Below are 57,671 nucleotides of genomic sequence, written 5' to 3'. Positions count from 1 at the left end.
GTGATTGCCGCCGTGTTCCTGGCGTACGTGGGCGTGCAGTCGTTCCTCGCGGTGGTGAGGGCGTGCGGTGCGCTGAAGGCGGCCACGGATAGGGCGCGGACGTTCCAGGAACTGGAGGAGGCGGCGGAGGTCTTCGCGCAGGCATTGGGGCCGGAGGTGGCGCGCGTCTTCGTGCTCGCGGTGACGGTGCTGGTGAGTCACGGCGTGACGGTGGGGTTGTCATCCGCGCTCGCGTGGATGCCGCGTTTCCCGGATGCCGTGCGACTGGGTTCGACACAGGCGGGCTTCAACCCGGCGCGCGTGCAGGACGTGAGCGCGGTGGCGGTGGTGGACGGAGTGGTGGAGGTGACGCTCGCGTCCACGGCGGTGGCCATGGCCACGATGGGTCCGCCTCCGCCGAGTAGCTCAAGTGGCCCGGGCAAGTGGGTGCAGGTGAATGAGTCGATGTCCGACCGTGCCCGCGACTATCAGGCCCAGGTGACCGGAGCGCCGAAGGGCTCCGCGTATCGGCTCAAGCAGGGAGACGATGAGGTCGATTTCGACGGCTACGACCTGGTGGACGATTTGCTGCTGGAGGCCAAGGGCCCGGGCTACGCGAAGTTCATCCAGGACGACATGTCGATGAAGGCGTTCTTCACGGGCTTCAACAAGGTGCTTGCCCAGGCTGAACGGCAGTTCAATGTGGCAGGAGGACGGCGCATCCGCTGGATTGTCGCCGAGGAGCGGTTCGCCATACTCCTCCGTAAAGCATTCGAGTTGAACGGCCTCCCGATTGAAGTGGTGTCCATCGCACCGATTCGATGAGGCATGCTGGAGCCATGGTCGAGACGTATTACGCGGGGTGCTACTGGCTGGTCCGATCCGAGCCAGTGGAGGACTGCGCCCGGCGCCTGGAGTCTTTCCTCGGGAGGATTGCCCCGCTCGAGCCAACCTGGAACCGCTGGCATCAAACCGCAGCAACCTTCGAGAAAGCACGCAAGCGACAGGTCCAGCCAGATGCCGCGACGCTCGCGAAGCTCCTGGGTCAGAAGAGCAATCGAATTGGCGATAGCTCCAGGTTCTGGCTCTGGGCCGGGGAGACGCCAGATGAAACCTCAGGCATCAATGGCAGATGTGGCGGGTCCTCGACGCACTTGAGCTCCACCTGCATCCTCCACTCGCTGGGCCAGAGCGAGGTCGCGAAGCGCGTGGTGACCGCGCCGGTCATGACCAGCGTTGTGCGCGCCATGGCGCTCGCATGGGAACCCGAGTTCGCTCTCGCCACGTCCAATCAGCACGTGGACACCATCGTGACCGAGCAGTTCCCCAAGCTCGGAACCTATGGCGGCTGGGTCATGTACTTCGCCGACTTCCGAGGCCCCGTGCCCCCACTGCCCGCGCCCGTCCAGGTGGAGCACATCCCGGACTGGGGCACGCTCATCACCCTCACGCCGGAGAAGTTCACCGTCTCCAACCCGGCCCACGTCGCCCTCGCCGCGGACGTCCAGGCGCGCCTCCAGGACGCGGGGCTGCTCAAGCCCCTGCGCCCCTGGGGCACCTGAGCCCCTCAGTCCGGGTAGAACATCGGGTCGCGCGTCGCCACGAACGACGAGATGGCGTTCGCCACCTCCGGCGGCAGCGTCGTGAACTGCACGCCCACGCCCGGCATCAGGTCCGGGGTGCGGTCGTTGCCGTCGCGCGCCCAGCGCACCACGCCATTCACCGTCAGCGGCCGGCCTCCCGGCAGCGTGAAGTCCAGCTCCACCGGCGTTCCGCGCGGCACCGCCTCCACCGTGGCGATGAAGATGCCGCCCTCGCTGATGTCCATCGAGAAGCCGGTGAAGAAGTTGGAATCACTGCGCGTGTCGATGGTCGTGTGCATCCGCACCCGGCCCGCCTTGCGCGCGTCGCTCTTCGCCGGAGTGGCGGCCACGGGCGCGCGCGCCGGGAGCCGCTCCGCGCGCGTCGGCGCCTCCGTGGACGGCTTCTCCTGGGACGGCCGCAGGGCCGGGGGCGGGACGACCTTCTGGGTCTCCGCCTCCGCCGCGCGGCGGGCCTTCGCCTCGGCCTCCGCGCGGGCCCGGGCGGCGTCCTCCACGCGCTTCAGGTCGGACTCGGCGGACGTCAGCGCCTTCTCCACCCGGGCGGCGTCCTCCTGCTGCACGCGCAGCGCGGACTGGAGGTCCAGCCCGGCCTGCCGGCGCGTGTCCAGCGCGGCCTCTCGCGCGTCCAGGGCCTTCTCCCGCAGCCGCGAGAGCTCCGGGGACGGCTCGGGGGACTCGGTGTCCTCCAGGCGCATGGCCCACTGGGACAGGCGCGAGTCCCCGGCATGCTCCGGCCGGGCCAGGGCCTGGCGCATGCGGGCGAGCCGCTCGGTCAACGCGGCGGCATCAGCGGCGGCGCGGGCCACCTGTTCGGCGAGCTGCGCTTCCAGCCGGGACATGTCGGCTTCGGCGCGCGCGAGTTCGACTTCCCGGGAAGGGGTGGGGGACGGGGGCATGGGTGGGGCTCCAGGCGGAGGCCCAGTCTAGCGCCGCCCGGCCTCCCCCACGAGTCCCCCTTCCAGGGATATCCCGTCAGTCCGCGCCCTTGATGCAGGCCACCGGCTTGAGGCGGTGGGCCACCCGGGCGAGTCCTGCCTGCTCCACCGTCTCCAGCACGTCGTCCAGGTTCTTGTAGCAGGGCCCGGACTCGTCCAGCGGCGTGGTGCGGGTGTTGAGCAGGATGCCGGCCTCCGCCATGCGCCGGTCCGTCTCCTCCTGCTGGAGCTGCCGGCGCGCGGCGGCGCGTGACAGCCGCCGGCCGGCGCCGTGGTTCACGGAGTAGATGGACTTCTCCGCCCCCGGCTCCGCGAAGAGGATGGCGCTGCCGGTCTCCATGGAGCCGGGGATGAGGATGGGGTGCCCGGTGGCCTCCCACGTCGTCCCCTTGAGGGCCGGATGTCCGGCGGGGAAGGCCCGCGTGGCGCCCTTGCGTGCGACGAACCTGCCGCCCTCGCGCTGGATGAGGTTGTGGCTGATCTCGTAGTAGATGTTCGCGGTGCCGCCGAACACGTCCTCGAGCGCCCCGCACACGGCCTCGCCGATGAGCAGCCGGTTGGCCACGGCGAAGTTGGCCGCCATGTTGTGCAGGTTCCAGTAGCTGCGGCCCAGGGCGCTGTCCGCGTCCAGCCAGACGAAGTCCTCGCTGCGGCTCTTGAGGCCCAGCTGCGCGGCGCCCGCCACGAAGAAGTGCTTCGCGATGTTCCAGCCGAAGCCCCGGCTGCCGGTGTGGAGCATCACCCAGACGCGGCCCGTCTCATCCACCTGCATCTCGGTGAAGTGGTTGCCGCCGCCCAGGCTGCCCAGCTGTCCGCGCTTGTCGAAGGCGCGCTCGGGGATGGACACGCCGGTGTCCTCCACGGGGATGAAGTCGCGCTCGGTGACCGAGCGGCTCCGGCCCAGGGCCTTGGCGCCATGGCGCAGGACCTCCTTGAGGGTGGGGTCGCTGACCCTGCGCTGCTTGCGCGCCCGGGTGGCGCCCACGCCCACGGCGATGCGCTCGGTCACCTCGTTGATCCACTGGCGGCGCTTCGCGGGGTCGGCGACGTCCTCCACGGTGAGGGAGGTCTGCAACTGGACCATGCCGCAGCCGATGTCGTAGCCGGCGGCGGTGGGCAGCAGGGTGCCGTCCGTCTCCACGATGGTGCCGATGGGGACGCCATAGCCCACGTGACAGTCGGGCGTGACGGCGACGCGGGTGACGCCGGGGAAGGTGGCGGCGTTGACGACCTGATCGAAGACGGCGTCTTCCAGCGGGGGGGCTTCCGGATTGCCTTCCTCCCCCCAGAGGAGCTTGTCGGAGAGGAACAGGTCCGCGTGCACGCGCATGGTCTTGGTGCGCGGCAGGACGTAGTGGCCCTCGGAGACCTTTTCCAGGTGTTGCTTCCAGCTCATGGTGAATCCCCCAGGTGGGTGAACCCGCGGCAGGGACGAAGCCCTCCCTCATCCCTGACGGTGCCGGTTTCCGGACACACGATTGGCTGCTTGCCTGGCGTGCGTCGAGAGGAAACCCCGTGGGGTGGACGGAGGGAACGGCCGGGAGTGCACGGAGCGGCATTCAGACAAGCCTGGGGGTTGCGGCGGCGGATCGGCATTCCCATTTCTGCAGCGTGCATCAAGGGGGTGGGCGATGGGGTTTTTGACGGGGATGGTGCTGTCGGTGGCGTTGCAGGCGGGGCCGGTGGAGATGACCGCGGCTCCGGTGTTCAATCCATCGCTGTGCGCCAAGAAGCGCGTGGATCCATGCGGGTGCCATCACGTGTACGGCATCCGGCACTGCCACCAGAACCGGAAGAGCAACCACTGCGAGGCGCAGGTCCGCGCCTCCGAGCCGGACGTGGAGCAGGAGACCGCGGAGGCCACGAATCCGCTCCAGAGCCTCATCGACCCGGCGAAGTCCGTGTCCATGTAGGACGGTTCCTGAATGGGGTGGAATCACCGGGCGTCCTTCCCTGAAGAGGGGAGGGCGCCACGGTTCGTTGTGGGGGCTATCCCGGGTCCAGGGACCAGGTGCCTTCGTCCCACCGCTTCAGTGCTTCCGAGGCTTCGAAGGGCACGAGTCCCTGGCCCTTCGCGGCTTCCTCCAGGACGGCCCTGGCTTCCGCCGTCCGGTAGCGAAGCAGGTGGGCAGCGGCCATGACCCGCACGTCCATGCGCTCATGCTTGAGCAGTACGAGGAGTGCATTCCGTCCAGGATCGCCGTGGGCCAGGAGTTGATCGATCGCGGCCCCGTACTTCCTGGCGTGCTTGTTTCCGGTCTTGGAATCGCCTTGCCAGATGGCGTCGGTCTGGGCGGCGACATGCTTCGCGACCTGTTCGACCAGCTTCTCCAGGGTCATCACCAAAGCCCCTTCGACACGTTCTCGATGGCTCGCAGCCCGAAATCGCGTTGTGCCTCGTACGACTGCGTACTCAGCCATTTCCGCACGGTCAGGCTCCCCGTGCCCGTGAGGTTACGCCGTATCGCAGAATAGAGTTCGCTGACGCGGGCATGCACTCCCTTGTCCAGCGGGATGACGTTCTCGGTGTTGTGAAGCGCCTGGGGACCGAACCGCTGCACGTTGCCTGGGGTCTGCTCGACGATGTGGTGCCACTCCTTGCCTGGCCCCGCCGGGCCCAGGGCCTTCTTGAAGCCGCTGAACGAGCCCCAGCCCCTGGGCGCACCCGCAGGCGGAGTAGGGCCACCGCCGTTGCCACCGTTGGCGGCCATGGCCACCGCGCCAGGCGCGAGCGCGACCGTCACGGTCCCGGCGCTCACCGCCACTGTCCGCACTTCTCCGATCGCCGCGAACCGCAAGCCCAGCTGGGACTCCGCCTGCACCGTCGCCAGGGCGGCTCCAGGAGAAGGTATCGACGCCCACGTAGGCGATGAGCGTGGCGGTCATCACCGCCGCGAGCCCTTTGGAAAAGGGTTCAGGCACCGCGAGCAGGACCATGTACGTGGTCCAGGTCCAAAGGACCGTCGTCAGCATGGCCTGGGGATCGGCCATGTCCTTGAAGACATCCAGCAGCTCCTCCAGCACGACCCCCTGGGCAAGCGCCATGGCCAGGGCGTAGCGCCCGTCCCCGTTGACCGTAGGGCCCTCCATCAGCAGACGCAGGCAGTCACCAGGCCTGCCCGTGCGCTCACACCAGCGCAGGTAGGCACGTGTCAGCTCCACGTCCGCACTGGAGGCAGCGCCTTCCAGGTGCTCATCCAGCCCCAGTGGCGTGATGCGGTGGCTGCGTGGGTCATACAGGTACGAACCACTGCGCGGCTCCACCTGCCACAGTCTCCGTGCCTCTTGCTGGGGCCGCGAGGCAGGACGCACGGCTCGGGCCAGCACCGCGACGGCTTCTTCGAAGTCGTCCTCGTCCACTTCCACCGGCGTGCCGCCTGACGAGGGTGTGACCTCGATGGTTGCACCCCTGCCTGTTTCCAGACGCACCGACCGCGTGACGCCGCCACAACCAGTCAGCAGCACGACCACGAGCGGAATCAACCAGCAGCGTCGCATGCGGATGCCCTCTCCAGAGCCCGAGACGCTCCGTGAGAGTCATTTGAGCATGCAAGGGCAGACGAATGCAGAGGGCATGCTCCGCGCACAGCCCACCTCAATGCGCGGCGGCAGGCTCCCCAGGAAGCGCCTCTGACCGGCTCACCTCGAGGTCGCTCTCCGAGCGGATGATGACCCAACGCGCCTGCGGCGACACACGCAGGGCCACCACGTTCGGAGCCAGGCGGCGCATCTCCGGCTTGTAGGGCATCACCGCGGACGGAGGCGTCGTCGGTTGGCCCCCGGGCGTGCGATTCATCAGCGTGAGGACCTTCACCGTGGGGCGCTCCGGTGTCGGAGCAGGATGCAGCGTGGGCGGCGGCACGCGCGGAGGACTCCGCGGCAGCGCGGGCAGGCCCCGGGGCACACCCGGCAGGACCTTCTGGGGCACGCTCCTGCCCACCGTGACCGGCGTGATGCCCGGAGGCGTATTCCCTCCCGGCTGCGCGGCGCCAACCGCCGGTGGCTCCCCGAAAGCGGACATCGACACGATGACCTTCGGCAGCGGTGCGGCCTCCGGCGCACGCGGCGCACCCGCCGCCGCATGCGCCATGGAACGCGACATCGTCTCCGTCGCCGAATCCAGCGCGGGCGTCACGGTCGGCATGGCAGGACGCGGATGGGGCAGCACCGCCTGCCGTCCCGGCCCCGGCATCGCGCCCGGTGTCCCACGGACGTTCACCGGCGTGATGGACGGCGCCACCGGAAGACTCCGCGGCGCGGCCGGCTCCTGCGTGGCGCTGAGCAGGATGGGCGGCGGCACGCTGCGCATCCGTCCGGGCGGTGGCGTCGGCGGCGGCAACCGGTCGAAACGGTAGAGCTCCTCGTCCTCCAGCGCCGTCGGCGTCACCGCGCCCTGACCCATCCGTGCCAATTCCTGCTGCAACGTCGGGTCGCGCGGATCCAACTCCAGCGCTGCCTTCAGGGCGCCTCGCGCGCGGGACTCACAACCCAGTGACAACAGCACTTGCGCGGCTTTGCGGTACGCGGCAATCGCTTGCTCCTTCTGCCCCGCGCGGCGGCAGGCCTCCGCCAGCCGGACGCGCACATTCGCGTCGCGCGGCAGCAACTTCGCGAGCTGCGCGTACGTTTCCACGCACTGCGCATACCTCCCCCGCTGGTACAGCGCATGGGCGGCTTCCTTCAACTCCCGCAGCTTCATCGACTCGCGCTCGCTCATGGGGGTCTCCGCGTCGGTGTCGCTCCCCTGAGCTAGCAGGCGACGTGCCGCGCTCCCGTGACGCGCGCTCGCGTTCACTGCCTCGCCCCCACCGCGCCCCCAGGCTGGAAACCCTGTCATCCACCCGGCGGACCCCAAGGCAATCCACCGTGCCCCTGTGCACGCTGTCCGCTGAAGGACCTGGCAGGAACCCTGTAGAAATGGGAACCACGCTGTAACAACGTCAGTGTCCGAAGCGCGGGGGCTCTCGGGAGACGTCGGATGCCCACGCATGGGACATTGGGGCAACTCGGGACTCCGCCGGAGTCACCCGGAGGTCGCATCCATGGCTTCACGCTTCGTGGCCCTGACGTTGGGAACCCTGCTGCTCAGCGCCCTGCCCGCGGGGGCCAGGGAGCCCGCCGCTCGCGCTGGGGACTCGAAGGAACTTCCTGCCGCGGACGAGACGCTCACCCTGAAGAAGGGCGCGAAGCAGGTGCTGACGGTGCCGGGGATGAGCCGCGTGGCGCTGGGCGACCCGTCCGTCGCGGACGTGAAGACGACCGGGAAGGACGGGGTGGAGGTCTCCGCGCTGGCGAAGGGGACGACCACGCTCATCATCTGGGGCGCTGACGGCAAACGCCGCACGTACCGCATCGTGGTGGACGGCTAGCGTCCACCGGGCTTTGGCCGCTCACGGCTCCGACAGCAGGAACAGCGCGTGCGAGCTGGCGATGGGCCGCGTGCGGTCGTCCTGCCAGGCCTCCACGCGCACGTTGGCCACGCGCCGTCCCTGCCGCGTGATGAACGCTTTCGCGAAGGTGTCCTGCGCCTTGCCCGAGCGCAGGAAGTCCACCGTGGTGGAGATGACCTTGGGCACGCGCTCGGTGTCCGTCTGGAGAAGCAGCTCGAAGATGGCGCTCGACTCCAAGAGCGCCCCCAGCGTGCCGCCGTGCAGCGCGGGCAGGATGCTGTTGCCAATGAGGTGCGGCGCGTAGCGCATGCGGCAGAGCATCTCGCCGGCCAGGTTCTCCACCCCAATGCCCATGAAGCGCGTGTAGGGGATGGCGTCCGTGAGGCGGTGGTACTCGCGCGACTGGCGCACCTGGCGGACCAGGTCCGCGAGGGGAAGCGAAGGCGTGCTCATCAGCTCTCCACCCGCATGAAGGTGCCCTGTGAAGAGGCCACCGGCGTCGCCGGGTCGCCCTGGTGCACCAGCGCGCGCACGAAGGCGACCATGCGGGTGACCTTGTAGCACTCGGCCTGCGCGGTCAGCGGCAGGCCCGGGCGCGCGGGGCGCAGGTAGTCGATTCGCAGGTCCAGCGTGACGATGGCCGCGAACGCGCCCAGCGCCGCCATCACCGCCGCGCCGCTCGCCGCGTCGATGAGCGTGGTCACCGCGCCGCCCGCCACCACCCCTGTCTCCGGGTTGCCGACGAGCACGTCCGCGTAGGGCATCACCACCGTCGCGTCCGTGGGGCCCACCGCTTCCAGCCGCAGCCCGAGCGCATGGTTGTGGGGCACCGCCTCGGTGAACAGGACGGAGAGCGCCTCGCGTCGCTCCGCCAGGTCCGTGGGAAGACTGAAGTCAGACATGGGCTGGAGGCAGTAGCAGATTCAGACCGCGCCGGGGGAACGCACCGCGGCACGCCGCGCCCAGGAACACGCCTGCCCGTCCGCGAGTTCACGGGCACCCTGCGAGCCCAGGCATCCTGGCAGGATGCCGCGCCCCGCGTCTTCCCCGAGGACACTTCCGGTGAACCGACCCCTCTCCTCCCTCTGCTTCGCACTGCTCGTCCCAGGCATGCTCCTGGCGGCGCAGCCCCTGCCCCGGCCCGCGAGTGCACCCGAGCCCGCACCCCCAGGGCAGGGTGAAGCGCCTCCGCAGGAACCGCCCAAGCCGCCCGCGCCCAAGGACACCGCGCGCGAGGCCGCCCGGGCGAGCGAGGGCGACGGCGGCACCCTGGCCCCCGTCGCCACCCCGGAGCAGCCGGACGCGAAGAAGGACGAGTGGAAGGTGGACGCGCCTCCGGGCGTGGCCAGCAGCCAGGTGCCCATCGACGTGCGCGAGGGCACGTGGATGAACGTGGACGTGAGCCCGCGAGGGGACGAGCTCCTCTTCGACCTGCTGGGAGACATCTACGCGCTGCCCATCGCGGGCGGCGAGGCCCGCGCGCTGACCTCCGGCGCCGCGTGGGACATGCAGCCGCGCTACAGCCCGGATGGGAAGTCCATCGCGTTCACCAGCGACCGGGGCGGCGGCGACAACGTCTGGGTGATGGACCGCGACGGCAAGAACCCGCGCGCGGTGACGCAGGAGAAGTTCCGGCTGCTCAACAGCCCGGCGTGGAGTCCGGACGGCCAGTTCCTGGTGGCGCGCAAGCACTTCACCGGCCGGCGCTCGCTGGGCGCGGGCGAGGTGTGGATGTACCACCGCGCGGGCGGCGAAGGCGTGAAGCTCACCGAGCGCGCCAACGACCAGAAGGACCTGGGCGAGCCCGCGTTCTCCCCGGACGGCCGCTACGTCTACTTCAGCCAGGACGTCACGCCGGGGAAGTCCTTCGAGTACGACAAGGACCCGAACAAGGAGCTCTACGCCATCCAGCGGCTGGACCTGGACACGAAGGAGGTGGAGCCCTTCGTCACCGGCCCGGGTGGCTCCATCCGGCCCACGCCGTCGCCAGACGGCAAGCAGCTGGCGTTCGTGCGGCGGGTGCGCGGCAAGAGCGTGCTGTACGTGACGGACGTGAAGTCCGGAGCGGAGCGGCCGCTGTATGTCGGGCTCGACCGGGACATGCAGGAGACGTGGGCCATCCACGGCGTGTCCCCGGTGATGGCGTGGACGCCGGACAACAAGTCGCTGGTGTTCTGGGCGGGCGGGACGCTGCACCGCATCGAGGTGGCGACGAAGAAGGTGACGCCCATTCCCTTCCACGTGGAGGGCACGCGCACGGTGTTCGCGGCGGTGAAGGGCACGCGGCCCGTGGCGCCGGACCGCTTCGACGTGAAGATGCTGCGCTGGATGCAGGTGTCACCAGATGGCAAGAAGCTGGTGTACCAGGCGCTGGGCAAGCTGTACGTGAAGGAGCTGCCGTCGGGGACGCCTCGGCGGCTGACGCGGCAGAACGAGCACCTGGAGTTCTATCCGTCGTTCTCCCGGGACGGGCGCTCCATCGTCTACACGACGTGGGACGACGACGCGCTGGGCGCGGTGCGCATGGTGTCGGCCACGGGCGGCGAGGGCCGCGTGGTGACGACGCAGCCGGGCTTCTACGTGGAGCCCTCGCTCAGCCCTGACGGCAAGTGGGTGGTGTACCGGACGACGGGCGATGGCTACCTGATGCCGGGCACGTGGAGCCGGGAGACGGGGCTGTTCGTGGTGCCGTCCACCGGTGGAGGCGTGGCGCGCAAGCTGACGCGGGACGGGGAGCAGCCGCACTTCGGCGCGAAATCGGACCGCGTGTACTTCCTGCACGTGGAGTCCAAGGACGTGGAGGACGTGCGCACGCTGCGCAGCATCGGGCTGGACGGTGGCGAGCCGCGCACGCACCTGACGAGCGGGGGCGCGCTGGAGATACGCGTGTCGCCGGATGACAAGTGGGTGGCCTTCCGCGAGGACTTCAACGCCTACGTGACGCCCTTCGTGCGCGGCGCGAAGGAGGCGCGGGTGGGGCCGTCCACCAAGGCGATGCCGGTGACGCAGGTGAGCCGTGACGCGGGTGAATACCTGCACTGGTCCGGCGCGGACGCCCGGCTGTCGCTGCACTGGGCGCTGGGGTCCAAGCTCTACACGCGGGCGCTGAAGAACGCGTTCACGTTCATGGACGGCGCGCCCAAGACGCTGCCGCCACCGGAGGTGGACGGGGTGGACGTGGCGTTCTCCCAGAAGTCGGACGTGCCGGAGGGGACGCTGGCGCTGGTGGGCGGGCGGATTGTCACGATGAAGGGCGAGCAGGTGGTGGAGGAGGGCGTGGTGGTGGTGAAGGGCAACCGCATCGTGGCGCTGGGCCCGGTGGGGAAGGTGAACGTGCCCGCGTCCGCGAAGGTGGTGGACGTGAAGGGCAAGACGCTGATGCCGGGCCTGATTGACGTGCACTGGCACGGGGCCATGGGCGTGGACGGGCTGATGCCGGAGCAGAGCTGGGTGCAGGCGGCCTCGCTGGCGTTCGGCGTGACGACGCTGCACGACCCGTCCAACCACTCGGAGACCATCTTCGCCGCGAGCGAGCTGGGCAAGGCGGGGATGCTCACGTCGCCGCGCATCTTCTCCACGGGCACCATCCTGTACGGGGCGGCGAGCGCGGACGCGCACGTCGAAATCGACACGCTGGACGACGCGCGCCGGCACCTGCGGCGGATGAAGGCGTTGGGCGCGTTCAGCGTGAAGAGCTACAACCAGCCCCGGCGCGACCAGCGGCAGAAGGTGCTCCAGGCGGCGCGCGAGCTGGACATGCTGGTGGTGCCCGAGGGCGGATCGCTGCTCCAGCACAACCTGACCATGGTGGTGGATGGGCACACGGGGTTGGAGCACTCGCTGCCGGTGGCGCGCATCTACGACGACGTGCGCCAGCTGTGGAAGGGCACGCAGGTGGACTACACGCCGACGCTGGGCGTGGCCTACGGCGGGCTCATGGGGGAGAACTATTGGTACCAGAAGACGAACGTCTGGGAGGACACGCGCCTCTTGTCGTTCGTGCCCCGGCGCGTGGTGGACGGGCGCTCACGGCGCCGCGTGATGATTCCGGACGAGGAGTTCAACCACCAGAACGTGGCCCGTGTGGCGAAGGAGCTGAATGACCTGGGCGTGAGCGTGCAACTGGGCGCGCACGGCCAGCGTGAAGGCCTGGCGGCGCACTGGGAGCTGGCGATGTTCGTGCAGGGCGGCATGTCGCCGATGCAGGCCTTGCGCGCGGGCACGCTCAACGGCGCGCGTCACCTGGGCATGGACAAGGACCTGGGCTCGCTGGAGGTGGGAAAGCTGGCGGACATGGTGGTGCTGGACAGGAACCCGCTGGAGGACATCTCCAACAGCCGCACGGTGCGCTACACGATGGTGAACGGCCGGCTGTACGACGCGAACACGCTGAACGAAGTGGGCACGCGGCAGCGCACGCGCGCGAAGTTCTACTTCGAGAAGGACGGCAACGAGGGCTGGAGCCCCCGGGCGACTACGCACGCCACGGAGCAGGTCTGCGATTAGGCGTCGTCCTCGTGTTGTGTGGAGCGGTCGCGGGCTGCGCAGGCGGCCCGCGGCAGCTCCGTCAATCCATTGGCCCGGGGCCCGGACCGGGCTGTGTCAGCACGGTGGATTGCCAGTGCAAGAGCGGTTCGGCGGCGGCGTGCGAGCAGGTGCAGATGATGAAGCCGCCCCGGCCCCGGAAGCCGAACCCGCTGCCTCCTCCCGGGACGGGGGAGGAACTGGAGAAGAAGGAACAGGTCAGGGAGACCTGCACCCAGGACTACGTTCGCTGTGTCGATGCAGGTGGAGACAGCAAGCCCGGACGGGTGGAGGGAGAGAGCCGTTGTGACTCGTGTCGGTCCTATTGCATGGCCAACGGTTTCTGGCCTGACTCCGTCTACAGCTGGAACGGGAAGGCGTTGGAATGCCCGCGAAGAAAATGAAGAAGGCGTTCCAGGATCCGCCCTTTAGGGATCCGGCCTGGAGTGCCTTCATCGACGATGTGTCGGACGTGACGGGCCTCGCGCCCAGGGACTGGCCCCGGTTTCGCGCGGGCCTCAAGCAGGTGGGGCGGCGCCATGAAGGACGAGTGCCGTCAGCCTCGCTTCTCCGGTTCATCGCCAAGACTGCCTTCTTCTGCGGCGCGCATTGGGGGCAGACCCCACGGATCGTAAGAGGCGCCCTGCGTGCGTACCTGAAGCATCCGGTGGATACCCGGATGTATTCCTACACGGCCGCGGAGTACTGGCAGTGGGCGTTCAAGGTCTCCCCCTCGGACCTGCCCGCCGCCGAGGCCATGCTCGCGGAGGTCCGCGAGTACCTGCCGTCCCTGGACGACCACGAGCGCCGCAACACGGAAGGCCTGCTGGCCTTCCTGGAGCGCCAGCGCCGCTGACCCCTCAGCGGGCCGTCGCGGCCACCTGGGCCAGGGCCTGCTGTATCTGCGGCAGCGCGTAGGGCTTGGGCAGCACCACCACGCCCAGCCACTGCTGCGGATCCCCCTCCAGCGCCGAACGGCCGTGGCCGGACGCGATGATGATCCGCATGGCGGGCTTTCGCATCGCCACCTCGCGCGCCAGGTCCACGCCGGACATGCCCGGCAGCGTGACGTCCGTGAAGAGCACGTCGAACCGCTCCGCCGCCAGCGCCACCCGCGCCTCCTCCGCGCTCGCCACCGACATCACCGCGTGACCCAGCAGCCCCAACAGCTCACTGGCGGACGCGCGGATGTCCTCGTCATCCTCCACCAGCAGCACGTGCATCCGCCTCGCGGCCTCCTGGGTCGCCGCCGTCTCCCCGGTGCGAGGCGCCTCCGGCCACTGGAGCTTCGGCGTCGCCATCCGCTGCTGCCGCTGGTCCAGCAGCGTGCGCACCTTGCGCGCCAGGTCCTCGCGCCGGTACGGCTTGGACAAGAGGTTCACGCCCGGATCCAACCGGCCGCCGTGCACAATGGCGTTCTCCGTGTAGCCGGACGTGAAGAGCACCTCGATGTCGGGCTGAAGCGCCTTCGCCTGCCGCGCCAGCTCCGGACTGCGCACCGGCCCCGGCATCACCACGTCCGTGAAGAGCAGGTCCACCGCCACGCCGCTCTTCAGGATGGACAGCGCGCTCTGGCCGTCCACCGCGCGCAGCACGCGGTAGCCCAGCTCCGTCAGCATCTCCACCACCGTGGCGCGCACCTCCGCGTCGTCCTCCACCGCGAGGATGGTCTCCCTCCCGCCCTCCACCGGCCCCGTCACCACCTCCGTCACCGGCGCCTCCGGCTGGAAGGCGCGCGGCAGGTACACCTTTACCGTCGTGCCGTGCCCCAGCTCGCTGTAGAGCTTCACGTGCCCGCCGGACTGCTTTACGAAGCCGTACACCATGCTCAGCCCCAGGCCCGTGCCCCGGCCCTCCGGCTTCGTGGTGAAGAAGGGCTCGAACGCGCGCTCCAGCACCTCCTGCGACATGCCCCCGCCCGTGTCCGACACCGCCAGCAGCACGTACGCCCCGGCCATCACCTCCGGGTGCGCCTGCGCGTAGTGGTCGTCCAGCGCCGCGTTGCTCAACTCCAGCGTCAGCTTCCCGATGCCCCCCATCGCGTCGCGCGCGTTGATGGCCAGGTTGAGGATGACGTTCTCCAGCTGGTGCGGATCCGCCATCGTGTTCCACAGCCCGCCGCCAATGACCGTCTCCACCTCCACGTCCTCGCCCAGCGCGCGGCGCAGGAGGTCGTCCATGCCCCGCACCAGCCGGCCCAGGCTCAGGGAGCGCGGCTCCAGCGGCTGCCGCCGCGAGAACGCCAGCAACTGCCCGGACAGCCGGGCCCCTCGTTCCACCGCGCTCAGCGCCGAGCGCACCCGGCTCATGCCCCGCTCGTTGCCGGCCACGTCGCGTTGGAGCAGCTGCAGGTTGCCGCCCACCACCTGGAGCAGGTTGTTGAAGTCATGCGCCACGCCGCCCGTGAGCTTCCCCACCGCCTCCATCTTCTGCGCCTGACGCAGCTGCTCCTCCGTCTGCCGCTGCTCGGTGACGTCGCGCCCGCTGGCGTACAGCACGCCGTCCTCCGGCACCGGCACCGCCGTCCAGGAGATGCGCCGGTAGCCGCCGTGCTTGCACCGGTAGGAGCTCTCGAAGTTCAGCGTGGGATTTCCTCCCTCCAGGCGGTGCACCTCGGCGCGCGTGCGCGCGTAGTCGTCCGGGCGCTCCAGCCACTCCGACGTACGGCCCAACAGCTCCTCCTCCGTCCACCCCAGCATCCGCGTCCAGGCCGGGTTGACGCTGAGGAACTTCCCCTCCGACAGGCTCCCCACCACCAGCAGGTCCTGGGACACGTTCCACACGCGGTCCCGCTCCCGCGTGCGCTGCGCCACGCGCTGCTCCAGCGTCTCATTGGCCTGCTTCAAGGCGGACAGCGCCTTGAGCCGGGACAGCGTCGCCCACACGCGGTCGGCCACGTTGCGGCACAGCTCGATCTCCTCCGCGGTCCACGTGCGCGGCTGCACGTCGTGCAGGAACAGCACCGCCACGAACCGGCCGTGCTCCAGGAGCGGGATGTTGAACAGGGCCCGGATGCCCACCCGCTCCAGCGTGTCCGCCTGGGGCGCCGTGCGCGGGTCCTCCCGCACGTCCGGGATGGCCACCACCTCGCCCTTCAGGAGGTCTTCCAGGAACACGCCGTAGTCGTGGAAGCGGTGCACGCCCTCCACGCGCGCCACGTCCGGCGAGGCCACCCAGTTCGGGTGCATCAGCACCAGCGCATGCGTCGAGTCCACCGTGCCGTAGCCCGCGCGCGGCACGCCCAGCATCCGCCCCACCACCTCCATGGCCAGCTGCGCGGCGGCGTCCGGGGACGAGGCCTCGCGCAGCCGGTCCGCCATCTCCAGCAGCGCCGTCTGCCGCAGCTCCGCCCGCTTGCGCGCGTCGATGTCCACCAGCACGCCGGGAAAGCGCAGCGGCGCGCCCTGCGCGGAAAGATGGCAGTGGCCGCTGGCCTCCACCCACCGGTTCGTGCCGTCGGCGCGGAGCACGCGGTACTCGGACCGGTACGCACCGCCTGTCTTCAAGGCGCGGGCGATGGTCGCTTCCACCCTGGGCCGGTCCTCCGGGTGGATGGCGGCCACGAATTGGGAGATGGGCAGACCTTCGCGCGCCTGCACGGGGTCCAATGAGAAGGAGTGCGCGAAGCGCTCGTCCGCGACGACGCGGTTGACAGGCACGTCCCACACCCAGGTGCCAATCATTGCCTCGGCGTTCAGCGCCAATTGCACGCGCTCGTTCGCCTCGCGCAAGGCATCGTCGGCCTGGTGGCGCTCGGTGACGTCCTGGGTGATGCCCACCAGCTGCACCGGCTTGCCGGCCGCGTCGTACACCAGCGACGCGCGCCGGTGGATCCACCGCACGTCCCCGGTGTCATGACGGCGGATGCGGTACTCCACCGACGGCGTGACCTGCCCCGAGGCCCGCGTCCGCGCGTTGGACACGTGGCGCCGGTCCTCCTCCAGCGCGAGCGCCTCGATGACCGGAGCGGGCAGGGTGTCCGAAACCGGCACGCCGTACAGCCGGCAGAACTGCGGCGTCACCGTCAGCTGGTCGGTGGCGATGTCCAGCGTGAACACGCCAATGCCACCTGCCTCCTGGGCCAACCGCAGCTGTTCCTGCTTCACGTGCGCGTCGGCGTTCCCCCCAGGGGACGCCGGGAACGCCGGAGCCTGGGGGACCGGGGCGGGAGCCGTGCCGGCGCCGTCATCCAGACCCGCGGCGCGCAGGCGGAATCGCAGACGTTCGACCTCGGCCCTCAGGGCCTGTTCCGTTTCGGAAAGGGGCACGCTCATGAGCGGGGGGACCGCGGGTCGAGGGGGGCGACCTCCGGCCGTGGCACTGTCGCCCGGGTCCTCCGGGGTGGGCAACGGAGAATTCCGAAGGAGTCATTCCCCCGGAACCGGGGCATCCTCCCCGGTGTCGGCGCCCGCGCCCGGCTGTTCCGGGTGAACGCCCGGGGGCGTGTCGCCAGTCCGCCGTGCCGGCGCGCGAGCCCCTTTGTCCCGTCGCTTTGACGCAGGGCAGCCAGGACGTCAGGTCGTCCCGGGCCTGGGGAATAGCGCGCGCGGCGGCGTGTCCAGGGCTTGCAGAACCTGGAAGACGTCACGGGTCACCCAGGGCAGATGCGCGCCATGGGACGTCCCGCGTAGCGGAGAGTCGTGAACACTCACATCACCCGCGGGTCGCAATGCTCACTTCCCGCCTTGACGCTGCCAGGAATTTCTTTAAAGAATGCACGCACGTCCTCTTCTTCTTGGAAGATGGCGTATGTACCGGGCCTCGCGTTCCCCAACCGCGGAACCGGTGCGTGACGTCCCAGTTGAGCCCCGCGCGCCGCGTTCCCCCTCTCGGCGCGCGGTGGCCCCTGGGACTTCCACCCCGCCCCGCCCACTCATCAGGTCCCCTCGAGGATTCGAGTGTCCACGTCCACCTTCGTCCTGCCCGTCTCGCTGGCCCTGCGGCTGCTCACCTCGGCGTCGCCTTCCCCCCAGAACACGGCGACCGCGCCCTCCCAGGAGCCCGCGCCGAAGTCCCCGGCCACCTCGTCGGTGAAGGCCACGCCCCCGGCCGTGACGAAGCTGAGCGCCGCGCAGCAGGCCACGGCGGCGAAGCTGGTGGGGCCCGCGCTCGCGGAAGGCCATGCCTACGCGCGGCTGGCGGAGCTGACGGACGGCATCGGGCCGCGCCTGTCCGGCTCCGAGTCCGCGGAGGCCGCGGTGCAGTGGGCCCTGCGCGGGTTCCAGGCGGATGGGGTGAAGGCGTGGAAGGAGCCGGTGAAGGTGCCGCGCTGGGTGCGGGGCGAGGAGCACGGCGAAATCCTCGCCTCCGAGCGCACGCGCGGGCTGCCGCTGGCGCTGCTGGCCCTGGGCGGCAGCGCGCCCACGCCGCCGGAGGGCATCACCGCGGAGGTGGTGGAGGTGAACTCCCTGGAGGAGCTGGCGGCGCTGGGGGACAAGGTGAAGGGCCGCATCGTGTTCTTCAACCACACCATGTCGGAGGCGGCGGACTACGGCCGCTTCGCGGGGCTGCGAGGCCGGGGTCCGGCGGCGGCGGCGAAGCAGGGCGCGGTGGCCGCGCTGGTGCGCTCGCTGGCCACGGCGTCGCTGCGCACGCCGCACACGGGCTCCACGCGCTTCGATGAAGGCGGCCCGCGCCTGCCCGCGGCGGCGGTGTCGGTGGAGGACGCGCTCACGCTGCACCGGATGCTCCAGGGCGGGGCGGTGAAGGTGCGGCTGGTGCTGGGGTGCTCCGATCTGCCGGACGCGGACTCGTCCAACGTGGTGGCGGAGGTGCGGGGCCGCGAGAAGCCGGACGAGGTGGTGCTGCTGGGCGCGCACCTGGACTCGTGGGACGTGGGCACGGGCGCGCACGACGACGGCGCGGGCGTGGTGATGGTGATGGAGGCCGCGCGGCTCATCGCGAAGCTGCCCCAGGCGCCCCGGCGCACGGTGCGCGTGGTGCTGTTCATGAACGAGGAGAACGGGCTGCGCGGCGGCCGTGCGTACGCGGAGCGGCACGCGAAGGAGCTGCCCAAGCACGTGGCCGCCATCGAGATGGACGCGGGCGGCGGGCGGCCTCTGGGCGTGAGCCTGCACGCGGGCCCGGGCGGTGAGGCGCTGCTGTGGCCGTGGCTGGCGCCGCTGGAGGGGCTGGGCGCGGCGAAGTTCCTGGTGGGGCACGCGACGGGCGCGGACCTGAGCCCCATGGAGCCCGCGCACGTGCCCTTCGTGGGCGTGCGCGTGGACAGCAGCCGCTACTTCGACGTGCACCACTCCATGGCGGACACGCTGGACAAGGTGGACCCGCAGGACCTGGCGCGCAGCACCGCCGCGGTGACGTGGATGGCGTACGCGCTGGCGGAGTCTCCGGGCACGCTCGCGCGCCCCACCGGGCCGGAGTCGGACGAGCCGCCGAAGAAGAAGTAGGAGGTCGCTGCTACGCCTCCGCCGGGGTCTTGCGCGGCCCGCCCCGGCGCTGCGGCAGCTCCGGCAGCAGCAGCGTGACGAGCAGGGCCGCCAGCGCGACGAAGATGGCGAAGCGGTACACCGCCATCGTCGCGCGGGTGAAGGACTCCTTCAGCGCGCGCTCCACACGGTCCACGGTGGACAGCGCGCGGGCCTCGTCCGCGTCCACGCGCGCGCGGGCCTCGGGCCCCTCCTGCAATGCCTGCCGCCGCTCCTCGGCGAAACCCTCGCGCAGCTTCGCCTTCACCTGCTCCGGCTGGAATCGCTGTCCCTGCGGCGCGCCCTCTCCTCCGCCCAGGCCTCCGGGCGCGGACGCGTGCAATTCCTGCCGCACGTCCGGAGGCAGCCCGCGCGTGGCCTGCTGCGTGCGCACGCGCAGCTCCCGTTCCAGCGTGCCCGCGAACACGGTGCCCAGGAGCGCCACGCCCACCGTCATGCCCAGCTGCCGGAAGAACGTCGCCGCGGACGTGGCCACGCCGATGCGCTGGGGCGGCACGGCGTTCTGCACGGCCACGGTGTAGAGCGGGATGGACGGGCCCAGGCCCAGGCCCACCAGCACCATCTTCACCGTGACCTCGGCCTGGCTGGAGTCGGGCGTCAGCGTGAAGCCCATCACCGCGAAGCCGCCCATGAGGAACAGCAGCGCTCCCACCATCAGCGCCTTGTAGCGGCCCAACCGCGACGCCAGCTGTCCGGACAGCACGTTGCCCGCCACCACGCCCAGCGTCAGCGGCGTCAGCGTCAGCCCGGAGTGCGTCGCGGACAGCCCCACCACGTTCACCATGAACAGCGGCAGGAAGGTGACGGACGCCAGGAACACCGCGCCGATGATGAACACCGCCGCGTTGCCCGCGGAGAACGCGCGCAGGCGGAACAGCGACGGCTCCAGCAGCGGCTCCTTCGCACGGCGCTCCCGCCACACGAAGAGCCCCAGCCCCACCGCCGACAGCGCGAACAGCCCCAGGATGGGCGCGGAGCCCCACGGGAACCCGCCCGCCCGGGGCGCCGCCGCGCCATGGCCCAGGCTGAGCGCGAGCAGCAGCGGCACCACGCCCACCGCCAGCGCCACCGCCCCCAACACGTCCAGCTTCCCGCCGTGCACGCCCTCCGGCTTGAGCGGCGGCATGCGCAGGAAGATGAGCGCCAGCGCGAGCGCGCCCACCGGCAGGTTGATGAAGAACACCCAGTGCCAGCCCAGCGCGTCGGTGATGAAGCCGCCGGCCAGCGGGCCAATGACGCTGGACAGGCCGAACACCGCGCCGAACAGGCCCTGGTACTTGCCCCGGTCGCGCGGCGGGAACAGGTCCGCCACCACCGCCAGCGAACCGGTGAAGAGCGCCGCGCTGCCCAGCCCCTGCACCGCGCGGCAGAGGATGAGCACGAGCGTGGAGCGGGCCGCGCCGCACAGGAAGCTGCCGGTGAGGAACACGGCGATGCCCGCCACCAGCACCGCGCGGCGGCCCAGCAGGTCGGACAGCTTGCCCCACACGGGCACCATCATCGTGGACGCCACCAGGTACGCGGTGGTGAGCCACGGGTAGTGCTCCGGCGCGATGTGGAGGTCCGCCTGGATGGTGGGCCCCGCCGTGGCCACGATGGTCTGATCCAACGCCGCCAGCAGCAGCCCCAGCAGCGCCCCCGCCAGCGTGAAGGCCTTCTGTGAGCGGCTGAACCGCTCAGATGCCGGAGCGGCGTGGGAGTCCAGGGCGGTGTCGGCGGCGGTGTCGGCCATGGCTCGGGCACGTGCTCAGGGCGCGTGCATTCGCGCGAATGTGGGGACGGCGGTGGGGGCTGGCCACGCCCGCCTGCCCGGCTGCTCTCCGTCCGGAAGGCAACGCGCCGTCGGGCAGGCGTCGGAAGTACCGTTCATCCGGCAAGGGCCTTTCGGGAAGGGCGGTGCGCGGTTCTATCCTGCGCGCCCTTCATGTCGGATGTCGGACACGCCGGACACGTGAGCGCGTCCTGCCCAGGAGTGAACATGCGGATCCGTGGAGCGCTGACCTGCGCCGTGATGCTGTCCCTGTCGGCGGGCTGCAAGGACGACCCGACGCCCCAGCCCGACGCGGGAGTCCCGGACGCGGGCGCCGACGCGGGCTCCCAGGACGACGCCGGCACCGCCGGGCCCACCCTCTCCGAGACGCCGCGCTGGGAGGTCGAAGGGGACGGACTCGAGCCGAAGGAGTGCTTCGGCCGCGGCGTGGCGCTGGGCGACGTCAACGGCGATGGCCGCCGGGACCTGCTCGTCATCTCTCCGCCATGCACCAGCGCCCCCACCAACCCCGGCCGCGTGATGGTGTACCCGGGAGAGGCGTCCTACTTCTCCAAGACGCCCGTCACCTCCAAGCTGTCGTGGGTGCATCCCAGCCCGCGCACGTCGGGCTACCAGATGACGGTGGGCACGGGGGACGTGGACGGGGATGCGTACGCGGACGTGGTGGTGAAGAGCTACTACGGCGTCAGCGTCTACAAGGGCGGACCGGACCTGTCCCAGGTGTTCGCCCAGCCGCTGTTCCGCGTGCCGGACTCCTCGACCACGCGCTTCAGCATCGGGCGGCTGCTGGACGTGGATGGCGACGGGCTGGACGACCTCCTCGTCTCCACCTTCACCGGGAGCACCACCCTCTACCGCGCGACGCCCGGAGGGAAGGAGGGCCCCTTCACCAACGTGCGCGTGCTGTCCGGCTACGCGCAGCCCGCGGGAGACACGGACGGGGACGGCGCCCAGGACCTGCTCATCCCCCTGTACGGCGAGGAGAACAGCCAGGGCCTCTTCCTGGGCTGCAAGGCGGACAGCACGCGTGTCTGTGACGGACCGCTCACCACGCAGCCGGTGTGGAAGGGCACCGCGGAGAGCCTGCGAGGGATTCCGGACCTGAACGGGGACGGCCGTCCGGAGGTGCTCGCGGGGCTTCGGGGCAGCATGCGCCTGCACCTGTCCGACGCCTCCGTGCAGGGCTACTCCGCCACGCCCGTGTGGACGTTGATGGACGACCCGGCCTTCCCGAGCATCGCCGCCCAGAGCGCCTCGGTGGGCACCATGGCGGAGGGCGGCACGGGCCACGACTTCGTGCTCGCCTCGCTGGGGCGCGTGTACCTCTTCCGCCCCACGCAGGACGTGTCCGGTCCGCTGGAGCCGGTGTGGTCGTGGCCGCGCGCCAACCGCCTCCTGCCCCAGACGATGCTGGGCTTCACCATGCCTGCCGTGGCCAGCCCCGGCGACCTGGACGGGGACGGGTTCGACGACCTGGTGGTGGGCCTCTCGCAGGAGAACAACGGCACGCGTGCCCCGGGCCGGGTGCGGGTGTACGGCGGCGGCGCGGTGCCGGACTCGGAGGAGCCCGCCCCCGCGCTGATGCCCACGAAGACGTGCGGCCTCCCGGTGGATCCGGTGAACGGCAAGCCGGACCTCACGGTGGACCGGGACGTCATCGCCCGCACGCTCTACATCGAGCGGCGCTCGTTCGCGGCGGACTCCTGCGAGGTGCGTGAAGGCTGCGTGCCCGCGGGCGGCGAGCGGCGCCTGCTGCGCTTCACCACGTCCATCATGAACATGGGCACCGCGCCCGCGGTGGTGCCTTCACCGGAGGAGCGGCCGGACCTCTTCGTCTACGACGAGTGCCACCAGCACGACCACCTGGTGAACTTCGCCGGCTACGACCTGAAGGATGCCTCCGGCAACTCCCTGTCCGTGGGGCGCAAGCAGGGCTTCTACATGATCGACTTCACCCAGTACTGCGCGGACGGCACGCCGTTCGCCTGGTACGACCCGGGCACGGGCATCTCGCCGGGCTGGTCGGACGTCTACACGGCGGACACCGCCTGCCAGTGGCTGGATGTCACGGACACTCCGGACGGCGACTACACCGTACGCGTGGGCGTGGATGAGAACCACATCATTGACGAGCTCGACGCGCTCCCCAACGAGGCCACCGTCAAGGTGCGCCTGAAGGGGGACACCGTGACCGTGCTGCCCTGATGCGAAAGGGCGGACCGCACGCATCGTTTCACCGCGAAGTGACTCTTCAGGACAGGGCAGGTGCAAGGCCGGCCGGTTCATTCCGGGGAGAACGACACGATGCGGATGCGATTCGCGCGGTCCTGCGCGGTGGTGGGGCTGTGGGTCCTGACGGGCTGCAAGGATGATCCGAAACCCCAGCCCGACGCCGGCACACCGGACGCGGGCCCCACCCTCTCCGAAACGCCGCGCTGGCAGGTGACCGGTGACGGCACGAACCCCCGCGAGTGCTTTGGTCGCACGGTGGCGCTGGGCGACGTCAACGGCGACGGGCACAAGGACCTGCTGGTGACGTCCGCGCCCTGCGCGAGCTTCCAGAGGGATCCCGGCCGCGTGATGGTGTACGCGGGCGAGGCGCGCGACTTCTCGAAGACGCCCGTCACCACGACACTGACGTGGGTGCACCCCAGTCCGCTCGCCTCCAGCTACAAGATGACGGTAAGCACGGGCGACATCGACGGGGACGCGTACGCGGACGTGCTCGTCGCCACCTCCTTCGGCGTCAGCGTCTTCAAGGGCGGACCGGACCTGTCCCAGGTGCTGACGCAGCCGGTGTTCCGCGCGCCGGACGCCTCCACCCTGCGCTTCAGCGGCGCGCAGCTGCTGGACCTGGACGGGGACGGGAGGGATGAGCTCTCCGTCTCCACGACGCCCAACAGGAACCTCACCGTGTACCGGGCGACGCCGGGCGCACCGGAGGGGGCCTTCACCGCCGTGCGCACGCTGAGCGGCGTCCCCGTCCCCGCGGGCGACGCCGACGGGGACGGGGTCCAGGACCTGGCCGTGACCCACCCCGACGCCACGGTGGAGCTCTACCTGGGGTGCAAGGCGGGCAGCGCTCGCGTCTGTGAAGGGCCGCTCACGGCGCAGCCCGTGTGGACCGGCCAGGCCGAGTCCTTCGCCGCGCTGCCCGACCTGAACGGAGACGGCCGCTCGGAGGCGCTCCTGCTCCTGGACGGCAGCCAGCGCCTGCACCTGTCCGACCCCGCAGGTCCGGGCTACTCGCCACAAATCACCTGGCAGGTCATGGACGACGCGGCCTTCCCCCTCTTCGGGCAGTCCTTCCTCACCTTCAGCCAGACCGTCGTCCCCGTGGGCTCCATGGTGGAGGGTGGCACGGGCCACGACTTCGCCATCGGCGCCATCGGCCGCGCGTACCTCTTCCGCCCCACCACGAACGTGTCGGGCCCGCTGGAGCCGGTGTGGGCGTGGCCGCGCGCCAACCGGCTCGACCTCCGGACGTCGATGGGCACCGACTACCTGGGCATGGCCTCCGCGGGCGACCTGGACGGGGACGGGTACGACGACCTGGTGGTGGGCGTGTCCTCGGGACTCAGCGGCACGCCCGCGGCCACACCCTCGGAAGAGGGCGCGTCCGCCCGGGGCCGGGTGATGGTGTTCGGCGGCGGCGCGGTGCCGGACTCGCAGGAGCCCGCGCCCGCGCTGGCTCCCACGAAGACGTGCAACCTCCAGGTGGATCCGGTGAACGGCAAGCCGGACCTCACGGTGGACCGGGACGTCCTCGCGCGCACGCTCTACATCGACCGGCGCTCCTTCACGGCGGACTCCTGCGAGGTGCGCGAGGGCTGCGTGCCCGCGGGCGGCGAGCGGCGCCTCTTGCGCTTCACCACCTCCATCATGAACATGGGCACGGCCCCGCTGGTGGTGCCCTCCCCGGAGGAGCGGCCGGACCTCTTCGTCTACGACGAGTGCCACGACCACCACCACCTGACGAACTTCGCCGGCTACGACCTGAAGGACGCGTCCGGCAACTCCCTGTCCGTGGGGCGCAAGCAGGGCTTCTACATGATCGACTTCACCCAGTACTGCGCGGACGGCACCCCGTTCTCCGCGTACGACCCGGGCACGGGCATCTCACCCGGCTGGTCGGACGTCTACACCGCGGACCTGCCCTGCCAGTGGCTGGACGTCACCGACACCCCGGACGGCGAGTACACCGTGCGCGTGGGCGTGGACGAGAACCACATCGTGGACGAGGCCGACGCGCTCCCCAACGAGGTCACCGTCAAGGTGCGCCTGACCGGTGACACGGTGACCGTGCTGCCCTGAAACCAAGAAAATCCCGCCGTGAAACGCCGTCCGGTGAAGGCCGCGTGCAATGAGCGGCCCTCCTGGGCGTAGAGTGCCTGACGCGGCCCGCCCGCCGGGGACCCTCCCGGTGTGCGCCAGGCCGCATGGCTTCCAGCGTGAAGGGGTGGTTTCGTGAACTTCCGGGTCGACGTGTGGGAGGGCGCGCGCATCGCGCTGACCTCGCTGCGCTCCAACCGGCTGCGGACGGTGCTCACCACGGTGGGCATCGGCGTGGGCGTGTGCACCCTGCTGGCCATCGTCGGCATCATCCAGGGGCTGAACAGCTCGTTCGCGGACCAGCTCAGCAAGATTGGCTCCAACACGCTGCAGGTGTCCAAGTTCCCCTGGGTGATGAACGGGGACTGGTGGGCGTACCGCAACCGCAAGAAGCTCTCGCTGGACCTGGTGGAGCCCATGCGCACCGCCTCCGAGCACGTCATCGCGGTGGCCCCCATGATGTTCGTCAACGCGGAGGTGTCCTTCCAGAACCGGAAGCTCGCCTCCGTGCAGACCATGGGCACCAGCCCCGACTACGCCATGACGTCCTCCGTGGAGATGGCGCAGGGGCGCTTCCTCACGCAGGCGGACGTGGACAACCGCTCCGCCGTCGTGGTGATTGGCGCGGAGATCGGCAAGGTGCTCTTCCCGGGCATCAACCCGGTGGGCCACCGCATCCTCGTGGACCGCCGCCCCTACCGCATCGCGGGCGTCATCGTGGAGCGCGGCACGCTGCTGGGGCAGAACGTGGACCTGGTGGTGATGCTGCCGTACACCGCGTTCCAGGGGCACTTCGGCACCCAGCGCGACGTGACCCTGGTGCTCGCGGTGGACCAGCAGGAGAACGTCCCCCGCGTGCAGGACCGCCTCACGGAGACGCTGCGCCGTGAGCGCAACACCAAGCCCGGCGCGCCGGACGACTTCGCCATCAACCGGCCGGACCAATTGGCCAACATGTACGCGCAGCTCACCGGCGCGCTCTACGGCGCGGCCACCGGCGTCGGGCTCATCACATTGCTCGTGGGCGGCATCGGCATCATGAACATCATGCTGGTGTCCGTGCGCGAGCGGACCCGTGAGATTGGCGTGAGGCGGGCGCTGGGCGCGCGCAAGCACACCATCATCCTCCAGTTCCTCATGGAGGCGGCCAGCGTGTCCGCGGTGGGCGGCGCCATGGGCACCGCGGTGGGCATGGGCCTCGCGTGGCTGGTGAACTACCTCACGCCCCTGGCGGCGGCGGTGCAGCCCATGACGGTGGTGCTGGGCGTGGGCTTCTCCGCGGTGGTGGGCCTGCTGTTCGGCATCTGGCCGGCGGCGCGCGCCGCGAACCTGGACCCCGTGGAAGCGCTCCGCCACGACTAGGCGCGAGCGGGAGACCTGACCATGTGGATGGCTTTCTGGGACACGGTGCGGCTGGCGTTCGGCACGTTCCGCTCCAACCCCCTGCGCTCCTTCCTCACGCTGCTGGGCATCGTCATCGGCGTCACCACCGTGGTGTCCATGATGTCCCTCATCGAGGGGCTCAAGAACCAGGTGAACGACCAGATGTCGGACCTGGGCAGTGACTGCTTCCAGGTGCAGCGGCTGCCCTTCGGCCAGGGTGAGCTGTCCATCGCGGAGCTCGCGCGCCGGCCGCGCTTCACCTACGCGGACCTGGACGCCATCCGCACGCAGCCCTCCATCGCGCAGGCCGCCGGCGAGGACTCCAAGGGCGGCCAGAAGGCCTCCACCGCCGACCGCGAGTCGCGGCCCAACGTGAACGTCTGGGCCGGCACGGCGGAGTACTTCAACACCAACTCGGTGAGCCTCGCGACGGGGCGGCCCTTCACGGACGCGGAGTTCGTGGACGGCCGGCGCGTGGCGGTGATTGGCCAGGACCTGGCGGACACGCTGTGGCCCGGCCTGGACCCGCTGAACCGCGAGTTCCGCCTCCTGGGCCGCACCTTCCAGGTGGTGGGCACGCTCAAGCGCCGGGGCGGGTTCCTGGGCGGCGGCAGCCAGGACAACCAGGCCATGATTCCGCTGTCCACCTTCGCGTCCATGTTCGGCGTGCGCGACTTCCGCATCAGCATCCAGGCGAAGTCCCCGGAGGTGCTCCAGCGGGCCCAGGATGAGGTGACGCTGCTCATGCGCCGCCGCCACGGGCTCAAGCCGGACGAACCGGATGACTTCTTCCTCTACAACAACAAGAGCGCCACGGAGATGTTCAACAACCTCTCCGCGGCGGTGTCCGCGGCCAGCTTCGGCGTGTGCATCCTGTCGCTGCTCGTGGGCGGCATCGGCATCCTGAACATCATGCTGGTCGCCGTGACGGAGCGGACGCGGGAGATTGGCATCCGCAAGGCGCTGGGGGCCAAGCGCTACCGCATCCTCGCGCAGTTCGCGCTGGAGGCCGTGGTGCTGTCGCTGGTGGGCGGCGCGGTGGGCGTGGCGCTGGGCGTGGGTCTGGCGCACCTGGCGCGCTGGATGATCAACCTGCCCACGGAGGTCCCCATGTGGTCCGTCGTCGTGTCGCTGGTGATGAGCTGCGGGGTGGGGCTGGTGTTCGGCATCTACCCGGCGGCGCGCGCCGCGAAGCTGGACCCCGTGGAGGCGATGCGCACGGAGTAGCCCGCGCTCCTCGCGCACGAGGCATGAAGAAGGCCCCGACCCGGCATGAAGCGGGTGGGGCCTTTTTTCATCACGGTCGTGGCCAGCCCGGGACTACGGGCAGGGGTACGTACAGGTGATCTGCCCGGTGATGGGGTTCTTGAAACACGTGGGCGTGCAGTCCTGCGCGTCGGCGGAGGACGGCGTGGCGGCGATGCCCAGGCCCATCACGGTGGCGGCGGCGGCGAGGACGAAGGCGATGCGACGGACGTTCTTGCGAGCCTGCATGGTGTCGTCTCCCTGCGTGGTGTTGGCGCTGCACGGAGCACTCTAGGGACCGGGGCTGACAACACCACTGGCGAGATTGCAGGCACGCGCGCATGCGTGGAGGGCGGGGCGCCGAGGCGCCGCACGCGGGAAGAAAATTGAAACGCCGATGTGGCGAAACGATGCGTCAATGCCTGGGAGTGGGGGTGCGACTCCACTGATAGCCCACGGTTGCGCCGCTGCCGATGAGCGAGAACGCGAGGTACTGGCGCAGGAAGTCCAACCGTTCGCTGGTGCCGGCCAGGTGGCGCAGGCCTTCATGCGCGGCGAGGCCCAGCAGCATTCCCACGGTCGCGCCGCCGAGCGCGCCCAGGTACGCGTGGCCGCGATCCTGGCTGTCGCCGAACGCGATCTCTCCCATGCCCCAGGTGCCGAGCGCGGCGATGGGCGGAGTGACGACCATGGCGGCGCCGAACGCGCCCACTTCCAGCTCCATCTGCCGTCCGAGCGGATAGGAGGGATGCACGAAGAGGAAGCGTCCCGGAAGCGACGCGAGCACGGTGCCCGCGGCGGCCTCCGCGGCGTTGGCGCCCAGGCGCGTGTCACCGCCCACGCGGGTCGCGGCCCAGACAGTGCCCAGGGGCAGCAGCGCGACACCGCCATGCGCGGCCCAGGTGCCGGCGGACAGAGGTGCCTCCGTGTAGGGCTCGCCGTGCGGAATGAAGGGCCGCAGCTGGCGAGGCGGCACGGAGGGAGGCGGAGGACCCGCGTCCAGGAGCGGCGCATCCCGCACGGTAGGCTTCAGCGGAGGCGGTGGAGGTTCGGGCTCGGGTGACGCGGGCGTCTGTTCATCTTGAGGCGCGGATGAAACATCCCCCGAGGACGGCACGTCCTGCATCCACACCGAGGCGGACGCGGCCGGCGCCCCCAGCAGGCCAACCCACAGGAGCGCTCCGTACGCGGGTACCATCCCCTGTCGCCCCATGCCGTGTCCGTCCTCCTGTGCACCCGTATCCGCACCCAGCAGTGCGCACGCGGCGCGTCCAGCACCACCGGCCTCTCGTGCCATGGGGCTCAAGCGTCGGCGGGTGGACGGTGTCCATGTCCATCCACGCGCTTCCTCGACTCTGAGGCACACGGCGGATGCGGAAGGCGCGGGGCTGCCCTAGCTTCCGGTCCGTGCGGCTGGTCTGGCCCATCCTGCTCGCCCTGCTCGCCGCGGGGTGTCCCTACCCGAACCACCGACAGGACCTGCGCCTGCGCGCGTTGCCGGAGGACCCGGCCGCGAGGGACCTCGCCATCGAGCAGACGATGGGCATCCCAATGGAGCCCGGCAACGGCGTGGAGCTGGTGCAGAACGGCCAGGTCTTCGACGTCATCGAGGAGGAGATCCGCGCCGCGCGCTCCAGCATCCACATCGCCAGCTACATCTGGCGTCCGGGCATCCCGTCGGACCGGCTGCTCATCGCGCTGCGCGAGCGGGCTCCTGGCGTGCAGTGCCGGGTCATCGTGGATCCGCTGGGCAGCGTGAACTTCGAGTTCGTGGCCCCGGTGCTCGCGGACGCGGGCTGCGACGTGCGCATCTACCGTCCCTACCAGGGCGCGGTGACGTCGCTGGACGCGGTGCGGATCCGCGCGCGCATGCACCGCAAGATGGTCATCCGCGACGGCGAGGTCGCGCTGACCGGCGGCTTCGGCATCTGGCGCAGCTGGCTGGGCAACGGCGACGCGGCGGAGACCTGGCGCGACACCAACGTGCGGGTGCGAGGCCCCGTCGTGCGAGGCATGCAGCTCGCCTTCGCGCAGAACTGGCAGGAGTCCGGCGGCGCCTTCCTGCCCCCGGAGTCCTTCCCGGAGCTCGCGCCCGCGGGCAACGCGAGGGCCCTCTTCGTCGCCAGCACGGGGCACCGCTTCCTCTCGGAGGCGTCGAAGATGTGGCTGCTGTCCATCGCCGCCGCGAAGCACCGGCTGTGGATCGCCAACTCGTACTTCATCCCGTCGGAAGCCATCAGCGACATGCTCATCCTCAAGGCGCGCGAGGGCGTGGACGTGCGGGTGCTGGTGCCCGGCCGCTACCACGACGTGAAGCCCGTGCTCAACGCGCAGCGGGCGTCCTACGCGCGGCTCCTCGCGGGCGGCGTGCGCATCTACGAGTACGAGATCTCGATGATGCATTCCAAGACGCTGGTCGCGGACGACACGCTGAGCATCGTGGGCTCCACCAACCTGGATCCGCTGGCGCTCAGCCACACCGACGAGGCTTCGGTGATGGTGGAGGACCCGGTGCTGGCGGACGAGCTGGCGAAGTCCTTCGAGGCGGACCTCACGCACTCGGCGGAGGTCCACTGGCACGGCTGGAAGCGGCGAGGTCTGCTTCAGCGGCTGAGCGAGCAGCTGCCGTGGTTCATCGGCGACTTCCTGTGAGCCGGCACGGCTGGGGAGTGCCTGTCTGACTGCCTGTCCAGCTGACAAGGGACGTCAGTAGCGGGAAGGCAGGCGGGGCTGGGTCGCGTTGGTCTCTTCATGCCTTCGATTCGACCGTTCCGTGCCGCGCTGTTGTCGCTGACCGTGGGCCTGCCGGTGTTCGCGGCCGGGCCCGCCGTGTGGGGCGAGGGGATGATGGTGAAGGTGCGGCCGGGGACTGCCGCCAGGAGCGCCACCGAGGTGCGGCTCACCGCCGCGCGCAACGAGTTCGTCTCCTTCCAGGTCGCGCTGCACGGCGGCGACACGGGGCTGAGGGGCGTGCGAGCGAAGCTGCCCGCGTTGGAAGGCCCCACGAAGCTGACGGGGCCGGACGTGACGCTGTACCGCCAGGCGCTGGTCGTCACGAAGCAGGCGTCGGTGGCGGGCGAGTCCGTGGGTGCGTGGCCGGACGGGCTGGTGCCGGACACGGACGAGATCGCTGGAGAGACGCGAAGCGCCTTCCCCTTCGACGTGCCGGCGAAGGAGGCGCGGGCCCTGTGGGTGGACGTGCACGTGCCGAAGGACGCGCCGCCCGGGGACTACACGGGCACGGTGACGGTGGAGGCGGACGGAGGCTTCCAGCGGCAGGTGACGGCGAGGCTGACGGTGGTGGACGCGGCGCTGCCGAGCACGTCCTCACTGTCGTCCGCGTTCCTGCTCTGGCCGCCGCACGTGTGCCGCGCGCACACGGGCCGCGAGGACTGCACGCCGGAGGAGCTGCAGCCGCTGCTCACGCGCTACCAGCGGATGGCGTTGGAGCACCGCTTCACGCTCTCCAGCCTCTTCCCGCGCAAGCCGTGGCCGCCGGAGTGGAGCACCTTCGACGCGACGTGGGGCCCGTACCTGGAAGGCACGGCGCCTAACCGGCTACAGGGCGCGCGGATGACGAGCCTGGAGTACGTGGGGCCGCTCGACGCGGCGAACCTGAAGGACTTCACGGCGCACATGAAGGCGAAGGGCTGGCTGGACCGGGCCTACGTGCAGCTGGGGGACGAGCCGCCCTACGGCACCCCCTTCGCGCAGGTGCACGCGACGGGAGAGCTGGTGCGCCAGGCGGCGCCCGGGCTGCGCACGATGCTGACGACGAACTCGCGCGAGCTGAAGGCCAACGGCCTGGAGGACGCGGTGGACACGGCGGTGCCCCTGGTGAACCACCTGGACGGAACGGACGCGAACTTCCGGGGCGACCAGCGGGCGACGTACACGCGCTTCCTGGAGCGTCCGGGAACAGCATTGTGGATGTATCAGAGCTGCATGAGCCACGGCTGTGCGTATGGGACGAACGCGCCGGAGAACAAGCCGGGCGCGGGCTGGCCGTCGTACATGCTGGACCGGTCGGCGGCGAAGGCGCGCGCGATGGAGTGGGTGACGTTCCTGGCGGGAGCGACGGGCGAGCTCTACTACCAGTCGGTGGGCATGCTCTCCACGGCATGGACGGACCAGTACCGCTTCAACGGCAACGGGGACGGGACGCTCTTCTACCCGGGCACGCCGGAAGCCATTGGGGGGAAGACGGACGTGCCGGTGGCATCGCTGCGGCTCAAGCTCATCCGTCAGGGCATGCAGGACTACGAGTGGCTCAAGGCGGTGAGTGACGCGGGAGACCCGGACTTCGCGCGCAAGGTGGCCAGGGACCTGATCCCCGCCGCATCGCGAGTGACGGACGACGGCGCGGCGTTCGACGCGGCAAGGCTGAAGCTCATCCAGCGTTACGAGGAGCTGACCGCGACCCGCACGCCGGACGCGGGAACGCAGCAGCCGGACGCAGGCACGGAGCCCATGCCGGACGAAGCCGCGGGAGGCCCCTCGCAGGGAGCACCCGGATCCACTTCCGACGTGACGCCGGACTCGGTCGATGACGCCCAGGCAGGAGGCTGCACCACGGGCGGAGGCGGAACGGCGGCGGTCGCGGGAGGCCTGTTGTTCGCGGCCTGGGCGCTCGGAGGCATGCGCCGTCGTCACGCTCGCGTGACCGTGCCCGCCCGGAAGAGGTAGGCGCGGGGCAGGCGAAGCGCGCCTGCCGCAACGCGCCAGGACAGCAGGCCCCCTGTCGGAGGCACACCGGACAAACTGGTCCGACAGTCGGACAGGTTTGGGACGCCTGCGGCTCGGGGGCTCCAGGTCCATCCGGGCGGCGGAAACCTGTCCGACAGTCGGACAGGTTTTGGAGCGGCGGGGCCCGGACCCCGGGTCCTGGTAGCCAGGCCGGGCCCGTGTCGGACGGGGGAGGTACAAGCCCGGTTGCCTGCCCGGATGCACCGCGCGGGCTCCGGGGCGTCATGCTAGAGGGCGGCGCATGAGCACGGACGTGGTGAAGCGAGCTGTCATCCGCGAGGCGCGGCCCGAGGACGACAAGGCGATTGGCGAGCTGTTGGTGGACGCCTACGTCACGCAGTACGCGAAGAAGCTGCCGGAGATCGTCTACTCCGAGGAGCGCAAGGCGTTCCTGCGCGACGTCGCCGCCAGGCGCAAGGTGTGCACCATCATGGTGGCGGAAGTGGACGGAGAGGTCGCGGGCACGGTGGCCCTGTACCCGCCCGGAGCACCCGGCACCGAAGCCTGGCTGCCCCGCACGGCGGACCTGCGCGCCCTGGCCACCTCGGTGCGCTACCACGGCCAGGGTCTGGCCCAGCCGCTGCTGGCGGAGGCGGAAGTCCTCGCGAAGCGCTGGGGCGTGGACGCCATCTCCCTCCACGTGCGCCGGGGCGCCTTGGGCGTCGCGCGCATGTACCAGCGCCGGGGCTACCAACGTACGCCGGAAGGCGACATGGACCGGCTTCCGGACGTGTTCCTGGAAGCGTACCTGCTGCCCCTGAAGTGACGCATGTCAGGCGGGAACGCGTTCATCCGTGGAGAGCGCATCCCGTCTGACGCCGGAGGGTCCGCGAACGCTCGCGTGACCCGGGCACCGGAAGGGATCGCGCGCCGGAGCCGTGGCGTGCGCCCTGCCCCGGAAGGGGCGCCGGTCGGCACCACGCCGACCCCCACCCCGGTGTTCCCACCATGATGATTCCCATTCCCGAGCAGTCGCTCGTGCTGCTCCTCGGCCCATCCGGCTCTGGCAAGTCCACCCTCGCGAACGCGCACTTCCTCCCCGAGGACGTGCTGCCCGGCGCAGGCAACGAAACGAAGCTCCACGACGAGGTGGCGCGAAGGCTCGCGAAGGGCACGCTCACCGTCATCGACGGCGTCCCCCTCAGCGCCGAATCCCGTCGGCACTACGTGACCCTGGCACGCGAGCACCACGTGGCCCTGGTCGCGGTGGCCATGGACACCCCGGAAGCGCTCTGTCTGGAGCGCAACCGCACGCGCTCCGGGTCGGCCAGTCCCAAAGCCCTGCGCAACCAGGTGCAGCAACTCCAGAACGCGCTGAAGGGGCTGACGAAGGAAGGCATCCGGCACGTGCACGTGCTCACGCCGGAGACGGTGGGAGCGGTGGCCTTCGAGCACCGCCCGCTGCCCAGCCACCGCCAGGACGAGCACGGCCCCTTCGACATCATCGGAGACATCCACGGATGCTTCGACGAGCTGAAGGCCCTGCTGACGGAGCTGGGCTACACGGTCGCGCCAAGAGCGGACGGCAGCCCCGGCTTCGACGTGGGCACACCCGCCGGTCGCAAGGTCGTGTTCCTGGGTGACCTCATCGACCGGGGACCGCGCGTGACGGACGTGCTGCGCCTGGTGATGGGGATGGTCGAGGCCGGCACGGCGCTGTGCGCGCCGGGCAACCACGAGTTCAAGCTGCTCAAGAAGCTGCGGGGCAAGGACGTGCGCGTCGGGCGCGGGCTCGCGATGACGCTGGAGCAACTGGAACGTGAGCCGCCCGGCTTCTCCCAGGCGGTCGCCGACTTCATCGAAGCCCGCTCGCCGCACTACGTCCTGGACGACGGCCACCTGGTGGTGGCGCACGCGGGCCTGAAGGAGTCCATGCACGGCCGGGACACCCCGGAGGTGCGCGACTTCGCCCTCTACGGAGAGACCACCGGCGAGGCGGACGCCTACGGCCTGCCGGTGCGAGCCGACTGGGCCCGGGACTACCGGGGGCCGGCGGCGGTCGTGTACGGCCACACCCCCGTGCCCGAAGCGGAATGGGTGAACAACACCCTCTGCGTGGACACGGGCTGTGTGTTCGGAGGGAAGCTGACCGCGCTGCGCTATCCGGAGCGGCAACTCGTCTCCGTGCCCGCGCAGCGCGAGTACTGGAAGTCACGGAGCCACGCGGCTCCGTGACCCTCCAGGAGAACGTCAGGCCGCCGCGGCGGTGACGCCGCCCACGCTCCGGCGCGCCGCCTCCATGCAGTCGTCCAGGAAGCGCAGGTAGCAGTCCAGCCCGCGCGAACCGAACGACGCCAGCCGCCGGCCTTCCTCGGGATGGGTGCTCAAGAGCCCCTCCATCATCCGCTCATTGAGCGCGGTGTGGCCCACGTCCACCTCCGCGTGCTCGCGCAGGAAGGTGAGCGTGTCCAGCGTCCCCTGTCCCAGCACCGCGCGCACGTTCGCCAGGATGCGCGGCACCAGCACCACCGCCAGGTAGCCCACCTCGTACTCGATGGCCGCCTGGCCCAGCGGCAGGTCACCGGTGATGGCCTCGTCGTGCACCTGCCGGTACTCGCGCATGGCGGCCGTGGGCGCCTGGGCGACCAGCGCCTCCGCGTCCAGCTGCTGCGAGTGGCTCGCGTTCCACTGCGCCGTCAGCACGCGCGCGTCCTGGAGGGTCATCAGGTGGTGGCCGGCCTCGTGCTTCGCGTGGGTGATGAGCTGCCGGCCCACCTTCTCCTGGCCCAGCGCGATGCAGCGCTCACCGGCGCGGCGGATCCATCCGTCCACGGGCTCGGTCATGTACGCGCCCCGGGCGGACCACTCGATGAGGAAGCGCGCCATCAGGTCCGGCGTGATGTCCGGCGACAGGAGCGTGCGCACGACGGGGTCCGTCTCCAGGCGGGCGCGGGTTTCCTTCGTGTGCGGCAGGTACTGCGTCTGGATGAGGCTCATGACAGCTCCTTCTGGGGGTGGGAGAGCGGACGGGGCGCCGTCTGCTCGTGGATGTGCTCCAGGAACTCGGGAGCGAGGTCGGCGGGGATGAGCCACAGGTAGGGCTTCGCGTCGGGTGCAGCGTCATGCAGGCCCGAGGCCTCCACGTCACCCGCCTCTTCAGCCAGGAAGGTGAAGCCGTCGCGGCCCCGTTGAGCGAACCAGCGGCGAGCCCCATCCATCAGCGCCGGATAGGCCTGTCGCGCACGCGGTGACAGCGCGAACACCCGCACGGAGTCCAGCAGCCCGAAGGGATTGGTACCGGGAGGCCCCGACTCCAGGACGGCCACGGCCACCGGCTTCGCGCCCTCGCGAGCGACCAGCAGGTGCCGCTCGCGCTCCAGGCCCACCGCCTGCCAGGCCCGCGTCACGTCCCGCAAATCCAACGTCTCCAGGCGCAGGTCCAACGCCTCGGCGTAGCAGGCGGGGCGGGTGAGGGCGATCCGCTCCACCAGCAGCCGCCGCTCCGCCTCCGTCGCGGGCCCCAGCTCCAGCGCCGTCGAAGGCGGGGCAGGGGAGTGGCCACACTCGACGTCAATCATTCGCATCGGCAGCATCAGCGTCCGGCCCGTCGCCGCCATGCGGTCCGCGAAGCCGACGTGCGACCGGTACGTGAAGGGCACGGTCGATTCGATGTACGCCGCGAACCATCGGAACCCGCGGTCCCGCTGCGCGTGCTCCACGCAGTGCACGTACAGCTCACGCAGCATCTGGCCCTTGAGACGCTCGAACCGGGTGGCGTCCTGGCGCCGCGCCAGCTGGTGCACCATCCACAAGGAGCGGTAGGGCTTCATCGCGGAGAGGGTCGCCTCCACGCCGCGCTCGGAAGGCCACACCACCTCGGTGAGGACCGAGCCCATCGCACCCGCCTGTCGGCCCAGCTCGATGAAGCTCCGCCGCCGCGACTCGAAGTCCTCCGCGGACCGGCCGGCCAGGTTGAAGTAGCCGGAGTCGATGAACAGCCGCCACTGCTCCTCCACCCGCGCGCCATCGACACACGTCGTCGGATGACGGGCCCGCGTCACCAGCGCCTGCCATCGCTCCGAGTCCTCGGTGGTCACCGGCGTCACCAGGAGCCCGCACTGGAGCTCCCCATCCGCGCGGTCCGACACATGGCGCACCTCCCCGCGCAGCGACAGGACCTCACCCGCGACCGTGCGCAGCTCGATGGGCTGGAGCACCCGGCCCGGCGAGAGGCGTTCTCCGGCGCCCAGCCGCAGCGCCATCCCGTGCAGGGACACATCCACCGCGTCGCGCTCCCGGCCCAGCCATCCCGGCAACGGCAGACGCACGCGCAGGTCCGGAGGCGCGGGAGCACGCCGATGCGCCCGGCGGCGCACCTGGATCAACTGACGAGGCAGCGGCGTCACCCACGTCCCCGGCTCCGCCGGCTCGCCGGACAGGAGCATCCGGTAGACGCAGCCATGGCCAATCACCTCCACCTCCCACGCCTCCGCGCCCGGATCCACCGTCAGCTCGGACCAGTGGAGGACTCCGCCTTCCAGCTCCAGCGTCTCCAGCCGCAGCGGCGACGCCGCCTCTCCCCGTCGTAGCTGGGCGGGCGAGCCCAGCGCGGCGGCGGTGGCGAGGATGATGCGGATGCGCTCGGAGTCGGTGATGTCCCACCGGATCTCCCATTCCAGGGCCGGTGCCTCGGACAACGGACGCAGCTGTGCGCGAGCGAAAGGCGCTCCCACGGTGGACTCTCCAGATGAATGACGTCGGGGGGGCGCGCGAATCCTCCAGGGCTCCGGTGGATCCGCGCTCGAACGGGATACGGAACCGGACCTTGGGTCTGGTCGTTCAGTCCCGCCGGAAGCCCTCCTCATCCAAAGGTCACGGGTGGGTCACTTCGATGGAGCCGGCCCCGGCGCACCGCCCGTGAGCCGGAAGATCCGGTGGGCAGAAAGGACGTACTTCCGCTCCGCGCCCTGCGTCCGCAGGGTCCACGCCGTGCGCTGCCGAGAGCTGTTCAGCAGCCGCGCCAGCACGGCCCGAGCGGGCTCCCGGGTCACGGCTTCCAAGGTGACCCGAGTCTCCAACCGGAGTCCGGTCGTACTCCCCAGCTCGACCCGCGTCCCGCTCTGCTTCGAGACCTCCGCGCACAGAAGCCGGAGCAGCTCTCCCAAGGGGCGCTCCTGACGGGCCAGGGTGATGGGGGTCTCCAACGGAGAGCCCTGCTCGGGCGTGACGTGCCAGAGCCCTCCCGCCCGCACCAACCGGAAGCGCGGGGCCTCCTTCCCGGCCTGCTGTGCGAGCAGCCGCGTGAGGACCTCCTCCTGGAGCCTGGCATCCGTCCGGGTGGCGTCCGTGACGTCATAGGTCAGGGTGATGGAGCCCTTCGGCGCGGGCCTGCCGGGCGGCTCCTCATAGGTGATGCCCCAGCCCTCGCGGGTCTCCAGCTGCTTCACCGCGGCGGCGAGCGGCTGGGGCACGTCCTGGACGGTGAGCTGGACCTCTTCACTCCAGACAGTCCTCCCGGCAAGGCAGACAGACAGCAGCATGGCGGCGCGAATCCCAGACTTCATCATGGACAGGGGCATGGCCTGACTCCTTTGGATGGAAGGGATTGGCAATCGCCGTGCCGTCTGGATGTCCTGGAAATTCCTCGTGGGGGGCGGAGCCGCGCCGTCGAGGCCCGCGACAGTTTGTCAGGGGCACGCCATGCCGCCGTGCACCCCAGGCAGGAACGAGGCCTGGCGCCTCGAACGACCGGGAGTGCGTCCGCCGGACACTTCCCCCTCACGCCAGGGCACTGAAACCAAGAAACCCCCTGGGTTTCATGTGACAGGAGGATGCCCTCAGGGCGGGAAACGTGCGGACGCCCCGAGTCGGGCTTACCCTGTGAGGCCCATGTCCCTCCGCAAGGACTTCATCGAGCGCGCCATCGAGCAGTTCGTCGCCGCCATCGCCAGCATCCTCAAGGCCCGGAATGAGAAGCGGTACGGGGACGCACGCGCCCTCATCCGCGACACCTCCCTCACCGTGCTGGGCATGGAGTACGGCGCGCTCGTCCTCGCGGACGCCGAGTCCACCTCGCGCCTGCTCGGCACCGCCGCGCGCGTGCGGATGCTCGCGAAGCTGGTGCGCGAGGACGGCGAGCTGATGCGCGAGCAGGGCGACCCCCTCACCGCCGACTCGCGCTTCCTGCTGTCGCTGGAGCTGTACCTGGAGGCCATCTCGCTCGGCCTCAACCCGGACACCGAGGACGCCACCGCCATCGCGGAGCTGCGCACCCTCACGGACACCACCACCCTGTCGGAGCGGCACCAGCGGATGCTCTCCCAGGCCTGACGAAGCGCGGCGCGCACGTTCGCGCACCCGTGTGGAGGCAAGCCCCTCCGCGTGCATCGGTCGGGTTTGCGACACAGCAACATGGGGAGATCCATCGCTTCCGATCAGGCGAGGACACGGTGACGCTCCCCGCCTTGCCCTGGCTTCCGGGTTTGCGTCTATCCTTGCCGCCCATTCGTCACGCAACACCGGGGGGGTGCGCGTGTCCTTTGTTCGGTTACCCGAGAGCGTGGTCTCTTGTCGCAACCTCGTGGGCGGAGAGTGGGTCTCTCCGGCCGGGGCGTCCGCGCAGGATGTTCGCAGTCCCTACACTGGCGCGCTCATCGGCCGGGTGCCGCTGACGCCCGCCTCGGGTGTCGCCCAGGCCGTGGAGGCCGCGAAGGCCGCCGCGCAAGGCTGGCGCGCCACTCCGCTGCGCGAGCGCACCCAATTCCTGCAACGCTTTCGCACGCTCCTGGAGACGCACCTGGAAAGGCTTGCGCACCTGGCCGCGAGCGAATCCGGCAAGACGGTGGCGGAGGGCCGCGCGGGCCTGCTCAAGGGAATGGAGGTCTGTGATTTCGCCCTGTCGCTGCAGAACCTGGACAGCGGCGCGCACCTGGAGGTGAGCCGGGGCGTCACCTGCGAATACCGGCGTGAGCCCCTGGGCGTCGTCGCCGGCATCACGCCGTTCAACTTCCCGGCGATGGTGCCCCTGTGGCTGTTCCCCATCGCCGTCACGGTGGGCAACGCCTTCATCCTCAAGCCGTCGGAGAAGGTCCCGCTCACCGCGACCGCCATGGGCGAGCTGATGGTGGAGGCGGGCTATCCGCCCGGCGTCTTCTCCGTGGTGCATGGAGCAAAGCCCGCGGTGGACGCGCTGCTGGAGCACCCGGACGTGAAGGCCCTGGCCTTCGTGGGCTCGTCCCCGGTCGCGAGGCACGTCTACGTGGAGGGCAGCCGCCACGGCAAGCGCGTGCTGGCGCTGGGCGGCGCGAAGAACCACCTCATCGTCGTGCCGGACGCGGACCCGGAGCTCACGCCGCAGGCGGTGGTGGACTCGTTCACCGGCTGCGCGGGCCAGCGCTGCATGGCGGCCAGCGTGATGCTCGCGGTGGGAGACGTGCAGCCGCTGGTGGACGACATCCTCCGGCGAGCCTCGCGCCTGGAGGTCGGCCCGGGCATGGGAGCGCTCATCGACCGGGGCTCGGTGGACCGGCTGGAGACGGCCATCGCCCAGGCCCAGTCGGACGGGGCGCGAGTGCTCCTGGACGGGCGAGGCAAGCGGCCCGCGGGCGAGGCCTACGCGAACGGTCACTGGCTGGGGCCCACGGTGTTGGACAACGTGCGCCCGGACATGGAGGCCGCGCGGCGCGAGCTGTTCGGACCGGTGCTGTCCATCGTGCGCGTGCCCACGCTGTCGGCGGCGCTCGCGGTGGAGAACGCGTCGCCCTACGGCAACGCGGCGTCCATCTTCACCACGAACGGCGCGGTAGCGCAGACGGTGGTGGAGGGCGCCAGGGCCGGCATGGTGGGCGTGAACGTGGGCGTGCCGGTGCCGCGCGAGCCCTTCTCCTTCGGCGGCACGGGAGAATCGAAGTTCGGCCACGGGGACATCACGGGACCGTCGGGCCTCGACTTCTGGAGCCAGCTCAAGAAGGTGACGCGCAAGTGGTCCGCGCGCACCGACGGCTCCTGGATGAGTTGACGTCGCTGCTTCGCCCATTCCCAGACATCTGTCTTTTCCCACGCGCCCCGCGAGGAGGGTGCACCCATGGCTGACAAGAAGCCGGTCAATCACATCCGTCTCACGTCCCATCCCGATGGCCAGGCCCCCGGAGTCCCCCTGCGCTGGGGCGAGTCGGAGCCGCTGCGCCGGGGCCCGGTGGTGGCCACGCTCTCCGACCCCGCGAACCGGAACGTCATCGGCACGCACTCGGGCGCGTACTCCATCTATCGAGCGTTGGCGGTGTCCGCGGGCAAGCTGCCGCAGGACCACAAAGCGGACCTGACCAACACCTCGCCGGCAGCCCAGGTGGGCCCGCATCCGGCGTGGAGCGACCCCAAGCGCATCGTGTCGCTGGATCCCTGGGGCGCGGTGGCCTCGCAGGTGTTCCGGGCCTACGCCGAGCAGGGCGTGGACTACCGGCCCACCATCGCCGTCACCCGGGCCCACATCAACATGCCGGAGGTGCGCGAGGCCATGGCCGCCGGGCGCCTGAAGGTGGACGGCGACCTGGTCGCGGCGAATGGCGATGTGAAGGTCGTGAAGGCCGCGGTGGAGCCCGTCTGGTACCTGCCCGGCATCGCCGAGCGCTTCGGGCTCACGGAGGGAGCGCTGCGCCGGGGCCTCTTCGAGCACACCGGAGGCATGTACCCGGAGCTCATCACCCGCCCGGACCTGCACGTCTTCCTGCCGCCCATCGGTGGGCTGTCGCTGTACGTGTTTGGAAACATCAACTCGCTCGCGGACCGGGACGTGCCGCTCGCGGCGCGGGTGCATGACGAGTGCAACGGCTCGGACGTCTTCGGCAGCGACATCTGCACCTGCCGGCCCTACCTGGTGCACGGCATCGAGGAGTGCGTGCGGATGGCGCAGCAGGGCGGGGTGGGGCTCATCGTCTACCACCGCAAGGAGGGCCGCGCGCTGGGCGAGGTGACCAAGTTCCTCGTCTACAATGCACGCAAGCGCCAGGAGGGCGGAGACTCCGCGGCCACGTACTTCCACCGCACGGAGTGCGTGGCGGGCGTGCAGGACATGCGCTTCCAGGAGCTGATGCCGGACGTGCTGCACTGGCTGGGCATCACGCGCATCCACCGCTTCATCTCCATGAGCGACATGAAGCACGACGCCATCGTGCGCTCGGGCATCGAGATCCTCGAGCGTGTGCCCATCCCGGACGGGCTCATCCCCGCCGACGCGAAGGTGGAGATGGAGGCGAAGAAGGCCGCGGGCTACTTCACGCGCGGGCCGGTGGCGGACGCGGGGGAGCTGGCGCAGGTGAAGGGACGGGACCTCGATGCTTGACGCGATCCGGGTGCAGGAGGTGTCCCCCACGGTGGCGTGGCTGCGCAGCCCGGCGGCCATCCGCGAGCGCTGTCACCAGGTGTTGGACCTGGGGCTCGCCGGCCGGCTGGAGTACTTCCGGGTGGAGCCGTCCCGGCTGCCCACGGTGGTGGACCGGGTGCTGGCGGTGACGCACGAGGCGTACCCCCGGCTGGACATCCCGGTGCACAGCCGCTGGAGGCACTTCGACGCGGGAGGCGTGCCCAGGCTCGCGCAACTGGAGGCGAAGCTGGCCCCGCTGCCGCCGGAGGAGCGGGCCAGGGCGAAGGTGGACCTGGGCGTGGTGAGCGTGCTGCTGGACGCGGGCAGCGGACCCGCATGGCGCTACCAGGAGCCCGGAGGCGCGTCCTACGTGCGCTCGGAGGGCCTGGCGGTGGCGTCGCTGCGCATGTTCATGGCGGGAGGCTTCTCGTCGGATCCAGACCGGCCGCTGCGCGCGGACGCGGAGGCGCTGGGCCGCATGACGCGCGAGCAATTGGAGCGCGGCTTCCAGGTGACGGAATCCAATCCGCTCCTGGGAGTGGAGGGGCGGCTGCACCTCATGCAGGCGCTGTCGCGCGTGCTGCCCAGGCCAGGGACGCTGTTCGACATGCTGGCCGCGCACCGCCGCAGCGTGCGGGCGGCGGAGGTCCTGGGCACGGTGCTGGAGGTACTGGGCCCCATCTGGCCGGGTCGCACGACGGTGGACGGCGTGAACCTGGGAGACGTGTGGCCGCATCCGGCGCTCGGGCCGCCAGGGAGCGCGGACGCGCTGGTGCCCTTCCACAAGTTGTCCCAGTGGCTGGCGTACTCGCTGGTGGAGCCACTGGCGGAAGCCGGCGTGACGGTGACGGAGCTGGACGCGCTCACCGGCCTGCCGGAGTACCGCAACGGCGGCCTCTTCGTGGACCTGGGAGTGCTGGTGCCGCAAGACCCGCGCATGGCGACGGAGGTCTACGGCCCGGGTGATCCGCCCATCGTGGAGTGGCGGGCGCTGACGGTGGCGCTCCTGGACCGGGTGGCCGCGCTGGTGCGAGGGCGTCTGGAGTTGAGCGCGGAGGAGCTGCCGCTGGCGAAGGTGCTCCAGGGCGGCACGTGGACGGCGGGGCGCCGGGTGGCGGCGGAGCTGCGCCCCGGAGGCGTACCGCCCATCCGCATCCGCAGTGACGGCACGGTGTTCTGAAACACAAATCCAGGAGGAGGACGCATGGACTTCCCGAACTGCACGGTGGTGGATCACCCGCTGGTGAAGCACAAGCTGACGGTGATGCGCAGGACGGACACGAGCACGGCGTCCTTCCGGGCGCTGCTGGAGGAGATCTCCCTCCTGCTCGGGTACGAGGCGCTGCGAGACCTGAAGCTGCGCGAGGAGGAGATTGAAACGCCCATGGCGCGCACCACGGGCTGGGCGCTGGACGGAAAGAAGCTGGTGCTGGTGCCCATCCTGAGAGCGGGGCAGGGCATCCTGGACGGCCTGCTGCAACTCGTCCCCTCCGCGCGAGTGGGCCACATCGGCCTGTACCGCGACCCGGAGTCGCTGGGAGCCGTGGAGTACTACTACCGCGTGCCCGCCAACCTGGAGGACCGCGACGTCATCGTCTGCGACCCCATGCTCGCGACGGGCAACTCCGCGGTGGCGGCGCTCCAGCGAGTGAAGCGAAGCCGCCCGGGCTCCTTGCGCTTCGTGTGTCTGCTCGCGTGTCCGGAGGGCCTGACGAACCTGCGCGAGCACCACCCCGACGTGCGGGTCTTCACCGCCGCCATCGACGAGAAGCTGGACTCACACGGCTACATCCTGCCCGGCCTGGGCGACGCGGGCGACCGCCTCTTCGGCACGAAGTAGTCCGCCGGGTGCGGTCCGATGGTGTCTGTGTTGAACCGCACCCGCCGTGAATCGCTTCGTTTCATTCCCTGGGTCACGCGGGCTCCAGGGCTTGTGTGAGGCGAGGCGTGTCAGGGTTTCTGGGTATGAACGTTAGGTTCGCGACGCCTGGCTTTGGGGCCAGCCGTCGCGGCACCCGAATCCCCGACAGGAATTGATTGATGAACCCATGGAATCGACGCGGCACGCTCGTGCTGCTCGCGAACGCTTGCGCCTTGCTGCAGGGGTGCTCGAACGACCCGGTGACGGAGACCTCGGCCGTCTCGGTGGTGGAGGACCTGCGCTCCCGCACGATGGTCATCCCGGCGAAGGCCGGTGAGCCGGCCTCCTCCCGGCCCCTGCTCCCGCCCGGCGGCGTGGAGCGGGTGGAGCGGGTGGCGGAAGGGCTTCGAGGCATTCTGGCCCGCCCCGCCTCGGAGAGGACGACCGCGCGTCCTGCCCGCGTGACGCTGCCGGACGCGGCGCACCGGGCCTTCCGGCTGGAGGACGAAGGCTCCGGCCTGTCCCTGGAGGTGGAACTCCAGGGCGCGAGCCCCGCGCGAGCACAGGTGGTGGACGGCTACGTCGTCTATCCGGAGGCGCACGAGGACGGCGCGGACGTGCTCCACCGCTTCATGGCGGAGGGCACGGAAGACTACCTGCGCTTCGAGCGGCCACCGGCCTCACCGGAAATCCATTACACGCTGACGCCCGGCAGGGGCGTGGCGGGCCTGCGGCTCGTGGACAACGTGCTGGAGGCCCTGGATGGCTCGGGCGCGCCGCGCCTGCGCATGGCGCCGCCCTACGTGGTGGACGCGGAGGGACAGGTGCGCCCGGCGACTGTCTCCGTGGCGGGCTGCGCGGTGGACACGCGCGCGGAGGCTCCCTGGGAGCGGCCCGTGACGGCACCCGGCGCTTCCCGCTGCGACGTGCGCGTGGCCTGGGAAGGGGCCGCCGTGAAGTACCCCGCCGTGCTGGATCCCGCCTGGGTGACCACGGGCTCCATGGCGGTGGCCCGCATCGCACCGATGGCGGTGCGACTGGCGACGGGGAAGGTCCTGGTGGTGGGCGGTCTGAGCTCCGGCAGCTATACGAAGAGCTCCGAGCTGTTCGACCCGGCCACCGGGACCTGGGCCACCACGGCTTCCCCACTGGAGCCCCACATCGACGGCACCCTCTCCGTCCTGGGATCGGGAAAGGCCATGCTCGTGGGCGGCTACGACGCCTGGAACACCCCGCTCACGACCCCGGAACTCTACAACCCCGCGACGGGAACCTGGAGCAGTGTGGCCTCCATGTCCCCCGGGCGTCAGCGCCATGCGGCCACCGTACTCCCGAATGGCAATGTGCTCGTGACGGGAGGCTCCAACAACGCGTCCGGGACGCTGTCCTCGGTGCTGCTCTACAACCCGGCCTGGGACACCTGGCAGACCCTGCAGCCCATGGGGACCCCCCGCCGCTACCATTCGGCCCACGTCCTGTCCGACGGCAAGGTCCTGGTCGTCGGGGGCTATCCCAACAAGAGCAGTGAGCTGTACGACCCGGCGACGGGGGCATGGACCGCGGCCGGGGACCTGGGCGACTTCCACCTCTACGGTGACGACCTCCTGCTCGCGGACGGCCGCGTCCTGGTGGTCGGAGGCGGCACCAGCACGGTGGAGTTGTACGACCCCGTGACGAAGACCTGGAGCCTCACGGGCCCCCTCTCCCTCTCCCGAAGCGACCTCACCGCTACCCGGTTGCCGGATGGCCGGGTCCTCGCCGTGGGCGCGCTTCAGGGAGATGCGCGGGCGGCCAGCGCGGAACTCTATGATCCGGCCACCGGAACCTGGTCTCCAGGCGCCATGCTCAACACCCGTCGGGACAACCATGTGGCCGTCGCGCTCCTGGATGGACGGGTGCTCATCGCGGCCGGCCGGGGCATGGTTCCCCCCAGCACGACCCTGTCGACCCTGAACAGCGCGGAGCTCTACCAGCCGGGCCTCCAGGACCTGGAGGCGCCCGTCACCGCGCTCACCGCTCCGGCGGCCGGCGCCACGCTGCGGGGCTCCGTCACGCTCACCGCCACCGCGTCGGACAACCTGGGGGTGACGCTGGTGGAGTTCTACCTGGATGACGTCCTGCTGGGCAGCGCGGCGAAGGCACCCTACGCGCTGACCTGGAACACGGGGACCACGCCCAATGGCACCCACGTCCTGACCTGCAAGGCGCACGACTCCTCGCGCAACACCACGACCAGCACCCCGGTCTCCATCACGTTGGACAACGACTTCGTCGCGCCCCTCACGGCCGTCACCACTCCGGTCGGAGGGGCTTCCGTGCAGGGCATCGTGGCCGTGACGCTGGACGCGTCGGACGACCGCGCCGTCACCCGCGTGGAGCTCTTCGTGGATGGCGTGCTGGTGGGGACCACGGCGGCCGCGCCCTACGTGGTGAACTGGGACTCTGGAGCCGTGGCCAATGGCAACCATGTGTTGACGAGCAAGGCCTACGACCCGGCGGGCAACGTGGGGACCAGCTCCCCGGTCACCGTCTCCGTGAGCAACACAGGCGTGGCGCTGTATGACGCCACGTACAAGACGCCCCGGTGCGTGAGCGCGGAGTCCGCCTGTGACTCCAACAGCCTGCTCAACGGCCGGGGAATCACGGGTCCCGAGGCGCATGCTCCCAACACGCTCCAGAACTCCTGCTCGGACGGCAGCTTCGGTACCTACCGGTCCGATGTGTCGCTGGAGCGCATCCGCGTGGTGTCCCTGGACGGCAATCCGCTCCAGGTGGGGCAGTCGGCGCGCATCGAGGCCTCGCTCTGGGCCCACTCCAGCTTCGGGGTGGACCGGGTGGACCTGTACTTCACCGGGACCGCCAGCAGCCCCTCGTGGACGTACCTCACCACGTTGACGCCCACCGCGGGGGGCCTGACCACCGTGTCCGCGACCTACGTGCTGCCGCCCGGGGGCATCCAGGCCGTGCGGGCCCACTCGCGCTCGCTGGGTAACTCCAACAATCCGTCCCCCTGCGACCCGTTCGATTACTACTCGGACTATGACGACCTGACCTTCGCGGTGACGCCGTCCACGGACGTCACCGCGCCGACCGTGGCCTTCACCGCTCCCGCCGCGAACGCCACGGTGTCCGGCGGCGTCACGCTCACCGCCACCGCGACGGACGACAGCGGCGTGGCGCGGGTGGAGTTCTACGACGGGACGACGCTCATCGCGACGGACGCGGTGGCTCCGTTCACGGTGACGTGGAACACGTTGGCGAGCGCCAATGGCACCCACACCCTGTCTGCCCGGGCCTTCGACACGGCGGGAAACATGGGCTCGGGGCAGGTGACGGTGACCGTCAACAACGGGGCCGCTGGAGCCGTGTATGACAGCGTGCTGGGCGCCCCCCGGTGCTTCGGCGCGACCGTGGCCTGTGACTCGGGCACGTTGCTCAACGGCCGGGGCCCCCTGGGGCCCGAGCCCGGAGCACCCAACACCGTGGACACCTGCACGGATGGCACGAGCGGCACCTACCACGGCGATGAGTCCTTGGACCGGCTCAAGGTCACCTCGGTGGACGGCACCAGCCTCGGTCCGTCGAAGACGGTCGACATCGTCGCCACCGTCTGGGGCTACAGCGGGTACAGCTCGGATGCCCTGGACCTGTACTTCGCGCCGGAGGCCAACAGCCCCGTGTGGACCTTCATCGGCACCCTGCCGGCCACCGCCGCCGGCTCGCATTCGCTGACGAAGCGATACACCCTGCCAGCCAACGCGGGTCCCCGGAGCGTCATCCGCGGCGTCTTCCGGTTTGGCGCTGGCGGCGGCGCCTGCCCCGGCGGGAGCTACAACGACGTGGATGACCTGGTGTTCAACGCCCAGTAGTCCTCGTTCCCAGGGGCCTCACCTCCAGGTGGGGCCCCTGTTGTTTTGCGGCTTTTGCTGGATTGACGGGAAGGCGTGAATCCTTCATGTCTCACCGCATGAAGACCTCCCGTTTCGTGTCCGCGTTGATGGCATTGGGGCTCCTCGCCTGTGGTGGAGAGCTGGATGAGTCGGCGGTCCCCGGCGTCCAGACCCAGGAGATCATCGGAGGGGGCATCGCCGCCCGGTACGAGCTGCCCCACCAGGTGCGCCTCCACGTGACGGGCGCGTTCACCTGCGGGGGCACGCTCATCCGGGCCGGCTGGGTGGTGACGGCCGCCCACTGCGTCCAGGGCGTCACGCCCGCGTCCATGCGCGTCTACGCGGGAGACCTGCGGCTGGGCGCGGTGGAGGCGGACGAGCAGTACCGAGCGGTATCGCGCAAGGTGATGCACCCGTCCTACGACGGGTCGTCCCACGACGTCGCGCTCCTCCAACTCGCCCAGCCCTTCAACCTGTCACAGGCGGTGCAGACGCTGACGCTGCCGGACGCGCCCGCGCCCATGGGAGTGCCGTACGTCGCGAGCGGCTGGGGCCGCACCCAGAACGCGCCGACCTCCGATGCGCTCAAGCGCGTGAACCTGAGCATCACCTCCACGGCCACCTGCCGCGACCTGGTGGGAAGCGACTACGTCAACGGCGCGGTGCTGTGCACGGCGCCGAGCGTCACCACGAACGTCTGCACGAAGGACGACGGCGGACCCCTGGCCTTCAACGGGAAGCTGTATGGGATTGTGAGCGCTTTCGGCTCCAGCCAGTGCAACACGTTCTCCGTGTTCACCAACGTGGCCACCTACACGCCGTGGATCCGCTCCGTCATCAACGGGACGTGATGCACTGAGCCAACGCTGTTTCACGCCTTGGCTCTTGAGAACCTGGAAAGACGGATTTAAACGTTGAACTGTCTAAACGTTTTTGTCCATTTCCCGGGAGTCCAGGCATGCGCGCGTCGTGGCGGTCCACCCTGATGGCGGTGATGTTGGGCGCGGTCTTCGCGGAAGGAGTGGAGGCGGCGGAGCCCGGCGCGCAGCGCTGGACGGAGAACCTCTCCGCCGGAACGGGCACGTCGGAGCTCGTGGGCACGCGAGACGGGCTGCTCTACGAACCCAACGCCGTGATGCGCCGCCCCGAAGGCCTGAGCCGGCTCACGGGCCTCTTCGAGTTCCCGGCGCGCACGCTCGAGCAGCCCGTGGACACCTTCCGTCCCCGGGTCCAGGCGACGGTGGGCCTGGGGCAGGGCGTCGAAGTGGACGTGCGCGTGAGAACCCCCGGAGGAGCCTGGAGCGAGTGGCGCACCGCCACCGAAGGCGAAGCCGTGCGTCTGCCCCGTTCCGGCACGGAGGTGCAGGTGCGCCTCGCGCTCATCGCGGACGAGCGAGGCCGAGGTCCGGTGGTCCAGGAGGTGGGCCTGGAGGGCTGGCGCGAAGGCGGCACGGAGGAGGCGCTCCAGACGCTCGCGCCGCTGACCTACCGCGTCTACGCCACCCGTGAGGGCCTGGTGGGCGGCACCACGGCGAACGGCCACGTCATCAAGACGAACGACCGCTTCGCGGCGCTGCCGTCGCGGCGAGGGCTCGCGTCCAAGGGAGGCTCCGAGTACCAGGTCCGCGTCTGTTATTCGAAGAAGGCGAAGTGCGTGACGACGTCCGTCTGGGACACGGGCCCGTGGAACACGAAGGACGACTACTGGAACCCGTCCAGCGTGCGCGAGATGTGGAAGACGCTGCCCCAGGGCAAGCCGGAGGCGCAGGCGGCGTACCAGGATAACTTCAACGGCGGGTTGGACCAGTTCGGGCGCCGGCCGGGGAGCCCCGCGGGCATCGACCTCGCGGACGGGACGTTCTGGCTGGACCTGGGCATGACAGACAACGACTGGGTGGACGTGACGTACCTGTGGACGTCCGACGGCGGTTCGTCGACGGGGCTGGTCATCGACAGCAACAACGCGAACAACGACCAGTCCAAGGGCTACATCCAGCTCACGGGCACCAGCTGGGCGTCCTCCACGAACGTGGCGGGCTACTACGGCTCCAGCTACCTGGTGTCCCCGGGCGCGGCGGTGTCGGAGCCGGCGACGTTCTGGTTCTACCTGCCCGCGGCGGGAACGAAGACGGTGGACGCGTGGTGGACGGCGGCGAGCGACCGCTCCACGGCCGCGCCCTTCATCGTCACGAACGCCTCCGGCACGCAGCTGGCGAACGTGAAGGTGAACCAGACGGTCAACGGCGCAAGGTGGAACACGCTCGGCACGTGGAGCTTCCCGGCGGGGTGGAACAAGGTCCAGCTGAGCCGCTGGGTGACGGCGGGGACCTACGTGGTCGCGGACGCCATCCAGGTCCGTTAGGCCTCATGGACGCACGGGTTGTCCGGGCGGTAGAACGGTGCCCCTTCTCCGAGGAAGTCATCCATGGCGTCGTTGCGCACCGTGCTCCCGCCTCCCGTGGAGGAGCCCCAGCTCTACACCGACCTTGCCGGCTGGTGGCCGTTGTTCTCGCCACCGGAGGAGTACGGGGAGGAGGCGGAAGACCTGCTCCCCATGCTGCACCCGGAGGAGGGCCCGGCGCGCACGATGCTGGAGTTGGGCTCGGGCGGAGGAAGCCTGGCCTTCCACCTGAAGAAGCACTTCACGTTGACGCTGACGGACCGCTCGCCGGAGATGGTGGCGGTGAGCCGCAAGGTGAACCCGGAGTGCGAGCACCGCGTGGGGGACATGCGCACGCTGCGGCTGGGGCGCACGTTCGACCGGGTGATGGTGCACGACGCCATCATGTACGCGGTGGAGCGCGAGGACGCGCGAGCCACGGTCCACACGGCGGCGGCGCACTGCCGTCCGGGAGGCCGGGTGGTGCTGTTGCCGGACTGCGTGCGTGAGACCTTCGAGCCCCTCACCGAGTCCGGAGGCCACGACGGGCCGGACGGGCGGGGAATGCGCTACCTCATGTGGACGTGGGATCCGGATCCGGACGACGAGACGTTCGAGACCGCGTTCGCCTATCTGCTGAGAGAAGCGGACGGGACGGTGAGCATGTCGCAGGAGCGCCACCGCTTCGGACTGTTCCGGCGTGACGACTGGCTCGAATGGATGCGAGAGGCCGGCTGTCCCGCGACGACGAGGCGGGACCCCTGGAACCGGGAAGTGCTCATCGGAGTGCGGGAGCAGGACTGATGCGAGGGTGGGGGGCCCTGCTGGTGTTCATCCCGTTGTGGGGGATGGCCGCGCCCGCGCGAGTGGAGCTCGTCTTTGGCGGAGACGTGATTCCGCACGGCGAGGTGAAGTCGGTGGCGAAGGCCCACGCGCGCAGTGGAAACCACGAAGGCTGGGACCACGTCTTCGGCCCGCTGTCGGACGTGCTGCGCACGGCGGACGTAGGCGTGGTGAACCTGGAGACGCCGGTCACGGCCAACACCAAGGCCTTCACGAAGGAGCTGGTCTTCAACGCGCCCCCAGCCATGGTGCAGGCGTTGGTGACCGCCGGAGTGAAGGTGGTGTCCACGGGCAACAACCACGCAAGGGATCAGCACGTGGAAGGCCTGAGGGAGACGCTGCGACACCTGGACGCGGCGGGGCTGCGCCACACGGGCACGGGGCTCACGAAGGACGCGGCCTGGGAGCCGGTGTTCATGGAGGTCCGAGGCATCAAGCTGGGCTTCCTCTCCTTCACGAGGAGCCTGAACGGCTTCAGCAACCCGAAGGAAGCGGACGCGCCGCACGTAGCGCTGCTGCCCTATCCGGAGCACGCCTCGAGAAGGGGGCTGAAACCGGAGGAGGCCCTGGAGCGGGTGCGAGCAGCGGCAGCGAAGTGTGACGCGCTCTTCGTGATGGGGCACTGGGGGCGCGAGTACGCGGACACGCCGCACCCATTGGACAGGGCCTTGGGGCAGTCCTTCCTGGAAGCAGGAGCCTTCGCGGTCATCGGCCACCATCCGCACGTGTTGCAGCCATTGGAGGCCTACACGACGAAGTCCGGGCGCCGGGGGTTCATCGCCTACTCATTGGGCAACCTGGTGGCGAACCAGGCGCGCTTCTACCGGCACGTGAAGGGGCAGCTGGGCAAGGACGGAGACAAGAGGGACACCCTGCTCCTGAGAGTCGGAGTGACCCGAGCGGAGTCCGGAGCCCCGGTGTCCCTGGCGGATGTTTCCGTGTTGCCGGTCTGGATTGAGAACAACGCCCAGGGCCGCAAGGCGAAGTCGAAGCGGAACATCCAACCCGTGCTCATCGACCGCGAGATTGAAGAAGTCTCGCGAAGGTTGGCCGCCCTCACCCAGCGCACCGCGACGCCCGACAAGGCGACCCGAGCCGAGAAGGCCGCCCTGGAGCAGCGCCTGACCAGCGCCCGTTACCGCCGCGAACGCATCCTGAGGATGCTGCCCGCGGAGTTCCGGGTGGCCACCCCGGAGCTGAGGCGAAGAGATCTGACGGCTCAGACCGCGCACTGAACACACTCTGGGACACCGCGTCTTGCACGCGACGTCCGGGCTGAAGCATGTGAACGCTCCCCTCATCCCGGAGCGTTCGTGTCCCGTCCCCTCCCATGGTTCCGCTGGAGTCCCCTGGCGCTGACGCTGGCGGCCTCTCTCTCCTGTGCCCCCACCGAGGACCTGGAGCCCCCGCCACGCCCCACCACCCAGAAGCAGGGCGTGGACGTGCCGGGCTTCGCCGAGCTGCACCACCACATGTTCGCGGAGGAGGCCTTCGGAGGCGGCTGGTTCCACGGCGGCGTCAACGGCGCACTCGACACCTGTGACGGAGGCTGGCCCGAGAGCGACCACGCCCGCGTCCGCATGGACCTGAGCGGCCTGCTCAACCTGTGTCCCAACTCTGGGGGCGTGGACCTGAGCGGAGTCCCCATCCTGTCCCAGCTCTTCGGAGTCGCGGGAGCGGTGGGCTCGGAGTTCCTCGGGAAGATTGAAGGAACAGAAGGGGACACCGGCCTGCACATGGGCCGCCGCCAGCCCGGCACGGAGTGGCCCCGCTGGGACACCATCGCCCACCAGCAGTCCTGGGGAGGGTGGCTCAAGCAAGCGCACCAGGGAGGCATGTCCCTGGTGGTGGTGTCCGCAGTGAGCAACGGCTTCCTCTGCGAAGCGCTGCCCCCGCAGAACCGCAAGCGCGCCTGCGACGAGATGATGGACGTGGAGGTCCAGCTCCAGATGGCCCACGCCTTCGACGCGGCCAATGACTGGGTGGAGATCGCCCTGTCGCCCGCGGACGCAAGGCGGATCATCTCGCAGGGCAGGCTCGCCATGGTCCTCTCCATCGAGACCAGCAAGCTCTTCGGCGCCAAGGACTGGCGCGCGGAGCTGAACCGCTTCCATGCGCTGGGCGTGCGCACGCTTCAGCCCGTGCACCAGCTGGACAACCGCTTCGGCGGAGCGGCCCCGCACAACGCCATCTTCCAGGCCGCGCAGTTCCTGGAGAACTGCCACATCGACACCGACTGCGGAATCACCGCCGCCGGCTTCACGCTGGGCTTCGACGTGGATGCCCAGTGCCGCAACGTGAAGGGCCTCACCACGGACGGCCAGCAGCTCCTCCAGGCGATGATGGACAAGGGCATGCTCATCGACCTGGCGCACCTGTCGGAGAAGAGCGTGCGTGACGCGTACGCCGTCTCCCAGGCGAACCGCTACTACCCGCTCTTCATCAGCCACGGCCACTTCCGCGAGGTGATGAACGGCAAGCTCGCCCAGCACGAGAAGACCACGCCCGCCTGGGTGGTGCAGATGCTCCGCCGCACGGGAGGCATGTTCGGCCTGCGCACCGCGCACGACGAGACGCGCACGTACACGCCCGCGAACATCGCCAACGACTGCCAGGGCTCCAGCCGCTCCTTCGCGCAGGCCTACGAGTACGGCCGCCAGGGCCTCAAGGTCCCCATGGCCTTCGGCGCGGACTTCAACGGCTTCATCCAGCAGACGCGGCCCCGCTTCGGCCCCAACGGAGCATGCTCCGCGGGCTTCCAGGCGGAAGCCGACGCCCAGGCCCACCAGCAGGAGCTGGAGGCACCGGGCCGGCTGGGCACGCCGTTCGACGAGCAGGGCCTGGCCCACGTGGGCCTCCTGCCGGACCTGCTCCAGGACATGCGCAACCTGGGCGCGGACACCACGCCGCTGGACCGCTCGTCGGAGCTGTTCATCCGCATGTGGGAGCGCACCGCGAGCACCGCGCGCAACGGCAGCATGGCGGACCCCGCGCTGGACATCGACACGGGAGGCATCGCGCCGTGGGTGCCGCCGGATGAGCGCGAGCAGGCGTACCCCACCGTCTGCGGCAAGGCCTACGCACCGGACTCCAAGACGCTGGGCCAGGGCTGCCGCTTCGACGACGAGTGCCAGAGCGAGCAGTGCACCTCCGTGCTCTGCGCCACCTTCGACGGCCGCTGCGTCTGCAATGACGACGGCGACTGCGGCACGTCCCGCTACTGCCAGAACGACATCCCGGGCAACCCCGGCGACAACGACTGCGTGGACCGCAAGACGGACGGCACGTCGTGCAGCCGCGACGGCCAGTGCCTCTCCGGAGCCTGCGGAGGCTGCTTCAACGCGGTGGGCTGGTGCTACACGCCGCGCTCCAAGGCCTACGGGCAGACGTGCAAGTCCGACCGCGAGTGCACCACCGACCGCTGCAGCGCGGACTGCTACGTGAACCCCACGGGAAGCTGCCTCTGCGACAGCGACTCGCACTGCGGAGCGAACCAGTTCTGCGGCTGGGGGCTCAACTCCGGCAAGTGCGTGAACAAGCGAGGCCGGGGCGCGGCCTGCTCCAGCGATCGCGAGTGCGCCTCCGGCACCTGCCGCTGGTCGTTCACCTGCAAGTAGCGCCCGCTCAGCGAGGCGCCTCGGATTCCTTCCGGGGCGCCGCGTGCAGGTCGCGCAACGCGACGACGCGGTCCAGCAGAGGTCCGCCCAGCTTCTTCCGGGCGATGCGCTGCGACGGATAGATGCCCCGGTGGCCGGTGAGCAGGTACGCCACCGTGGCGACGATGGCCACGTGGGGCAGCACGGAGGCGCCCACCAGCTCCACCGCCATCAGGGACAGCGCGAGCGGGGTATTGGCCGCCGCCGCGAACAGCGCCGCCATCCCCACCGCCGCGCCCAGGTCCACCGGCAGCCCCAACAGCCGAGCGAGGACATTGCCCAGCGCCGCGCCAATGAAGAACAGCGGAGTCACCTCACCCCCCAGGAACCCCGCGCCCAGCGTCACCACCGTGAACGCGAGCTTCCATGCGAACGCGCCCCAGGGCAGCGACACATCCTCGAACGCGCGAAGGATGCCGGGCACGCCCAGTCCCAGGTAGTCGCTGGTGCCCGCGAGCTTCCAAAGCCCCACCACCCCCAGGCCGCCCAGGGCCATGCGCACGGGAAGCCAGGGCACACGGCGCTCCAGGACCCGCTTCAATCCATGTGTGCCCTCGATGAAGGCCACCGCCACGCCCGCGATACCCACCGCGAACACCAGCCACTTGCCCAGCACGGGTAACGTCAGCGCCAGCGCCTGGGGCACCGGATACGCGGTGTGATGGATGCCCAGCCCACGAGTCACGAGGTCGCCCACGACAGCGGCCGTCAGCGCGGGCAGGAGCGCCTCGTAGCCCAGCCGGCCCACGCACACGACCTCCAGCCCGAACACCGTGCCCGCCAGCGGCGTGCCGAACACCGAACCGAAGCCGCCCGCGATGCCCGCCGCCAGCAGCTCGCGCCGGGTCTCCGGAGGCACGCGGAAGCGCCAGGCAATCTGGTCCGCCAGACTGGCACCCATCTGCACCGCGGTGCCCTCTCGTCCCGCGCTCCCGCCGAACAGGTGAGTGAGCACCGTGCCCAGCAGCACCATGGGCGCCATGCGAAGGGGAATCACCGCGTCGCCCGCGTGCACCGTGTCCAGCACCAGGTTGTTGCCACCCCGGATGGACGCGCCCCACCGGCCGTACACCGCACCCAGGACAAGCCCCGCCACGGGCAGCGCGTACACCAGCGACTCATGCGCCAGCCGGAACTCCGTGGCCTCTTCCAGCAGCGCCAGGAACACCGCGGACGCCACGCCGCACACGCCCCCCACGATGGCGCCCAACAGCAGCCACTGGCCCAGCGCTCGAGCACTCCCGGAGAGGTTCATTGTCGGACTCTAACCGTGAAACAACGCGTCAACCGGAAGCGCCGCGTCAGCAAAGGGCGCGTGACGGCGCCACTCTGACGCACTGTGGCGGAATTCGTGTTCAACATGGAATACATAGTGCGGGGTTAATTCAGGTCTGAGGAGTGATTCCAGAGTCAAACCCGTGTACCGTGCGCGGCCTCTCCCCATTGCCGGGGCGGGAACCCCCTACCTCTTCAGGAGCCGGTATGTCCGTTCGTCGCAGCGGGCTGTCCCTCGTCGCCGTCCTCGCCGCCACCACCCTCGGTGGCACCGCGATGGCCAGCACCATCAATCAGAACACGTCGTGGACCATCAACCGCTCGGCGTCGCAGACGTACCGGGTGGTGGCCTACGGCGACTCCATCTTCGCCGGCTACAATGGCGGCATCGGCAGCGTCGCGCGCCGTGCGGCCCCGGTGGTGGAGGGTGAGTACGCGGCGAAGAAGTGGGGCACCAACGTGGAGGTCATCCGCCGCACGAAGTCCGGCGCGAAGGCGGACGACATCTACAACAACAAGATCGTCAACGAGCGCTCCTACATGCAGGACTCCCGGACGCGCGTCGTGATGTTCGAGATGTGCGGCAACGACTACCTGCAGGCCCGCAGCGCGTTCTCCGACCAGACGGGGACGTGCAACTACAGCGGCCTGCAGAACGCGCTGACGGCCTGCACCACGTACATGGAGCGGGCGATGCAGACCATCAACCAGTACGCGACCACCGCGAAGGTGAAGGTCATCTCCAACATCTATTACCCCGGCTATGACGCGGACAACGTGCTGACCTCCTGCACGGACTCGGCGACGGGCCAGAAGGTGAACAAGCAGCAGTACTTCCTGCCGCTGCTGGCGCGCAGCAACTGGCGCGCCTGTAACCTGGCGGCGAAGTACGGCTTCAAGTGCGCGGACGCCTTCGCGGAGATGATGGCCTCCGACTACGACCGCAACGGTGACGGCCAGGTGGACTCCGCGGCCATCGCCTACCGCGCCGGCGAGACCGAGGACGCCTACGTGCAGCGCATCAGTGTCACCCTGCGCAGCACGTTGCGCGACGCGAACGGCCACCTGGCGAACAGCAGCACCAGCTACGACTACATCCAGTCGGACAACACGCACCCGACGTACACGGGCTCCACCATCAGCGTGAACATCTTCTCCGGCTCCGGTTCCGGCTCCGGGGCGCCGTCCTACACGGACACCCAGATCGTCAACGGCAAGAACCCGGACTGGAACAAGTTCGGCCACGAGCGCATGGGCTGGAGCATCTCCACGTTCGACCCCGCGACGCCGTGAGCTGAGGCGGCATCCGTAGGGAGAAAGGGCCTCCGACCTCTTACCGGGTCGGGGGCCTTGTCGTGCCCGGACCGATGGAGTGGCCAGCAGCCCGGCCAGCGGCCAGGCGTTCAGGCCCCTTCTCGTCGGAGCGCCAATGATCAGGTCCGGCGCAAACGAAGGGTTTGACGTCATCGGCCCGAAGCGTTAGAGAGTGCACCCCCCGCGACGAACCGCTGGCCCCCGGGCCTCGGAAAGTCCTCAGGGGGGAAGAAAAGGATCGACGAAGGTTGTTGATCCCGAACGCGGCGAAGAGGTAGAAGCCGCGCCCCTCACCTCGAAGCCCGCGCACTGGCGCGGAAGGCACTTCGTGGAGAGAGCAGCACCGACAAGGAAATAGGGCAGTCAACGAGCGAGTTGACAGCGAACGCGGCGAAGAGATAGAAGCCGCGCCCCACCGAGGAAGCAGCAGTCCGGAAGGCAACACGACGGACGCAAAGCGGTGGGAAAAGCTGACAGCAAGCGGTTGACAGGGAGCGCGGCGCTGAAGTAGAAGCCGCTCCCCTTCGAAAAGAAGCGGCGGAAGTCACTGGACGGCGCCGACGAACTTCGAAGCAGCCCGCAGGACGCAAAAGCGAAGTTGACGCTGACTGCGAACTGAAATAGAAGCTGCAACCCGCCGGGCGAAATAAACCGGCAAGCAACAAAGTCGCAACAGGCGGCTCGGTCTTTGAAAACCAAATAGCAAGCCCAAGCAGTAATGGATTGCGGAAACCGCAGTCAATTTTTTGAGGGCATCTTCACCTCCAAGAGCAGCGCTGAAAAGCGCAGCGAGGAGGGA

General features: G+C 70.1%; 43 protein-coding genes (1 of these 43 running past the window's edge). 27 read left to right on the top strand and 16 right to left on the bottom strand.

The window, feature by feature from the left end; translation table 11 throughout:
• Together D7V80_RS10685 and D7V80_RS43855 are read left to right on the top strand one after the other, a co-directional pair.
• A protein-coding gene (locus D7V80_RS10685) for a restriction endonuclease fold toxin 5 domain-containing protein (RefSeq protein ID WP_120588050.1) crosses the window boundary here: on the top strand, positions 1 to 804 show its 3' portion. Its footprint begins 543 nt before the window's first position; the window shows 804 of its 1,347 coding nt (coding positions 544-1,347); its start codon lies beyond the left edge, outside the window; the stop codon is at positions 802 to 804.
• Positions 801 to 1,541: an immunity 52 family protein gene (locus D7V80_RS43855; RefSeq protein ID WP_370452480.1), complete on the top strand. Its 741-nt coding sequence runs from the start codon at positions 801 to 803 to the stop codon at positions 1,539 to 1,541. The genes D7V80_RS10685 and D7V80_RS43855 overlap by 4 nt, the downstream gene beginning before the upstream one ends.
• 5 nt (positions 1,542 to 1,546) lie before the next feature.
• On the opposite strand, the gene D7V80_RS10675 is transcribed toward D7V80_RS43855, so the two are convergent.
• Positions 1,547 to 2,479: a TIGR02266 family protein gene (locus D7V80_RS10675; RefSeq protein ID WP_120588048.1), complete on the bottom strand. Its 933-nt coding sequence runs from the start codon at positions 2,477 to 2,479 to the stop codon at positions 1,547 to 1,549.
• A 76-nt stretch (positions 2,480 to 2,555) separates the two neighbouring features.
• Positions 2,556 to 3,914 (bottom strand): RtcB family protein, encoded by a 1,359-nt coding sequence (locus tag D7V80_RS10670; protein WP_120588047.1) that lies wholly within the window; start codon positions 3,912 to 3,914, stop codon positions 2,556 to 2,558.
• 235 nt (positions 3,915 to 4,149) lie between these two features.
• Here D7V80_RS10670 and D7V80_RS10665 point away from each other — a divergent pair, with 235 nt between their 5' ends.
• Positions 4,150 to 4,431, top strand: coding sequence for a hypothetical protein (locus D7V80_RS10665; RefSeq protein ID WP_014392930.1), 282 nt, complete (start codon positions 4,150 to 4,152; stop codon positions 4,429 to 4,431).
• A gap of 76 nt (positions 4,432 to 4,507) precedes the next feature.
• On the opposite strand, the gene D7V80_RS10660 is transcribed toward D7V80_RS10665, so the two are convergent.
• The 3 genes from D7V80_RS10660 to D7V80_RS10650 all read right to left on the bottom strand — a co-directional run bounded on the left by D7V80_RS10660 (position 4,508) and on the right by D7V80_RS10650 (position 7,355).
• A complete protein-coding gene (locus D7V80_RS10660) occupies positions 4,508 to 4,858 on the bottom strand; it encodes a DUF2019 domain-containing protein (RefSeq protein WP_120588046.1) in 351 nt (116 codons plus the stop codon).
• Positions 4,858 to 5,262 carry a hypothetical protein gene (locus tag D7V80_RS42690; RefSeq protein WP_233585250.1) on the bottom strand — a complete coding sequence of 135 codons (405 nt, stop codon included), beginning with the start codon at positions 5,260 to 5,262 and terminating at the stop codon, positions 4,858 to 4,860. Before D7V80_RS42690 ends, D7V80_RS10660 begins: the two co-directional genes overlap by 1 nt.
• A gap of 851 nt (positions 5,263 to 6,113) precedes the next feature.
• Positions 6,114 to 7,355 carry a BTAD domain-containing putative transcriptional regulator gene (locus D7V80_RS10650; protein WP_255417631.1) on the bottom strand — a complete coding sequence of 414 codons (1,242 nt, stop codon included), beginning with the start codon at positions 7,353 to 7,355 and terminating at the stop codon, positions 6,114 to 6,116.
• 205 nt (positions 7,356 to 7,560) lie between these two features.
• On the opposite strand from D7V80_RS10650, the gene D7V80_RS10645 reads away from it, so the two are divergent.
• A complete protein-coding gene (locus D7V80_RS10645; protein ID WP_158616591.1) occupies positions 7,561 to 7,887 on the top strand; it encodes a pilus assembly protein N-terminal domain-containing protein in 327 nt (108 codons plus the stop codon).
• Positions 7,888 to 7,908: 21 nt separating this feature from the next.
• On the opposite strand, the gene D7V80_RS10640 is transcribed toward D7V80_RS10645, so the two are convergent.
• Positions 7,909 to 8,361, bottom strand: coding sequence for a PaaI family thioesterase (locus tag D7V80_RS10640; protein ID WP_120548770.1), 453 nt, complete (start codon positions 8,359 to 8,361; stop codon positions 7,909 to 7,911).
• Positions 8,361 to 8,810 carry a PaaI family thioesterase gene (locus D7V80_RS10635; RefSeq protein WP_120588043.1) on the bottom strand — a complete coding sequence of 150 codons (450 nt, stop codon included), beginning with the start codon at positions 8,808 to 8,810 and terminating at the stop codon, positions 8,361 to 8,363. Before D7V80_RS10635 ends, D7V80_RS10640 begins: the two co-directional genes overlap by 1 nt.
• Positions 8,811 to 8,970: 160 nt before the next feature.
• Between D7V80_RS10635 and D7V80_RS10630 the strand changes: the two genes are divergently transcribed.
• Entirely contained in the window at positions 8,971 to 12,414 is a 3,444-nt protein-coding gene (locus D7V80_RS10630; protein ID WP_120588042.1) for an amidohydrolase family protein, read from the top strand.
• A 403-nt stretch (positions 12,415 to 12,817) separates the two neighbouring features.
• Positions 12,818 to 13,288 (top strand): hypothetical protein, encoded by a 471-nt coding sequence (locus D7V80_RS10625; RefSeq protein WP_120588041.1) that lies wholly within the window; start codon positions 12,818 to 12,820, stop codon positions 13,286 to 13,288.
• A 4-nt stretch (positions 13,289 to 13,292) separates the two neighbouring features.
• On the opposite strand, the gene D7V80_RS10620 is transcribed toward D7V80_RS10625, so the two are convergent.
• Positions 13,293 to 16,706 carry a PAS domain-containing protein gene (locus D7V80_RS10620; protein ID WP_120588040.1) on the bottom strand — a complete coding sequence of 1,138 codons (3,414 nt, stop codon included), beginning with the start codon at positions 16,704 to 16,706 and terminating at the stop codon, positions 13,293 to 13,295.
• A gap of 624 nt (positions 16,707 to 17,330) precedes the next feature.
• Here D7V80_RS10620 and D7V80_RS10615 point away from each other — a divergent pair.
• Positions 17,331 to 18,839, top strand: a complete 1,509-nt coding sequence (locus tag D7V80_RS10615; RefSeq protein WP_120588039.1) for a M20/M25/M40 family metallo-hydrolase — start codon at positions 17,331 to 17,333, stop codon at positions 18,837 to 18,839.
• A gap of 10 nt (positions 18,840 to 18,849) precedes the next feature.
• Here D7V80_RS10615 and D7V80_RS10610 read toward each other — a convergent pair whose 3' ends face one another.
• Entirely contained in the window at positions 18,850 to 20,610 is a 1,761-nt protein-coding gene (locus tag D7V80_RS10610; protein ID WP_120588038.1) for an MDR family MFS transporter, read from the bottom strand.
• 246 nt (positions 20,611 to 20,856) lie between these two features.
• On the opposite strand from D7V80_RS10610, the gene D7V80_RS10605 reads away from it, so the two are divergent.
• From D7V80_RS10605 to D7V80_RS10590, 4 genes are all read left to right on the top strand, one after another.
• A complete protein-coding gene (locus tag D7V80_RS10605) occupies positions 20,857 to 22,854 on the top strand; it encodes a lysyl oxidase family protein (protein WP_120588037.1) in 1,998 nt (665 codons plus the stop codon).
• Positions 22,855 to 22,953: 99 nt separating this feature from the next.
• Positions 22,954 to 24,963, top strand: a complete 2,010-nt coding sequence (locus D7V80_RS10600) for a lysyl oxidase family protein (RefSeq protein ID WP_199738489.1) — start codon at positions 22,954 to 22,956, stop codon at positions 24,961 to 24,963.
• Positions 24,964 to 25,116: 153 nt separating this feature from the next.
• On the top strand, positions 25,117 to 26,343 hold the full coding sequence (locus D7V80_RS10595) for an ABC transporter permease (protein WP_120588035.1): 1,227 nt from the start codon (positions 25,117 to 25,119) through the stop codon (positions 26,341 to 26,343).
• 21 nt (positions 26,344 to 26,364) lie between these two features.
• Positions 26,365 to 27,591, top strand: a complete 1,227-nt coding sequence (locus D7V80_RS10590; RefSeq protein ID WP_120588034.1) for an ABC transporter permease — start codon at positions 26,365 to 26,367, stop codon at positions 27,589 to 27,591.
• A 93-nt stretch (positions 27,592 to 27,684) separates the two neighbouring features.
• On the opposite strand, the gene D7V80_RS42190 is transcribed toward D7V80_RS10590, so the two are convergent.
• Both D7V80_RS42190 and D7V80_RS10585 read right to left on the bottom strand, forming a co-directional pair.
• The gene (locus D7V80_RS42190) at positions 27,685 to 27,858 is read right to left on the bottom strand and encodes a hypothetical protein (RefSeq protein ID WP_014392946.1); all 174 of its coding nucleotides are present in this window, start codon (positions 27,856 to 27,858) and stop codon (positions 27,685 to 27,687) included.
• 166 nt (positions 27,859 to 28,024) lie between these two features.
• Entirely contained in the window at positions 28,025 to 28,822 is a 798-nt protein-coding gene (locus tag D7V80_RS10585) for a hypothetical protein (protein WP_147447036.1), read from the bottom strand.
• Between the two features lie 194 nt (positions 28,823 to 29,016).
• Here D7V80_RS10585 and D7V80_RS10580 point away from each other — a divergent pair, with 194 nt between their 5' ends.
• The 4 genes from D7V80_RS10580 (at position 29,017) to D7V80_RS10565 (ending at position 34,530) form a co-directional block, all read left to right on the top strand.
• The gene (locus D7V80_RS10580; protein ID WP_120588032.1) at positions 29,017 to 30,261 is read left to right on the top strand and encodes a phosphatidylserine/phosphatidylglycerophosphate/cardiolipin synthase family protein; all 1,245 of its coding nucleotides are present in this window, start codon (positions 29,017 to 29,019) and stop codon (positions 30,259 to 30,261) included.
• A gap of 99 nt (positions 30,262 to 30,360) precedes the next feature.
• Positions 30,361 to 32,295, top strand: coding sequence for a DUF4091 domain-containing protein (locus D7V80_RS10575; RefSeq protein WP_120588031.1), 1,935 nt, complete (start codon positions 30,361 to 30,363; stop codon positions 32,293 to 32,295).
• 301 nt (positions 32,296 to 32,596) lie between these two features.
• Positions 32,597 to 33,121, top strand: coding sequence for a GNAT family N-acetyltransferase (locus tag D7V80_RS10570; protein ID WP_120588030.1), 525 nt, complete (start codon positions 32,597 to 32,599; stop codon positions 33,119 to 33,121).
• Positions 33,122 to 33,303: 182 nt separating this feature from the next.
• Positions 33,304 to 34,530 (top strand): AAA family ATPase, encoded by a 1,227-nt coding sequence (locus D7V80_RS10565; RefSeq protein ID WP_120588029.1) that lies wholly within the window; start codon positions 33,304 to 33,306, stop codon positions 34,528 to 34,530.
• A gap of 15 nt (positions 34,531 to 34,545) precedes the next feature.
• Here D7V80_RS10565 and D7V80_RS10560 read toward each other — a convergent pair whose 3' ends face one another.
• The 3 genes from D7V80_RS10560 to D7V80_RS10550 all read right to left on the bottom strand — a co-directional run bounded on the left by D7V80_RS10560 (position 34,546) and on the right by D7V80_RS10550 (position 37,874).
• Entirely contained in the window at positions 34,546 to 35,292 is a 747-nt protein-coding gene (locus D7V80_RS10560; protein ID WP_120588028.1) for a hypothetical protein, read from the bottom strand.
• On the bottom strand, positions 35,289 to 37,028 hold the full coding sequence (locus D7V80_RS10555; RefSeq protein WP_158616590.1) for a PilZ domain-containing protein: 1,740 nt from the start codon (positions 37,026 to 37,028) through the stop codon (positions 35,289 to 35,291). Before D7V80_RS10555 ends, D7V80_RS10560 begins: the two co-directional genes overlap by 4 nt.
• A 150-nt stretch (positions 37,029 to 37,178) precedes the next feature.
• A complete protein-coding gene (locus tag D7V80_RS10550) occupies positions 37,179 to 37,874 on the bottom strand; it encodes a hypothetical protein (protein WP_120588026.1) in 696 nt (231 codons plus the stop codon).
• 310 nt (positions 37,875 to 38,184) lie between these two features.
• On the opposite strand from D7V80_RS10550, the gene D7V80_RS10545 reads away from it, so the two are divergent.
• The 11 genes from D7V80_RS10545 (at position 38,185) to D7V80_RS10495 (ending at position 54,244) form a co-directional block, all read left to right on the top strand.
• Positions 38,185 to 38,625 (top strand): hypothetical protein, encoded by a 441-nt coding sequence (locus D7V80_RS10545; protein WP_120588025.1) that lies wholly within the window; start codon positions 38,185 to 38,187, stop codon positions 38,623 to 38,625.
• A gap of 202 nt (positions 38,626 to 38,827) precedes the next feature.
• On the top strand, positions 38,828 to 40,312 hold the full coding sequence (gene mmsA, locus D7V80_RS10540) for a CoA-acylating methylmalonate-semialdehyde dehydrogenase (RefSeq protein WP_120588053.1): 1,485 nt from the start codon (positions 38,828 to 38,830) through the stop codon (positions 40,310 to 40,312).
• Between the two features lie 66 nt (positions 40,313 to 40,378).
• Complete coding sequence (locus D7V80_RS10535) at positions 40,379 to 41,632, top strand: GTP cyclohydrolase II (RefSeq protein WP_014392957.1); 1,254 nt, start codon at positions 40,379 to 40,381, stop codon at positions 41,630 to 41,632.
• Positions 41,625 to 42,833, top strand: coding sequence for a URC4/urg3 family protein (locus D7V80_RS10530; protein WP_120588024.1), 1,209 nt, complete (start codon positions 41,625 to 41,627; stop codon positions 42,831 to 42,833). The genes D7V80_RS10535 and D7V80_RS10530 overlap by 8 nt, the downstream gene beginning before the upstream one ends.
• A gap of 24 nt (positions 42,834 to 42,857) precedes the next feature.
• The gene (upp, locus tag D7V80_RS10525) at positions 42,858 to 43,493 is read left to right on the top strand and encodes a uracil phosphoribosyltransferase (protein ID WP_120588023.1); all 636 of its coding nucleotides are present in this window, start codon (positions 42,858 to 42,860) and stop codon (positions 43,491 to 43,493) included.
• 200 nt (positions 43,494 to 43,693) lie between these two features.
• A complete protein-coding gene (locus tag D7V80_RS10520) occupies positions 43,694 to 47,383 on the top strand; it encodes an Ig-like domain-containing protein (protein ID WP_120588022.1) in 3,690 nt (1,229 codons plus the stop codon).
• Between the two features lie 98 nt (positions 47,384 to 47,481).
• A complete protein-coding gene (locus D7V80_RS10515) occupies positions 47,482 to 48,255 on the top strand; it encodes a trypsin-like serine protease (protein ID WP_158616589.1) in 774 nt (257 codons plus the stop codon).
• 107 nt (positions 48,256 to 48,362) lie between these two features.
• A complete protein-coding gene (locus D7V80_RS10510) occupies positions 48,363 to 49,766 on the top strand; it encodes a hypothetical protein (protein WP_120588020.1) in 1,404 nt (467 codons plus the stop codon).
• Positions 49,767 to 49,829: 63 nt separating this feature from the next.
• Positions 49,830 to 50,588 (top strand): trans-aconitate 2-methyltransferase, encoded by a 759-nt coding sequence (locus D7V80_RS10505; protein ID WP_014392962.1) that lies wholly within the window; start codon positions 49,830 to 49,832, stop codon positions 50,586 to 50,588.
• Complete coding sequence (locus D7V80_RS10500; RefSeq protein WP_120588019.1) at positions 50,588 to 51,862, top strand: CapA family protein; 1,275 nt, start codon at positions 50,588 to 50,590, stop codon at positions 51,860 to 51,862. The genes D7V80_RS10505 and D7V80_RS10500 overlap by 1 nt, the downstream gene beginning before the upstream one ends.
• A gap of 78 nt (positions 51,863 to 51,940) precedes the next feature.
• Positions 51,941 to 54,244, top strand: a complete 2,304-nt coding sequence (locus D7V80_RS10495; protein ID WP_120588018.1) for a membrane dipeptidase — start codon at positions 51,941 to 51,943, stop codon at positions 54,242 to 54,244.
• A 7-nt stretch (positions 54,245 to 54,251) separates the two neighbouring features.
• On the opposite strand, the gene D7V80_RS10490 is transcribed toward D7V80_RS10495, so the two are convergent.
• Positions 54,252 to 55,538 carry a chloride channel protein gene (locus D7V80_RS10490; protein ID WP_120588017.1) on the bottom strand — a complete coding sequence of 429 codons (1,287 nt, stop codon included), beginning with the start codon at positions 55,536 to 55,538 and terminating at the stop codon, positions 54,252 to 54,254.
• A gap of 227 nt (positions 55,539 to 55,765) precedes the next feature.
• Here D7V80_RS10490 and D7V80_RS10485 point away from each other — a divergent pair, with 227 nt between their 5' ends.
• Positions 55,766 to 56,851, top strand: coding sequence for an SGNH/GDSL hydrolase family protein (locus D7V80_RS10485; protein WP_120588016.1), 1,086 nt, complete (start codon positions 55,766 to 55,768; stop codon positions 56,849 to 56,851).
• Positions 56,852 to 57,416: 565 nt separating this feature from the next.
• Here D7V80_RS10485 and D7V80_RS42685 read toward each other — a convergent pair.
• A partial coding sequence (locus D7V80_RS42685; RefSeq protein ID WP_233585249.1) for a hypothetical protein occupies positions 57,417 to 57,671 on the bottom strand: 255 nt, incomplete at its 5' end.

The sequence above is a fragment of the Corallococcus sp. CA054B genome, from assembly GCF_003611625.1.
Lineage (GTDB): Bacteria > Myxococcota > Myxococcia > Myxococcales > Myxococcaceae > Corallococcus > Corallococcus coralloides.
This window is presented reverse-complemented; position numbering and strand designations above follow the sequence as displayed.

Bases quoted from the DNA above. Each gene is read 5' to 3' on its own strand.
- D7V80_RS43855 (WP_370452480.1), top strand. From the start codon at position 801: ATGAGGCATGCTGGAGCCATGGTCGAGACGTATTACGCGGGGTGCTAC.
- D7V80_RS10675 (WP_120588048.1), bottom strand. From the start codon at position 2,479: ATGCCCCCGTCCCCCACCCCTTCCCGGGAAGTCGAACTCGCGCGCGCC.
- D7V80_RS10670 (WP_120588047.1), bottom strand. From the start codon at position 3,914: ATGAGCTGGAAGCAACACCTGGAAAAGGTCTCCGAGGGCCACTACGTC.
- D7V80_RS10665 (WP_014392930.1), top strand. From the start codon at position 4,150: ATGGGGTTTTTGACGGGGATGGTGCTGTCGGTGGCGTTGCAGGCGGGG.
- D7V80_RS10660 (WP_120588046.1), bottom strand. From the start codon at position 4,858: ATGACCCTGGAGAAGCTGGTCGAACAGGTCGCGAAGCATGTCGCCGCC.
- D7V80_RS10650 (WP_255417631.1), bottom strand. From the start codon at position 7,355: ATGACAGGGTTTCCAGCCTGGGGGCGCGGTGGGGGCGAGGCAGTGAAC.
- D7V80_RS10645 (WP_158616591.1), top strand. From the start codon at position 7,561: ATGGCTTCACGCTTCGTGGCCCTGACGTTGGGAACCCTGCTGCTCAGC.
- D7V80_RS10640 (WP_120548770.1), bottom strand. From the start codon at position 8,361: ATGAGCACGCCTTCGCTTCCCCTCGCGGACCTGGTCCGCCAGGTGCGC.
- D7V80_RS10635 (WP_120588043.1), bottom strand. From the start codon at position 8,810: ATGTCTGACTTCAGTCTTCCCACGGACCTGGCGGAGCGACGCGAGGCG.
- D7V80_RS10625 (WP_120588041.1), top strand. From the start codon at position 12,818: ATGCCCGCGAAGAAAATGAAGAAGGCGTTCCAGGATCCGCCCTTTAGG.
- D7V80_RS10620 (WP_120588040.1), bottom strand. From the start codon at position 16,706: ATGAGCGTGCCCCTTTCCGAAACGGAACAGGCCCTGAGGGCCGAGGTC.
- D7V80_RS10610 (WP_120588038.1), bottom strand. From the start codon at position 20,610: ATGGCCGACACCGCCGCCGACACCGCCCTGGACTCCCACGCCGCTCCG.
- D7V80_RS10605 (WP_120588037.1), top strand. From the start codon at position 20,857: ATGCGGATCCGTGGAGCGCTGACCTGCGCCGTGATGCTGTCCCTGTCG.
- D7V80_RS10600 (WP_199738489.1), top strand. From the start codon at position 22,954: ATGCGGATGCGATTCGCGCGGTCCTGCGCGGTGGTGGGGCTGTGGGTC.
- D7V80_RS10590 (WP_120588034.1), top strand. From the start codon at position 26,365: ATGTGGATGGCTTTCTGGGACACGGTGCGGCTGGCGTTCGGCACGTTC.
- D7V80_RS42190 (WP_014392946.1), bottom strand. From the start codon at position 27,858: ATGCAGGCTCGCAAGAACGTCCGTCGCATCGCCTTCGTCCTCGCCGCC.
- D7V80_RS10585 (WP_147447036.1), bottom strand. From the start codon at position 28,822: ATGGGGCGACAGGGGATGGTACCCGCGTACGGAGCGCTCCTGTGGGTT.
- D7V80_RS10575 (WP_120588031.1), top strand. From the start codon at position 30,361: ATGCCTTCGATTCGACCGTTCCGTGCCGCGCTGTTGTCGCTGACCGTG.
- D7V80_RS10570 (WP_120588030.1), top strand. From the start codon at position 32,597: ATGAGCACGGACGTGGTGAAGCGAGCTGTCATCCGCGAGGCGCGGCCC.
- D7V80_RS10565 (WP_120588029.1), top strand. From the start codon at position 33,304: ATGATGATTCCCATTCCCGAGCAGTCGCTCGTGCTGCTCCTCGGCCCA.
- D7V80_RS10560 (WP_120588028.1), bottom strand. From the start codon at position 35,292: ATGAGCCTCATCCAGACGCAGTACCTGCCGCACACGAAGGAAACCCGC.
- D7V80_RS10550 (WP_120588026.1), bottom strand. From the start codon at position 37,874: ATGCCCCTGTCCATGATGAAGTCTGGGATTCGCGCCGCCATGCTGCTG.
- D7V80_RS10545 (WP_120588025.1), top strand. From the start codon at position 38,185: ATGTCCCTCCGCAAGGACTTCATCGAGCGCGCCATCGAGCAGTTCGTC.
- D7V80_RS10535 (WP_014392957.1), top strand. From the start codon at position 40,379: ATGGCTGACAAGAAGCCGGTCAATCACATCCGTCTCACGTCCCATCCC.
- D7V80_RS10530 (WP_120588024.1), top strand. From the start codon at position 41,625: ATGCTTGACGCGATCCGGGTGCAGGAGGTGTCCCCCACGGTGGCGTGG.
- upp (WP_120588023.1), top strand. From the start codon at position 42,858: ATGGACTTCCCGAACTGCACGGTGGTGGATCACCCGCTGGTGAAGCAC.
- D7V80_RS10520 (WP_120588022.1), top strand. From the start codon at position 43,694: ATGAACCCATGGAATCGACGCGGCACGCTCGTGCTGCTCGCGAACGCT.
- D7V80_RS10515 (WP_158616589.1), top strand. From the start codon at position 47,482: ATGAAGACCTCCCGTTTCGTGTCCGCGTTGATGGCATTGGGGCTCCTC.
- D7V80_RS10510 (WP_120588020.1), top strand. From the start codon at position 48,363: ATGCGCGCGTCGTGGCGGTCCACCCTGATGGCGGTGATGTTGGGCGCG.
- D7V80_RS10505 (WP_014392962.1), top strand. From the start codon at position 49,830: ATGGCGTCGTTGCGCACCGTGCTCCCGCCTCCCGTGGAGGAGCCCCAG.
- D7V80_RS10500 (WP_120588019.1), top strand. From the start codon at position 50,588: ATGCGAGGGTGGGGGGCCCTGCTGGTGTTCATCCCGTTGTGGGGGATG.
- D7V80_RS10490 (WP_120588017.1), bottom strand. From the start codon at position 55,538: ATGAACCTCTCCGGGAGTGCTCGAGCGCTGGGCCAGTGGCTGCTGTTG.
- D7V80_RS10485 (WP_120588016.1), top strand. From the start codon at position 55,766: ATGTCCGTTCGTCGCAGCGGGCTGTCCCTCGTCGCCGTCCTCGCCGCC.